Origin of the sequence: Rhodococcus qingshengii JCM 15477, from assembly GCF_023221595.1 — a bacterium.
GTDB lineage: Bacteria > Actinomycetota > Actinomycetes > Mycobacteriales > Mycobacteriaceae > Rhodococcus_F > Rhodococcus_F qingshengii.
Genome location: NZ_CP096563.1, coordinates 346,030 through 403,700, shown reverse-complemented (window position 1 = coordinate 403,700; position 57,671 = coordinate 346,030). Strand labels below are relative to the sequence as shown.

The following is a 57,671-nucleotide window of genomic DNA, read 5'->3' as shown; positions in this document are numbered from 1 at the left end:
CCTTCGACCCCTGGGTGACGCAGAGTGTCAATACCGGCGGGCGCGTTGTTGCCACGACCGGCGACTTCGGCGCCAAGTACGCCCAATGGATCATCGCTTCGGACAACTGGTTGTCCGCGAACGAAGAAACCGCAGGCAAGGTGTTCAAGGTGATCTCGGAAGCGTCGGCAATCGTGAACTCGGATCCGGATCGGGCTGCAACCGCAATTGCCGCGTCTATCCAGATGGACCCGGCCGAGGCCGCAGACCGGGTGACCCAAATCGATTTCGGTGGACGCGGATTCACCGAGGACGACGTGGAGCGCGCAAACGAACTTGTTGCATTCTTCCGCGAGCAGGGCAAGATCTCCGCGGACATCGATCCGTCCGCTGTCCTCCTCGCGGGATGGTTCGAGCAGAACGCCGCCTGAGCGGAGAGTGAGAACGGGTCCGGTGGGCAGACCGAAATCATGTCGCCCACCGGCCCGCAGAACTACGTTCGACACCAGTCGGTTCGGCGATATCTTTCGATTGAAACGGAGTAGTTGTGGTGCATCCCCCGGTACGGGTCGTAGAGATTTCCAGTCCGTTTGCGCGATTCGCCGGGCGCATCCTGGTCGGGCTGGGTTTCGAGGTCATTCTGGTAGAACCACCCACCGGTGACCCCAGTCGCACCGAGTCCCAGGGTGATTCGTACTTGCATTGGCATGCGGGCAAGAAGTCCGTTGTCCTCGATATCGACGACAGCAACGATCGCCTCGCTTTCGAAGCACTGCTGCGCAGTGCCGACGTCCTGCTCGACGGCAGCGCGACCGGCGCTCTACGCGACAACCGAGGATCTCTCGTTCACGTACGAGTGACACCCTTCGGCACAACCGGACCGCGAAGTGACTGGAAGGCAACAAATCTGACCGTCGCGGCACTCGGCGGGATGATGGCCCAGGTCGGCGATCCCGAGCACCCTCCACTGCTGCTCCCCGAACTCCAGGCTGAGCAGCTCGCCGGAATCAATGCCGCAATCGGCGTGCTTCTCGGACTGCGTTCGCAATCCAAGGGCCACAACCCGTTGCTGGAGATCAGCGCTCAGGAATGTGTTGCCGCCGCGCTGGAAGCGGGCACTCTTGCCTACATTCACGAGGACCGCGTACCACCGCGTCCGGGCCGGGTACATCCGCTCGTTCCGCACGGACTGTTCCAGGCCGCCGACGGTTATGTCGGTGGCGGCCTCGGCGGTAGCCCCCGCATGTGGGACGGCATGCTGGCCTGGCTGATCGACAACGATGCTCAGGACGATCTCGATCAACCGGAGTGGTCCGACGCGGTCTACCGAAAGACGCATCAGGAACACATTTTCGACGTTCTGTCCGCCTTCATCGCGAAGTGGCCGAAGGAAGAATTCGCGGTCAGCGCGCAGTCACGCAAGTTGCCGTGGGCAGCGGTCGACCGGCCCGAAGAACTGCTGCGTAACCCGCAACTCAACGACCGGGACTTCTTCACCGACGTGACCGGAGATCACGGTACCTACCGCGATCTCGGGTTCGGCTTCGCTTTCCCCGAAGGCCGGCGCATCGGAACGCTCGAGGCTGCCCGGTTGGGCCAGCATCAGGAACTCTTGAAGGCCACCTCGCCTGTGGCAGTGAACGAAACCCACGAGTTCAGCGGTGGCAGCACGCCCAGCCTCGAAGGTGTCCGCGTCCTGGATCTCACGTGGGTGTTGGCGGGCCCGTACGGCACCAGAATCCTTGCCGACCACGGTGCCGATGTCATCAAGGTCGAATCGATCGGACGCCCGGACCCGACTCGCTTTGCACCTTTCATGCATCTCTCGCGAGGACCGCACGACAATCCGAACACCAGCGGGTACTTCAACGACGTCAACCGCAACAAGCGCAGCATCACACTCGATACCCGATCCGCAGAGGGCCTTTCGGTACTGCGCGACCTGATCAGGAACTCCGACGTCGTGGTCGAGAATTTCAGCTCGTCGGTCATGGACAAGATGGGGCTCGGCTACGAACAACTCCGGGAGCTCAAACCGGACATCATCTACGTGTCGATGTCCGGGATGGGTCACACCGGTCCTCGCAAGGACTGGGTGTCGTATGCCGACATCGTTTCGGCAAGTACCGGTTTGACCGCACTGACCGGCTGGAACGCCGATGACGTTGTCGGAGTCATCTACGGCCATGGCGACATCGTCGCCGGACTGCAAGCCGGCGTCGCGATGCTGGCAGCCCTCGACTACCGCGACCGGACCGGCCGGGGACAGCACGTAGACCTGTCACAACTCGAAGCCATGGCAGCGCACATGGGTACCAGCGTTCTCCGAGCCGCCCGGTCACAGTCCCCCGATCCGATCGGCAACAGCCATCACGAACTGGCACCACACGGCGTGTACCCGTGCCTCGGCAGCGACCGGTGGTGCTCGATTGCCGTTCGCGATACCACGGAATGGAATGCATTGTGCCGCATCATCGAAGCAGAGAAATGGATCGGCAATCCTGACTTCGCGAGTGCAGAAAGCCGCCAAGCCGATCACGAACGTATCGACGACGCCATCGCCGACTGGACCAGGACTCTGTCACCCGAAACCGTCATGGAACGCTTGCAATCGGCGGGTATCGCGGCCGGCACCGTCCAGGACGGACGCGACCTGGTCGAGAGCGATCCACATCTTCGGGCACGCAGTTTCTATTCGGCACAGGAACATCCCCTCGCCGGAACATTCCTCCACGAAGGCATCCCCGTTCGCCGGAACTCCGAACCCGGCTCGATCCGACGCGCTGCGCCGGTGCTGGGCGCGGACACCGACGACGTCCTCGAGTCGGTGCTCGGATACAGCGACGAACTGATCGCCGGACTTCGCGACCAGTCGATCCTGTCCTGACCTCACTCATATTCAGTACATCCATTCACAGATCGCTACTAGGAGACACAATGCGCGCGGCCCGACTCCATCAGTTCGGCACTTCACCGGTCATCGACGACATCGACATTCCCACACGTGAATCCGGTCAGACGCTCGTGCGCATCGACGCTGCCGCGCTCGGCCATCTCGACATCACCGTCGCGAGCGGAAACTTCGGAGTCAAGCCGAACCTGCCACATATCGGTGGAACAGACGGAGCGGCGACGGTAATCGAATCCGACACCTATGAGCCTGGCACCCGCCTTCTGGTCCGAGGCGGCGGAGTCGGACTGTTCAAGAACGGTTGCTGGGCTGAGTATCTGGTAGCGGCAGACAAGGCGTTCACACCCTTTGATCCCGCACTGTCGCCGGCCGTCGCCGCAACCTTCTTCCTGCCCAGCACAACCGGCTATGTTGCCGTCAACGACATTGCAGCCGTCGCTCCCGGCGAACGAGTTGTTGTCGCCGGAGCATCCGGCGCTGTCGGATCGATGGCAGCACAGTTCGCTCTGCTTGCCGGAGCGTCCGAGGTAATCGGTGTTGTACCGCGCGAAGATCAGGCTGCCTTGCTTCCGGAGGGTGTGCGTCCCGTCGTCGGGCAAGGCGACGAACTTGCCGGAGTGGTGGGATCCGAGCCTTCCGTCGACGCCGTGATCGACACGCTTGGCGGCGACGGCTTGCCGCACCTTCTGGCGAGTGTTGTCCCCGGTGGCCGGGCTGCCCTGATCGGATATACCTTGGGTAAGAGCCTCACCCTGGACTTGCCGAACTGGTTGCTCAGCGATGTCCGGATCCTGCCCGTCAACATGATTCGCAAGACTGCCCGGCAAGCCGAACTGGCACCTGAAATGATCCGGCTGCTCATCGAAGGCAAGATTTCCGTTGCAGTGCAGGAGTTTCCGCTGGATGACATCGCAACGGCACTGCAGTTGATGGGTGAGGGCAAGGTTGCCGGCCGGGCCGTCGTCGTACCCTGAGGGATACAATTACCCATGCCCCACGACGCACATGCCATTCCGCGCTCGCTTCCGGATTTGATCCGGAGGCGAGCTTTGGAGCGTCCGGAGCACCCGGCGCTCGTCGTCGACGGGATCACGGTCACCTACCGCGAATTGCGGGATCGTGCAGCGTCGATGGGGGCGGATCTCCGTAATCACGGTGTCGGCCGTGGGGAGCGCGTGGCGGCACTGTCCGGCAACAGGATCGAACTGGCAGACCTTGTTCTCGGATGCGCGTGGATCGGTGCGGTTGTCGTCCCACTCAATACGGCCCTCCGAGCCGACAGTGTTGCCGGCGCACTCGAACAGGCTGGTGTACAACGGATCCTGGTTTCACCCGAATACTCAGGCGCTGTAGCCGGATTCGACGGCACCGTGTGGGTCATGGGTGAACAGTGCGTCCCCACTGCCGGTTCGCATCCGGGCTGTGAGCCCGAGACCCTCGATCCGCTCGACCTGGCCGCGATACTCTTCACCTCCGGCACCACCGGTCTGCCCCGAGGCGTCCGATGCCCGCACGCGCAGTTCCTGCAGTGGGGCAAAGGCGTCGGCGCCTCACTCGGGCTCACCGGGGACGATGTGCTGTACAACTGCCTGCCGCTGTTTCACACCAATGCTCTCAATGCCTTTGTTCAGTCCCTTTGGGCCGGGTCTACTTTTTTCCTGGGACAACGCTTTTCGGTCCGCAATCATTGGCGCGAAGTTCGCGAGATCGGCGCAACTGTCGACTACCTACTGGGTGCGATGGTGGCCATGTTGATGAACGCGGACCCATCGCCGCAAGACCGACAGCACAGCGTCCACGTGGCACTTGCCCCCGCAACACCGGCTCATCTGATCGAACCGTTTGCCCAGAGATTCGGTGTAGAACTCGTGGACGGATTCGGAAGTACCGAAACCAATCTCGTGATCGGCACACTTCCGGGAGATCGGCGGGCCGGGTACATGGGGCGGGTGATGAGTGGCTACGACGCCGCAGTCGTCAACGACGGTACTGCGGCCGCAGACGGGGAGCCCGGCGAACTGGTGGTCCGCAGCACGATCCCCGGCGCCTGTTCACTGGGCTATCTGGGCGAGGAGATTCCGGCGACGGAGAGTTGGATACAGACCGGTGACAGGGTGATTCGGGAAGCAGACGGCTGGTTCCGATTTGTCGATCGCATCAAAGACGTGATTCGGCGCCGCGGTGAAAATATTTCCGGGGCCGAAGTGGAAACCGTTCTGGCGTTGCATCCGTCGGTCGGTCAGGTTGCCGTCTTCCCGGTACCGTCGGATCTGGCCGAGGACGACGTCATGGCAACTGTAATACTGCGCCCCGGAGTATCTTTCGACCCCATTTCGATTCTGGAGTTCTCCCAGCAACAGCTGCCGTACTTTGCACTTCCCCGGTACATCGACGTCGTGGACACGTTGCCACTCACCGAAACCGGCAAGGTACAGAAAGCAGTGCTACGTGAGAGGGGCGTCGGCCCACACACCTGGGACTGCGAGAAGAGCGTGTTCCGCGCCCGGCGATAGACCGCGCCTCGCTACTTGCCGCAACCGTTGAACGAACACATCACCGGACTGCAGATCGTGCGCAGAGCCAGCGGGTCGCTCGGCGAATGTGTGCACTTCATGGCATGAAGTTTTCGGGTGATTCCGGCGCCGGCAGTGCGCAGGGCCCCGGTGATGCGGCTGACGTTGAGGCGAGCCGTCGGCGCTGTCACAGACAACGCGCCGGCCAGAGTGCGCGGGCCGCTGAACACCGGCACTGCGACGCTCATGTACCCGAGCCGTGTCTCCTCGACCTCCACCGCGAGTTGTTCCTTACGCATCCGCTCGGTTTGCTGGCGCAGCACGCTGACGGACATCGTCGTTCGACTGGTCAAGGCGGTGAAACCCTGCTCGACTACCTCGTCGAAGACCGATTGCGGGGAGAAGGCAAGGATGATCTTGCCGGTGGCGGTGCAGTACAGCGGGAGCCGACCGGCCACCCGCGACTGCTGATTGAGCCCGCGGTGTCCGATGATCTTCTCGATGTAGAGGACGTCGATGCCGTCACGAACCGCAAAGTGAACCGTCTCCTGCGTCGCCAGCAGTAGGTCCTCCATGTACGGCAGCGCCGCGTCGCGCAGAATCCGCTGACGCGGCACCAATTGGCCCAGCTCGAACAATCGCAGGCCGAGCCGGTACTTGGTACCCGCGCGCTCGAGCAATCCCCACTCGACCAGCTCGCCGGCCAACCGGTGAACCGTCGCTTTCGCGACCCCACTGCGCCGGGTGAGCTCCGTCAGAGACAGGTCACTGTGGTCGGTGTCGAAAGCGTCCAAGATCATTCGAGCCTTGCCCAGGACCGAGGACAGTTCACCTGCAGGCTGCGATGCAGCGGTCGTTTCCGACGCGATGGGTAGTACGGATCCGAACCCGACGGATTGTTGTGGAGCGGCCATGAGTGTCCTCCTGAACGATCTGTGACAGCCTGCCGAGACCGAGTGCCACAACGACCGAGATCGGTCGGGGTCCTCGTTAGGTGCAGGTGCTTCGAGACTGACACTATGGTGACGACACGATGAGACGCACGCCACACGGTCCGCTCAGTGAACCCGTCCCGCAGAGTTTACACGGGGCGCCTACCTGCGTAATTCTCCAGAAACATGCGGACGGCGGATGCAATCTGCGGAGCGTGCTCCTCGACGAGTGCGACGGTCCCCGATTCGACGATCTCCGTTTCCACCACTGCCGCACCCGTCAGGTGTGCACGCAACGGCGCAATGTTAGGCATCGAGAAGGGATCCTTCTGCGCGCCGATCAGCAAAACCGGCGCAGTCACCGAACCGACTCTCGCCTCCATGACGTAGCGGGCGCAGGCTTTGTGCCCCTCCGCCGGATCTACCCGGTAGGCAAGCGCGTCTCGGATGAACCTGTCGAGCAGTGCGGTGCCTGGTTCGGGGTAGTAGGGGCGACGCATCTCCCACAGCCTGGTGAGATGGCTACCGTCTGCGGCCCGGTCGACGCAGTCGATCCCACCGGGTCCCGAGTGCCCCTCGCGGTAGTTGCGGTCGGTCCACGGGCACGACGAGAGCACGGCAGCGTGCACCCTCTCGGGGCGTGATGCCGCCATCTCGAGCGCCACTGCCGCACCGGTGTGGTGACCGATGACCGTGACTCGATCGACGCCCAGGGTGTCGAGCAATTCCCACGCGCCTCGCGCATAGGTCTCGATGGTCTGCGGGCCGGGCACCGGAGCACTGTTGCCGTACCCCGGCATGTCCATCGCGACAACGCGGAAGTCGTCGGCAAGGAGTGGAATGAACTCGCGGAACTCGTCCCACGACCGGGGCGCCTGATGAAGCAGGAGAATCGCCTCACCCGAACCTTGCTGCGCGTAATGCAATTGCCCGAAAGACGAATCAACGTATCCGAGTTGCAGGCCGCCAGCCATCAGAACGCCGCAACCATCGGGGTATCGACGCCGACGATGTCGATCTTTGCCGAACCACCCGGATTTCCGACGGGCTCGCTACGGGTAGGCAAGACCTCGAGGAAGAAGCGCTTGTTGTCTTCCTTGAAATCCGGGTCTGCTTTCCGGTCGACGGTGATCGCCTCCACCGGGCAGGCCAATTCGCAAGCGCCGCAATCGATGCATTCGTTCGGGTTGATGTAGAGCTTGCGATCACCCTCGTAGATGCAATCCACGGGGCATTCTTCCATGCACGATCGGTCCGTGTAGTCGATGCATGCTTCACCGATGACAAATGCCATTGCCTAGCTCTCCTGTTCGGTGGAGTGTCCAGGGAAGATTTCTGCTTCCGGATCCAGCACTGCCGCAGCGTTGTTCACCGCAGTCGCGGCCTCGCCGAAACCGACGGCGATCAAGCGGACCTTGCCGGGATAGTCCGTGATGTCCCCGGCGGCATACACACGCGGAACATTCGTCTCCATCCGTGTGTTCACCGCGATGTGGCGATTGTCGATCTCGATTCCCCACTCCATCATCGGACCGAGGTCGGCCGTGAATCCCAACGCAGCGATGACGGATTGAGCGGGCAGCGTGGACGTGCTCTTGTCTTGTTTGTGGGTGATGTCGACCTCGCCGATCCACCCGTTTCCACGTACCGCCGAGACATCGGCGTTGACGAGAACCTGGACACTGCTTTCCTGCACCTTGGCGACTGTGGATTTGTGCGCGCGGAAACGATCTCGCCGGTGAACCAGGGTGACGGACTTGGCAATCGGTTCCAGGTGAACGGCCCAGTCGAACGCGCTGTCGCCGCCACCGACGATGACAACGTCTTTCCCGGTGTGCGCCGACAAATCCGGGACGAAGTAACTCAGCCCCCGATCCATGAACTCCGAACCCTTCGCCAACGGACGCGGGGTGAAGGTTCCGATGCCGCCGGTGATGACAACCGCGCCGGCCACCACGACCTGGCCCGTGCTGGTGGTGATCCGCACCCGGCCGTCGTCGTCATGCGACAGCTCACGAGCCTGCATGCCCAGAAGGTACACCGGATCGAACGGGGCAGCCTGCGCCATCAAACCCTCGATGAGGTTGCGTCCCTTGACCGAAGGGAATCCCGCGATGTCGAGGATCGCCTTCTCCGGGTACATCGCACTGACCTGTCCCCCCGGTTCCGCAAGGGCATCGATCACGGCAACCGAGAGGCCGCGGAAGCCTGCGTAGTACGCGCCGTACAGCCCGGCGGGGCCGGCACCAATGATCAGAATATCGACGCCGATCTCGTTGTCGGTCGCCGTGGAAGACGTTTTGTTCACACTCGATACGGTATTGCGCCGACGGACTCACGCAAATGAAACCGGTCCGCTCAACAGACCTCGGTAACAGTTGCGGGACAGCACGAAAAGGGCCCGCCGACCTCTCGGTCGACGGGCCCAATGCTCGCAGGAATTCAGTGCGCGAAGAATTCAGTGCGCGAATACCTCGGGTTCGTCTGCTGCGATCTTCTGGATGATGGTCGAGTACGCAAACCACCCCACCTTCTCGGTGCCGACTGCTTCGTAGGTCTGCGCCGCGATCTTCTCGTGCAGGACAACCGGATCACCGGCGGCTCGCGCCGTCAACTCCGCCTGCATCGACCGCTCCATCGACACATACCACCACACTGCGCTCTCCACGGAAGTTCCGACGGTCAGATGACCGTGGTTGGTGAGGATCACGGCCTTGTTCGATCCGAGGGCATCCGCGATGCGAATCCCCTCCTCTTCGTCCAGCGCCACCCCGTGATACTCCTCGTAGATCGAGTGATCCTCGTGAAAGGCGCACGCGTCCTGAGTGATCGGCGCTAGGCGGGTGTGCAGCGAGGAGAACGCCTTACCGTTCAAACCGTGAGCGTGAACAGCTCCGATGACGTCGGGACGAGCCTCGTGAACCTTGCTGTGGATGACAAACGCTGCTCGGTTGAGCGGTCCGTCTCCGGAAATGACCGCGCCGTCCGACGCCACATGCAGCAATTCCTCCGGCTGAACCTGGGAGAAGTGCCGCCCGAACGGCGCAGTCCAGAAAGTCTCCGGATCTTCTGGGTCTCGGGCGGTGATATGTCCCGAGATTCCCTCGTCCAAACCGAATTTCGACAAAATCCGATACCCGCCGATGACAGCGGTCTTGCGACGACGCCGCTCACTCTCGATATCGGTGAACTCGGGCGGTCCCGGAATTCCGGCCTGCTCGGCATTGCTCAGCGGGTGATTCATGCTGCGCTCCTAACTATTTGACGCCGTAACGGGCGAGGTACCGCGAGGACAGAATGCGGAGAATCCGGTCGAAGATGAAGCCCATGATGCCCAGGACGATGATGCCGACGAACGTCCAGTCGATCCGGCCGTAGTTTCGAGCCTGCCAGATCATCGAACCGATACCCTGGTCGGCGGCGACGATCTCCGCCGACACGATGGTGAGGAAGCTGTTGCCCATCGCCAGGCGAGCGCCCGTGACGATGCCGGGGATCGACGACGGCAAGACCACCGTCTTCATGATCTGAAGTTTGTTGGCACCAAGATTTGCCGCTGCCTGCAGTTTGTTCTCGCTGATCGCTACAGTCGCGGCAATCGTGCTGACCGTGACGATGAATACCGAGGTGTAGAAGATCAGAACAACCTTCGACGTCTCACCGATGCCGAACCAGACGACGGCGAGAGTGACAAACGCAATAGGCGGAATGAACCGGAAGAACTCGATGTACGGATCGAGGAGCTGTCGCACGATGGAAATGCGGCCCATCAGAATTCCGACGGGAGCACCGATCACGACACCCAGGAACCAGCCGATGAGAATTCGCTGACCCGATGCGGTGATCGACGACCACAGAACGCCGCTCTCCCACAGTTCCTGTGCCGCCGACCATACTTCGGCCGGTGACGCAATGGTGGTCGGCCCGTACCACCACGCCAGGAACGACCAGATGCCCAAACCGATTGCCGCTGAGGCTGCATACATCAGCGTCGCTTTGACAATCTTGGATCGCCGCGCCGACGAACGCTTTTTTGTCTCCGCCACCTTCGCTGTTCTCACACCGGCTGAACCACCGGTCACTACAGCCGTCACAGCTCGTCCTCCTCAATGCCTTGGTTCCGCAGCGACGCAACCACTTCTGCCCGAATGTCGTCCCGCAGCTTCTCGTAGAGCTCGATCACCTCGGGATCGTTGCGGTCTCGCGGACGAGCCGCATTGACCTCGTAGACGCTCTTGATCCGGGCCCGCGGGCCGGCCGACATCACGATCACACGGTCAGCCAACGTCAGTGCCTCGTCGATATCGTGAGTCACGAATACCACGGTGCAGCGGGTGTGCCGCCAGATACGGTCGAGTTCGGTCTGCAGAACCTGACGAGTCTGAGCGTCCAACGCACCGAACGGCTCGTCCATGAGAACCAACGACGGCTGGTTGGCAAGAACTCGTACGATCTGAACACGTTGCCGCATACCGCCGGACAGCTGCGAGGGGAACTTCGCACCCGCGTGGGGCAAGCCGACCATCGCGAGGTACTCGGCCGCGATACTCGCCTGCTCGCTGCGGTTCGCTCCACGCATCCTGGGGCCGTAGGCCACGTTCTGGCTCACGGTCATCCATTCGAACAACGCTTCGGAGCTCTGAAACACCATGCCGGCGTGGCGGTTACTGCCGGCGACGACATCTCCGTCGCACACGATCTCGCCGGCGCTGGGTTCCACGAAGCCGGCCATGGACGACAGCAGCGTCGACTTGCCGCAGCCACTCGGACCGAGCAGACAGACGAATTCACCTGGCTGCACGTGCATGTCGATTCCGGCGACGATCTCCGCCGCGCCGAAGCTGATTCCGAGGTCGACCACGTCGATGGCAACACCGGTGTTCTTCTTGCCGGGGCCGGCTGTCCCCGCGCTATTCGTCGAGCTGGTCGTTGAACCACTTGTTGCGATACTCACTGTGCACCATCCTTGTACCAATCCAGAAGCATTGCCGATTCGAGATCCGGCTGGTCGCTGAGAACACCGATCGACTTGTAGAAATCTACGATCGACTGAGCCGACTCGACATCCGCAGCTTCGAGATTCACCACGGCGAAGTCGATCTCGTCCACCGCGGCAATAGTCTGATCCTCGCTGACGTTCACAGCCGCCTTGGTCGCGGACGCTGCCACGCCCGGATCCGACTCGACCTTGCGCGTTGCCTCGTCGAGCACCTTCGCGACGGTTCGCGCTGTCTCTTCGTTGGCCGACAACCACGGAGCCGTCGTGATCGCCCAATGATGATAGAACCAGCCGTAGTCTCCGGTTACTGCCACCACGTGGCCGGTTCCCTGATCCAGGGCGGTGGCCGGCCACGGCTCCCACAGGACAAACCCGTCGATGTCGCCGCGACTGAGCAGTGCGGGCATGTCCGTCGGGGTCGCCGAGATCATCTCGACCGAACCGGGGGCAATGGAGTTGGCAGCGAGGTACTTGTCCGTCGAAATCTGGCTGAGACCCGGGACGATGCCCATCTTCTTGATCGCAGCCGGTGAGTCGACACCGTTACGCAGCACGACCTTGATGTAGTCACCCGACGCCTCGTACGAGTACATCGCGCGCAACGACGGATTCTGACGCAACTGGGCGATCGTTGTCGTATCGGAGCTACCGGCGATCTGGACCTGCCCGGTCGAGAGTGCGTCGACGGCCTCGCCACCACGACCGAACTGGACGAGTTCGACGTCCAAACCGGCAGCGTCGAACATGCCTTCCTGATCCGCTACGAAGAACGGAGCGTAGGAAGCATCGATTCCGACTGCGATACGCAGTGGTCCACTTCCGGCAGAATCAGCTGTGCTTTGCGTCGCCGGGCGGCTGCATGCGCCGGTTGCAACGGTCAGCAGCAGCGCAGCCGAAACAAGAGCAGTCCTTCCAAACTTTGACAGCGAGGCCATCTACTCACACCTTTGTTTGTGATCTGTGCCGCAGTTGCGGGTCGTGGAGAGCAAACCTAGCTGTGTGTACCTACACCCGAGAACCAACCGGGTCCACCGTGCGGACCGGGGACAGGAACTTACCTCGGCGAAACACTGCACCTGGAGGAACGTGCGGACCGAAATACTTCGGTAACACGGCCCTCGATCACAATGTCCACCGAATCACAATGTCCACCGAATTGTCTGCGAGCGCAGCGCACTGGCGACATTCTGCGCCGTCATCGAATAGATCGACGCACGCGCTCCGGCGCTGCCGCCGGCGACGTGCGGGCTCAGGAGGGTCGAATCGAATCCACGGAGCGGGCTCGAAATCGGTAGTGGTTCAACGTCGAACACATCGAGGGCAGCGCCGCCGACATGCCTGGAACGCAAGGCACGCGCCAATGCCGCGTCGTCGACGACAGCGCCGCGCGCCACATTGACCACGATCGCTCCGGTGGGCAACTGCGCAACTCGATGGGAATTGATCAGTCCCCGAGTTGATTCCGTAAGCGGGACGGCCAGCACCAGGACATCCGCGAGAGGCAGTAACTCGTCGAGTGACACAAACGTCGCAGCCACAGTGTCACGCGGTCTCGAACGCGCGGTGACGTAGACGTCGCAACCGAAGGCGGCAAACAATTCTGCACACCGGCGGCCGATCGAACCAACACCTACGACGCCGACCCGGCGCTGCGCCAGATCGCGGCAATCGCGCGTCAGGATGGATTCCCGTGGCCATCGACCATCGGTAACCTCGTTGTGCGCCCAGAACATGGAGCGGCACAACACACCTGCCGCGAGCACTGCCCACTCCGCAACCGAGTTCGCGTTTGCACCGGGAGTATTCGCCACCGGAACTCCGGCGGCGCGCCAGGCTTCGGCATCGATGAAATTGGTTCCGGCACCAGGCTGTTGGACGAGGAGCACATTCCGGCCGAGCTCTGCTTCCTCCTTGCCCAGTGGCAGATCACCACTCCAGTCCCCCACCACGACGTCGCATGTCGGCAACTCCGCACGGAGCGCCCCCGTGGTGCGCTCAGGTAATCGAACTACCTCCGCCTCACCCCTGACGGCGTCACGGATTGCGGTACCGAGTCCGTTGTCGGCGTCGGCCGTCAGCAGAAGTACTTTCTTCACGAGAACTCCTTCGCTGTAAGACGATGACTGTACCTTCGAAAACGCGGAAGCCGGCCTCCCAATCGAGAGACCGGCTCCATTACGCAGCAGCATATTTGGCAGGAACTTCTCAGATAGCTGCCTTCGCGCTGGCTGATGCCTTTGCCAAGAACTCGAGGCTCAGCGGGTTGTACTTCGCTGCCTGCTCGTGCTGCGGCCAGTGACCGCACTCCGAGTAGAGTTCGAGCTGAGCGCCCGGAATATCCTCGGCCATCTTCTTCGCTTCCGGAACATCACCGAACGGATTTTCCTGACCCCAGACCACAAGAGTCGGCGCCTTGATGAGTGCCATTCGATCCGGGCGCAGCAGGTTCCGCTGGCGAACCTCCATCTCCTGCAAGGAAAGGAGGTTGTGGATGTTGGCGACAAAGTCAGGCTGATGGTAGATCCGGTGACGAGCCTGAACCAATTCCTCGGTTGCATCGGCGGGATCATGCATGAGCAACTGCATACGTGCGCGGGTCAATTCGATGTCGTCACTCTGGACGGCCTTCGCGGTCGACGTCTTGATGCGCTCCATGACTACCGGGTTCGCGACTGTTCCGCCTGCTGCCAGCAACTGCAGCGACAGAACACGTTCGGGCTGCTCGCTGGCCAGGTAGGCAGCGACCCAACCACCGAGGCTTTCACCCACCAAGTGCACACGGTCCAGTCCGACCGCGTCGAGGTAGTTCACCAAATGCTCGACGTAGCGCGGAATCTCGTACGGGTAGTCAGGCTTGCCGGTGTAACCATGGCCGAGCATGTCGATCGCGTGAACCCGGTAAGACTCGGCGTGCGGTGCAATATTGCGTGCAAATGCCTCGAGGTGTCCGCTGGTGCCGTGCAGGAAGATCACGGCCTCGTCACCGGATCCTGCCTGCAGAGAGCGCGTGGGCACACCGCCGGCGTCGACGGTCGTCAACTCGAAATCGAGCCCGGCAAGTTCGTTCCAGATTGTCATCAGAGAAACTTCCTTTACTGAAGGTGCAGATTATGTTGTTGCGCTGTCTGTTCCAGCTGGATCGAGAATCGTGACACCCATACCGGTGAGCCACTCGGGAATCGCTTCGTAGGCAAGGCGTTCACCCGGAACGTAGTCGAGCATCGCGGCCATCATGAGCCAGGTCCGCAACTCCTGCGCACCGTTGCCCGCCTCGTCTTCGATCTGCTGCGTCGTGAACTCGGCAAGCTCACTTGCCTTGCCGCTGGCAAACAGATCAAGAATTCGGTCATCGAACTCCGGAGTGATCGCGGCATCGGCTGCGCGGATGATCTGGCGTCGCCGGACGTCGTAGTCGGACCAGTTCTCCCGGCCGTCCAGCCAGGCTTGAACCATGAAATCCTCGTCCTCACCGTGCGGATCCCGCCAGTCCGGCCAGGGCAGACGATGAGACAATCCACCGGACGCGATCACCACGACCCGGGTATCCGCCGGATACGACGCAACGGCATCCCGCAGGGCCTTCGCCACTTCCTCACATCGCTTGAACGTCGGGAGGGGCGGCGCGAATACGTTGACCACCAACGGAACTATCGGAACATCGATTCCGTCGAGAAGGTACTGAATCGCGTGAGACTGACCATGATCGATCTGCAATCGCGCCGAGTAGGCAAGATCGAACCGGCCACCTTCGATCAGCTCGTTTGCAAGGTGCCTGGCGAACTCCACGTCGACCCGTTGCGGCCCCTTGGGTGTTCCTGACTCGCCACTGGAAATGCACTCTCCGACGCCGAGAGTGAACGCCGGAATCAGATCCAGCCAGAAACCGCGAAAGTGGTTGGAGCCGAGAATCAAGACAACATCGGGTTTCGACGCCGCGATCTTCTCCCGGCTCAGATACAGCGCGTCCCGGAAGCGTTCGGCCTCCGCCTTGTGCGTCGTCTCTTCCCAATGGGTGTTCATCAAGGTGCTGTGGGAGGCACCGATACCCAGAACTATCTTCGCCATCAGTCGATTCCTACTTCCTCGAGCGAGCGGGTGACGGTGTCGAGGGCCACTCGGATCAGATACTTCGTAAATCTCTCCGCCGCAGCCAGGTCCACAGTGTTCATCCCCATCGCGAAGTCCACCTCGAACGGTGCGTCGACCACCTTGGGCATACCCACCCGAATCGTCGGGATGCCGCGGCTGCGCAGGATGTTTGCGTCGGTGGCTCCACTCGCGTCGAAGAAGTCCTGATGCGGCTCTCCTTCGGCAGCTTCCCACGCGTGGACTGCGGCGCGGCGCAACCACATTCGAGGGTCGGAACCCTCACCGGGGATGGCAAGAACCTGTTCGACGTCGATCTGCAGATCCAGCGATTGTGCGATCTCCGCAACGACGGCTTTGAGTTCGCGCTTGGCCGCGGTGGGCGTCGTCCGCGGGCTGAGCCGTAGATCAACGGTAAGGCGCACCTGCTCGGGGGTGAACGACGCTGTTCGCTCCCACCCGCCGCGGATGTTGGCAACGATCCCCTGAGGCGCAACCAAACCGTCCTGATGCGCCGCCGAGTACTTCGGGAACCATTCCTCCAACTTGGCGACCACCTCGCCGGCTGCGGTAATCGCGTTGCGGTACGGCAACCGGTGGCGCGAGCCGACGTAGGTGTGCAGACCGTGCACCGTGATCTCGAACCAGGCCAGTCCCACTTCTTCCCAGGAAACCGTCCAGCCGGGCTTGGCGATCAACGCGCAGTCCGCCCACACTCCCTGTTCCAGGAGGAACGAGCAGCCGACGCCCTGGCCGGTGTTGCGTCGGGGGTTTCCGACACCGGGGCGGGCATTGGTCGGCATACCACCGGCGCCGAATCCGAGCACCAGGTCACCGCGGAGCGGAATACCGGCTGCGGCAATTGCTTCGGCCGCCGCGACAATGCAGACGGCGTGGCCTTTGGGGTTCGACGCACCCAATCCGATCACGTAGTTTTCGTCGAACTGGGCGTGCGGCGTCAGATCCGCTCGCAGCTCATTTCCCACCCACGGCAGGTCTTCCGCCGGATCGCCGGTCGTGACGGTGTCGATCGGCGCATACAGCAACAGGTCCGGTCCGGACCCGTCACCGCGGAGCCTTCCCCACGAGTTCGCCTGCCGATCATCGAGATCCATTGTGTGGGCCTCGATGCCCGACGCTGCCAGGACCGCCGTGATGTGGCGGGCCAGCGGTGCTTCGTCACCCGTCGGACTGGGAATGTTGACCACCGAAGTGGCGAGATCCCGCAATCGCGCACGATCGACATGGGCGTAGGCTCGCTCGACCCATTCCCGGCGCTCGTCGCCTAGGCCTGCGAGAGCATCGGCCCTCGCAGTGCTCATGGATTGACCTGATGTACCTGAGTATTGCTGCGCTCGCCGGCCAGCTGCCACAGCTTGGGAACTGCCACTGCAACAGCGGCACCGATAGCGACAGCCGTCAGAATCTTGAACATGTATCTCTCCTATTCGCTGGTGCCGGTGGGAATCTGAGCGTCGGCGACAGGGGCTGAGCGGGGCGTTGGCGTCCGGCGCTCTCGGGTGGGCCTGACCGGCGCCTTGGGGGTGTGCTTGGCCGCGTCGGCGATCTTCTCGGCGTACTCTTCCTCTGCCAGATTTCGCCACGTCGTCAGCGACACGTCCGGTCGGTACAGCTTCTCCGGCGGTGCGTCGGTGACCTCGACCATCCACGCATCCTGACCCGAGAACTGACCGTGGAACAGCCAGCGGATCGCGCCGAGGTACTTGGCGTAGAAGCCCAATTTTGCTGCGCCGGAGACGAAGTTGACCATGAGGCCGACGTACTTGTGGTTGTCTTCGTCCACCGGGACGTAGAACTCGTAGTGAATGAACTTGGGGTACGCGATGCGCAGGACACCCGGCATGGACAGTGAAGCAAAACCGGGGAAGTTCTGAGCTGCGATCACAGGATTGACGTCCAGACCGGCGCCGACGTTTCCGATCTGCGAAATCTGGGTCTCGTCCGGCTTCTTCTTCCACCACCGCTTGTTCGTCCAGGTTCCCACGCCCGGGAATTCCGCCTCCCAGTACACCTCTTCCTGCACGCGGTAGATCCAGCGTCCCTCCGGAACGATGCTCGTGATGTTCCACGTCGGCATCGGCTTGAACAGACGCCACAATGCGGTGCGGTGCAGGTACTTCGCATGTCCCTCGTCGAAACCGTTCTCACATGCGAAGCGCCAGTTGCCTTCTCGGGGCTGAATCCGACCACCGACGATACCCTTGTTCTCCACCAGCTCACGCGGCAACTGGTCGTCGATGGACGGCGCCGGCTCGTTGGCGATCGGGATGTACACCCACACCAGACCGAGTCGCTCCTCGATCGCATAGGTCTGGACGTTCAGCTTGCCGCAGATCTTGGAATCCGGACCGTCGGTGATGACCGCGGCCAGCTTGCCGTCAGTGAGCCGGTACGTCCAGCCGTGGTACGGGCAGCTGACAGTTCCCGGGAACTGCTGATCGCCCTCGGACAACGGAACGCCGCGGTGCGGGCACCGATCGTGCAGGGCATATGCCTTGCCTGCGTCGCGGATGATCGCCAGCTTTTCACCACAGATGGTGAAGCTCTTGGGGTCTTTGGTGATGTGGTTCGACCACGTGACCGGGTACCAGTAACCGCGGTATCCGCTGCCGGCTGCGTTGTAACCCGGCCATGCCGTCCAATCCTGCCGACCGGCCGCTCGTGGCCGCTCGGGCAGCGCGAACGTGGCTTCCGACGCCTCGACACCAGTCATGTGAAGTCCTCTCGACACTGAACGTTTGAATGAAACAGATCTTGGGTGAGATTGCGATCTACGCCAATGGATTCGGTTCGCTCAGCAGACCCGGACCACCACAGCGGTTCCGACGGCACACAGCACGCCATTGTCCGAATGCTCCCGCAATGCCAAAGTTAGTTGGTCACTGTCGATTTGGGACACTTCACCCGACACCTCGAGTGTGGTTCCGACGGGCGCGGGCGCACGATTCTGCCAGGAGACGGACACAACTCCTTCGTATCCACCGGCAAAGTGTGACGCGGCACGAAAGAACAGCGTGCCCTGCAACTGGGCCATGACCACCGGTGCGGACAACCCCTCCGTCTGCGCATAGGAGGCGTCGTAGTGAATACGGTGCGAATTGTGCGTCGACGCCCCGAATCGAAGGATCCGAACCGGATCGCAGACCAAGGTCACCGATTCGATCGGCGTGCCCACGACTACTGTTTCGGTCATCGGACGATGAACTTCTCGACGACCTCGGCAAATGCGCCGGACTGCGCACCCCGGTAAGTCTTGGTGACCGAGAGCAGCAGAAACTCGTCCGGAGCCCGGCCCTTGGTCGTCACGGTATCGAGTACTCGCCCTACGACGACAGCCTCACCCAGCGGGGCCGGTCGCAAGAAAGTCACACTCTGCCCGCCGGCCATCAAGCGCACGTCGATACCGTCTGTGCCCGGCACTTCGTCACGGAACATGCCGTCTGCTCGGTACTCTCGATCGGAGCCACCTTGCGGTCCTCGCAAAAGCGAAGGCAGATACATCGGATGGACGGCAAATGCCGGGTGCTCCGGGTCGAGAAACCGGGGGTCCGTCTCGGCGGTGGCAACCGCAAACGCAACCGACTCCGCCGGACGCACCGTTCCCAACTCTCGCGTTTCCCCCGTACCGATCATTGCCTCCGCGCGATCACGCGCGTGCTCGAGTTCTGTTCTCATGCCAGCACGCTAGGCATTCGGAAGTCTCACAGCCACGAACCGGGTTCGCCTGCCGGACCGCGATACTTCCCATACCGCTCACCTCGAGGTCAGGTATAGCCATGGCTGATCAACCGAAGAGCTTGTACGCCAAAGCAGATGGCGTCACATTCCATTACTACGACCTCGGCGAGGGCGACCCCACGATTTTCCTGCACGGAGGCGGCCCCGGCTGCACTGCGTGGTCCGACTTCGGGCCGGTGGCACCGCTCTTCGCCTCGGATCGACGAGCGATTCTCGTTGATCTGCTGCAATACGGTCGGTCCGACAAGTGCACCATCGCCGGCCCAATGTGGGACTTCCACGCCGCCAAGGTGGTTGCCCTGCTCGACGAACTCGGAATCGAACGCGCAGACTTCGTCTGCAACTCGTGGGGCGGCACCATAGCGCTCAATCTTGCGGCAAAGTACCCGGAACGCGTTCGCTCCCTGGTGATCACGGGCAGCATGCCCGTCTTCTACGGTCCACTCGCGCCGCTCCCCGAGGATGGCCGTCGTGGCCGCAACGCCCGCGACGTCTACTACGGCGGCACCGGCCCCACCCTCGAAAAACTCCGCACCTTGATCACCAGTCTCGAATGGTTCGACGGATCGAAGTTGCCCGCCGAAACCCTCCAGATGCGATACGAGCAAAGTCTCGACCCCGAAGAAATGGCCCTGGCTGCCTCGGCGGACTCACCTCGTGGCGATTGGCAGGATCTCACAGCTGAACTCGGCCAGATCCAGGCGCCGACGCTCTTCGCCTGGGGCATGCACGACGCATTCCTCACCCCGGACTACCCGCTCATGCTTGCGCGGATGATTCCCCATGGCCATCTCTACATCATGGACAAGGCGTCGCATCATCTTCAGGAAGAACGACCATACGACTACTACAGTGTAGTTTCGGGTTTCCTTGACCAACAGCACAACTGAACGAACGGTGATCGCCCCGACGGGCGGTGCACGGATCCGATTGGTACTGCTTCTCGGAATTCTCACCGCCCTCGGGCCGTTCACCGTCGACATGTATCTTCCTGCGCTGCCACAGATCACGCAGGAATTCGGCACGTCGGACACGATGGTTCAGCTGACCCTGACGGGCACACTGCTGGGTCTGGCTTTCGGCCAGTTGCTCATCGGCCCACTGTCCGACATCTACGGACGTCGACGTCCCCTGCTCGTGGGCACAGTAATTCACGTCGGCGCGTCGTTGGCCTGCTTCTTTGCTCCGTCCATCGAAGTCCTCACTGCGCTGCGAACCCTTCAAGGTTTCGGCGCCGCCGCGACAGGCGTGATCGCGATGGCAATCGTTCGTGATCTATTCACCGGACACGATGCGGCAGTTGTACTTTCGCGGCTGATGTTGGTCATGGGCGTAGCGCCCATCCTGGCCCCCTCCATCGGCGGGGCACTGATGTCCGTAACACAGTGGCGCGGAGTCTTTCTCGCTCTCTTCATCCTGGGCATCGCGATGATCGCACTCGCGGCAGTATCGCTGCCGGAAACACTTCCACCCGAGAATCGGTCGGGCAAGGGCATCGGCGCCATCGCGCGAAACTACATTGCGCTCGGCAAGGATGCCCACTTCATGGTGTTGGTGCTCGTGTGCGGTCTCGGCCGCGGCGTTTTGTGGTCGTACATCGCCGCGTCGTCCTACGTGATGCAGGAACAGTTCGGACTGAGCGCCACCGCATACGGATTTGCCTTTGCCGGCGGCGCCGTCGTTCTGATCGGTTCGTCCCAGCTCAACGTCGTGCTTCTCGGCCGGTGGTCGCCGAATTCCATCACGATCTGGGCAATGTGGGGCAGTAGTGCCGTCGGCGCTGCATTTGTTGTTGTTGCCTCCACCGACTCGTGGGGATTCGTCGGGTTTGCCGTCCCCATCCTGCTGATGCTCTGCGCAACGGGTTTTGTCATGCCCAACGCACCGGCGGTTGCACTGTCCCGTCACGGAGAAGCCGCAGGCTCAGCAGCCGCGCTGATCGGATTTGCGCAGTTCGGCGCTGCCGCTGTGGTTGCGCCCATCGTCGGCCTTCTCGGCAACACCAGTCTTGCCGTGGCCATCTCCATGACCGGGGCTTCGGTTCTCGGCGTGATCGCGCTGCTCTGCGTGCGTCGATAAAACGGTTATGCCGAGCGTTCGAGAACCGATACCTTCCGGCTGATCCCTTCGGCCGCCGCGCGCAACGGTTCGGCAAAACGCTCGGTATCCATTCGATACCGCGGACTCGACACACCGATCGCGGCAACTGCTTCACCAAGTCCACCGAAGATCGGGGCAGCGATACTCGATGTTCCCAGGCGAACCTCCTCGGTCTCGACCGCCAACTGCTGCGAACGAACAGCGTCGAGTTGCCTACGTAACCCGTCTTCCGAGTTCACCGTCCGATCGGTGAACTCGACAAATCCGTTGCCTGTCACCGCTCGAAAAACGGAATCCGGTGAGTACGCGAGTATCGCTTTGCCGGTTGCCGTGGCATACATCGGCAGCCGGCCAGCCACCCGCGACGGCAGGTCCACCCCGTGATGACCGGAGATCTTGTCGATGTACAGAACATCGAGGCCGTCGCGAATCGCGAGGTGAACCGTCTCCCGGGTCGCCGCGTGAAGATCCTGCACATACGTCAAGGACACCTCGCGCAGAATACGTTGACGAGGAACCAACTGCCCCAGTTCGAAGAGCCGTAACCCCAACCTGTACTTGGTTCCGACCCGTTCCAGTAGACCAAGAGACACCAGTTCACCGGCTATTCGATGCACCGTCGCCTTCGCAACACCACTCCGATTCGCAAGTTCGGTCAGCGACAGCGCACCCGAATCCGCATCGAAGGAATCGAGTATCAGGCGCGCTTTCCCCAGCAACGAATGCATCGCCGAGCGCCTCCAGTACACAGAATGTGGTCCACCCAGCGGACCAAGTCTGCTCCAGTCTACTGAGGCATCAGATCTCCGCGCCCACGAATTGGCTGTTGTACAGACGGAAGTACGCGCCGCGGGATTCGAGCAGAGCCTCATGGCTCCCCTGCTCCACGATCCGGCCTTCCTCCATCACCACGATCAGGTTCGCATCACGAATTGTCGAAAGACGGTGCGCGATGACAAAGCTGGTGCGGTCGTTGCGCAGAACCGCGGTGGCGCTCTGGACCAGCAGTTCGGTGCGTGTGTCCACCGAACTGGTCGCCTCGTCGAGGATCAGGATGGACGGCTGCGAGATGAAGGCGCGGGCGATAGTGATGAGCTGCTTCTCGCCCGCACTGACGTTGCTGCCTTCCTCGTCGATGACCGTGTCGTAACCCTCAGGCAGAGAGTGCACGAACTTGTCGACGTAGCTCATCTCGGCCGCACGACGAATCTCCTCGTCGGTGGCACCAGGCTTGCCGTAGGCGATGTTCTCGCGGATGGTTCCACCGAACAGCCATGCGTCCTGCAGAACCATGCCGATGCGCGAGCGCAGATCGTCTCGCGTCATGTCGGCGATGTCGATGCCGTCCAAAGTGATACGGCCCGAATTGAGTTCGTAGAACCGCAGGATGAGGTTGACCAGGGTGGTCTTGCCGGCGCCGGTGGGTCCGACGATCGCAACCATCTGACCCGGCTCGGCAGTCAGGGACAGGTCCTCGATCAGCGGCTGTTCCGGCTTGTAACTGAAGGTGACGTTCTCGAACTTGACGCGCCCCTTGTCGACCGTGGGCGACTTCGCACTCTTCGAGTCCTCCGACTGCTCCTCTTGGTCGAGCAGCGCGAAGACCCGCTCGGCCGAAGCGACACCGGACTGCAGCAGATTGGTCATCGACGCGATCTGCGTGAGCGGCTGGGTGAACTGCCGCGAGTACTGGATGAACGCTTGCACATCGCCGAGCGTCATCGTTCCGGATGCGACGCGCATGCCACCCACCACTGCGATGGCGACGTAGTTGAGGTTGCCCAGGAACATCACGGCCGGCATGACCAGACCGGAGATGAACTGCGCCTTGAAGCTGGACTCGTACAGATCCTCGTTCTGCTTGCGGAAGCGCTCCTCGACCTCCTGCTGGCGGCCGAACACCTTGACCAACTCGTGGCCGCTGAACGCTTCCTCGACCTGTGCGTTGATTCCGCCGGTGCTCTTCCACTGCGCCACGAAGTGCTTCTGTGAACGCTTCGCGATGAACGCTGTGACCATGATCGACAGCGGAACAGTTGCCACCGCGATCAAGGCGAGCAACGGTGAGATCCACAGCATCATCACCAGAATGCCCAGGACGGTCATCACCGACATGACCAACTGGCTGAGCGTCTGCTGCAAGCTCTGCGCGACGTTGTCGATGTCATTGGTCACACGCGAGAGAACATCACCGCGGGCATGGGTATCGAAGTACCGCAAGGGAAGTCGGTGAATCTTCTGCTCGACATCCTCACGCAACCGGCGAACGGTCCGCTGCACCACGATGTTGAGCAGATACGCCTGCAACCAACTGAACAGCGACGCACAGACGAACAGCAGCAGCACGATCATCAAGACCTTGCCGACGGCGTCGAAATCGATTCCGGTTCCGGGCACAACGGCCATGCCGGACACCATGTCCGCGAGCTGACCTTGCCCCGAGGCACGCAATCCCTCGACAGCCTGTTCCTTTGTAGTGCCCGGCTGGAGTTGCTTGCTGACGATGCCGTCGAAGATCAGGTTGGTGGCGTTTCCCAGGATCTTCGGAGCGATCGAGGAAAGTACGACGCTTGCGGTCACCAAAGCGAAGATCAGGACGACGATCGGCTTGTCGGGGCTCAAGCGACCGAGGAGACGTTTGAGCGAAGGGCCGAAGTTCATGGCCTTCTTTGTGGGATCGCCGCCGCCGGGCGGGCCGATGGGAGGCGAGGAAGTCGGCCGATTACTCATGATGCGTCCTGTACGGCTAGCTGAGAGGCGACGATTTCGCCGTAGGTGGGACAACTGACCACGAGTTCGTCGTGCGTGCCGATCCCCACGATGGCGCCGTCGTCGAGCACGATGATCTGATCGGCTTCCACGATGGTGGAAATACGCTGCGCGACAACGACGATGCAGGCGTCTTGCGTGACCGGCCGGAGCGCCGCACGCAGCCTCGCATCAGTAGTGAGGTCGAGTGCCGAGAAGGAATCGTCGAACAGATAGATCTGTGGCTTACGCACCAACGCTCTGGCGATGGCGAGTCTCTGACGCTGGCCGCCCGATACCGTCGTACCGCCTTGTGCCACCGGTGTGTCCAGGCCTTCGGGCATGGCGCGAACGAAGTCGGCAGCTTGGGCGATCTCGAGGCACTCCCACAGCCATTCGTCGGTAGCTTCGGGGTTTCCGTAGCGGAGATTGGTGGCGACAGTGCCCGAGAACAGATACGGCTTCTGCGGGACCAGACCGATCACCGAGCAGAGCAACTCCGTGTCGATGTCGCGGACGTCGACTCCTCCCACCGATACCGATCCGGAGGTGGAGTCGATCAATCGTGGAATCAGGTTAAGCAGAGTGGTCTTTCCCGATCCGGTGCCGCCGATGATCGCCGTCGTCTTGCCGGGTTCGGCACGGAACGTGATGTCGCGCAATACAGGTTCCTCGGCTCCGGGGAACTGGAACTGAGCGCCACGAAGTTCGACGACTCCCGGGTCCTTCAGTTCTCGGACCGGATTCTCGGGCGGAATCACCGACGAATCCGTGTCGAGCACCTCGGAGATACGTTCGGCGCACACCGACGCACGCGGCAGCATCACCGCCATGAAAGTGGCCATCATGACGGCCATCAGGATCTGCATGATGTAGCTGAGCATCGCGGTGAGCGAGCCGATCTGCATCGAGCCCTCGTTGATCTGATGGCCACCGAACCAGATGACCGCGACGCTGGTGACATTGCTGATCAGCATCACGAGCGGGAACATCAGTGCCATGAGGCGGCCGACGCCGAGTGCAGTCTCCGTCAGCTCACGGTTGGCATCGCCGAAACGCTCTACCTCGTACGGTTCCCGTACAAACGCTCGGACGACACGGATGCCCGTGATCTGTTCGCGAAGAACACGGTTGACGGCGTCGAGGCGGCCCTGCATGACCCTGAATCCGGGGACCATCCGGGCAATCAGGAAACCCATCGAGACTACGAGCAGCGGGACGCTGATCCCCAGGATCCAGGACAGATTCAGGTCCTGGCGCAGAGCCATGATGATGCCGCCGACGCACATGATCGGCGCCATGACGAGGATGGTGCAACTCATCACGACCATCATCTGCACTTGCTGGACGTCGTTGGTGTTGCGGGTGATCAGCGAAGGCGCACCGAAGTGCCCGACCTCTCGGGCCGAGAACGTCCCGACCTGATGCAGCACCGAAGCCCGGAGATCGCGTCCGACGCCCATGGCGACTCGCGCACCGAAGAAGACGGCACCCACCGAGCACAGGATCTGCGTGAGCGTGACCATCAGCATCATCCCGCCGGTGGAGAGGATGTAGCCGGTGTCGCCTTTCGTCACGCCGTTGTCGATGATGTCGGCGTTGAGACTCGGAAGGTAAAGGGCCGCCATAGTCGAAATAAACTGCAGGACGACAACGCCCGTGAGTTCACCCCGGTACGGCATCAGATAAGTGCGCAGCAGCCTGATCAGCATAGTGAGCGAAGGTTACCAATCCTGGCCGACATGTGCCGCTGGATATTTCGATACACAAAAACTGCTGTGCGCCTTTATTAACCGCGGGGGGTTAATAAAGGCGCACAGCAGAGATCAAGCAGATGCGGACTGAAGCTCCGCTTCCTTTTCTTCACGGAGGGCCTTGCTGAGCTTCTCACCCTCGATGTCGACGTTCGGCAGAATCTTGTCCAGCCACTTCGGCAACCACCACGCCTTGTCGCCGAGCAGTGCCATGACGGACGGGATGATCACCATGCGCACGATGAAGGCGTCGAAGAACACCGCCGCGGCAAGCGCGAAGCCGATCGACTTGATGAACGAGTTCGGTTCCGCGATGAAGGCACCGAACACGGAGATCATGATGACCGCGGCCGCACTGACGACCCGGGCGCCATGGTTGAAGCCGATGGTCACGGCCTCCTTCGCGCTCGCGCCGTGGACGTACTCCTCACGCATACGCGTCACGAGGAACACCTGGTAGTCCATCGCGAGTCCGAACACCACACCGATCAGGAAGATCGGCATGAAACTCACGAGTGGTTGCGGGTTCGAGATGATGCCCAACCAACCGTGCTGGAAGATCGCCACCGTCGCACCGAAGGTCGCGAGCACGCTGAGCAGGAAGCCGAGCGTCGCCGTCAGCGGAACCAGGATCGAACGGAACACCAAGAGCAACAAGATGAATGCAAGGCCGACGACGACGGCCAGGTAGGGCACCAATGCATCCTTCAGCGTGTCCGAGACGTCGCCTTCGAGTGCGGTCTGACCGGTGATGCCGTAGCTGACGCCGATCGAATCGTTGAGTCCGCCTTCGGCTCCACGAAGGCTGGACACCAGATCCATCGTGGCGGGGTCGGTCGGACCACTCTTCGGAGTGATCAGTACCTGCGCGGTGTCACCGGCCTCGTTGACCCCGACGACCTGTGCGTTCTGGACGTCATCGAAGCCCGAGATGGTCGAGACGACCTCCGCAAAGGCCTCCCCGGCGGGAACGCTGGCATCCTTGGCGTCGACAACGGCGATGAGCGGTCCGTTGCGACCGTCACCGAAGCCCTCGTCGATCAGGTCGTATGCCTGACGCGCACTGGTCGCCGGGTCACCGGTGGCCTCCGACGGCAGTGCCAGGCTCAATCCCGTTGCGGGCAGAGCCAATGCGCCCAGAAGCACTACTCCACCGATCAGCGGCACGAGCGGACGACGGACGACGGCACTGATGAAGCGCAGAGCCAACTTCGGCTTGCCCGAATCTTCGTCTTCGGACTCCTCAGCGCGCTTGCTGAGGAAGGGAATCTTGCCGGCAAAAGCCTTGCGTCCGAACATACCCAGGATCGCAGGCAGCAAGGTCAAGGCGATCAGAACCGCGATCAGCACGGTAAAGGCCGCTGCCGCACCCATATCGGAGAGGAACGGGATGCCGACGACGCGCAATGCAACCAGCGCGATGATGACCGTCAAACCAGCGAATACCACTGCGGAACCGGCGGTTCCGACGGCGCGACCTGCTGCTTCGGCACGGTTGTCGGTAAGGGTGAGCTCATGCCTGAACCTGGACATGATGAACAGCGAGTAGTCGATCGCCACAGCCAGACCGATCATGATCGCCAGCGTCGGAGTCATCGAACTGAGATCCATGAATCCGGTGGCAACCGTGATTCCGAGGCTGCCGATAGCGATACCGATGATCGCGGTGAGGAGCGGAAGCCCCGCGGCCACAAGCGAACCGAACGTGATGGCCAGAACGACTGCGGCAACGGCGATACCGATCAGCTCGGTGACACCACCGGGCATCTCCGCTTCCTGAGCAGCAGAACCACTGACCTGGACGTTGAGTCCCTCGGCCCGACCGACATCGGCTGCGGAGTTGATCGAATCACGCAACGCCTGATCGAGATCGGCGAAGTCACCGCTGAACGGAACCTCGACGTACCCGACTGTGCCGTCGGCACTGAGCGGCGACAACGCACGCGCGTCGTCCACGGCCTGTGTCTCGGAAGTTCCAGCCGCAGCAGCCTTTTCCTTGAACATCGCAACCATGGAGTCGTTGCCGGTAACCGGATTGACCAACGCCTTCGCGGCCTGTTCCGGAGTGGCAGTCGCCGGGTCCACCTTGGCAGAGTCGGCGACCTTGTCGATGCCACGAATACTCGCGAGCATGTCGTCCATGGCTTTGACGTTCGCCGGATCGGCCAGCGTCGTGCCTGCCGGAGCTTGCACTACGTATCGTGCGCTCAGCGAATCCATAGGATTGGGCGCGTCGGGAAAACGCTCCGCCATCAGGTCTTGCGCCTGCTGCGCCGGGGTTCCCGGAATGGAGAACGAATCCTTGGTGGGGCCGGACAGAGTCGCTGCCCCGACGCCCATCAGGACCAGGATTATCAGCCAAACGCTGAGGACCGCGCCTTTTCGCCGGTAGGCGAACTTGCCGATCCGATAAAGATAGGTGGCCACGACGGGCTCCTTGCTGTTTCGGTGCGTGTACGTGGACAGGTATTACGTGTGGGGCTCAGAGACGAGACATCTCAGGGACGCGACATCTCAGGGGCAGGCGGCGGCGCGGGCAACCCGGCACGAATCTGCCGAAAAGCGTCGTGAACCAACTCTTCCGGACTGGAAGCCTCCGACTTTCCGCCAGTCCAGACGTCGATCACCGACTTAGCGGCTCCGCCCACCGCTCCCAGGAGGAGCGTCGGGTACAGGTCCTTCTCGGCGTCGGTACCGGTGCGCTCCGCCAATGCCTGAACGACTGCACGGTTGATCCGCTGATGCATGTCTGCGGCATCCCGGTAGAGCGCGGGACTCGAATCCGACAGCAGCCAGATACTTGCCTTCTCACTCCCACTCGGACCTGAGTCGTTCACGATTTCGACCACAAGTTCTTCGAGGACGTCGAGAATTGGTTCGTCCGCGGGCCGTGACGCAAGCGCCTCGATCCACAGGTTCACCGATTCCTCGAAACTGGCGAGCACTGCCTCCTCCTTGCTGGAGAAGTAGTTGTGGAACGTCCTCGTCGACACTCCGGCCTCGGAGGCGATTGCGTCAGCGGTGACGCATTCGATCCCCAGCGCACGAGCGAGCCGTGCTGCCGCGCCGCTGAGTGCGGCACGGGTTGCTGCCTTCTTGCGGTCACGAAGGCCTTGTTCGATGATCACCCCAACACGGTACCGAACTTGCAGAGCTCTGCAACTTTGCAGAGGTCTGCAATATTGTGCGATCGAACACACGGCACGGAAACTCGAGGCGTACCTCACACTCACGCACGGCAAATGCCTGAACAGCGCGACAGAGAGGGTTGCGAGCAACTCCACCGCCTGACGCCCCCTGCCAAGTTGACGCGTGAATCAACATGGCCTGACATACTTTGCGGTGAATTAACCGCAATTTGCTCGGCGAAGGAATCTGATGGACCCGCTCCTGCACACCTGGCCGGTTTCGTCCACGGTGATGCTGTGGGGATCAAAGTCCGGACGAGGCTCCGTACTACGTCTCGTCCGTCTCACCATCGGGTTCTGCTCACTCAATTTCTCGATCGTGGCGTTCCTGTTTCTCCTCAGCGGAGAGGGCCCGGACGGACCGTTTGCGCGCAGTTGGCTCGTCGGCATTGCGGCCGTCAACCTGATCCCTACGATTCTCTGGTTTGTCGGCCGAATCAGAGGTTCACGCATGCTCAAGCTCTACGGACTGTGGGCGGATCTCGGAACTGCCTCGGTTCTCATCACCTTCACCAGCCATAACGCCGCCCTCTTCGGCGCGGCACTCTTTGTCGCCACCGGCGCCTACTTCACCTATTTTCTCGATTACCGCTGGTTGGCCTTCCATCTCGCCTTTGCCACGACATTTGTCATCGCCCTGACGGTGCTCGGCCTGACGAACGGCGACTACTCGACAACCAGTGTGATCGCACGCACGGACGTCGTCCTGTGTGCCGTGATCTTCATTCCGGCCACAATTCAGTTCACTTGGCGGCAATTACTCGCGCGCGCAACGGGATCCAAAGTGGATGCGCTTACCGGCCTGTTGAACCGACGAGGACTGTGGGACATGTCGGAGCGCATCTGGTCGGTCGCGTCGGCAAATCGTGCCGACATTGCTGTTGCCGTCGTCGACATCGACAAGTTCAAGGCGGTGAACGACACGTTCGGCCACGAAGTCGGTGACGCCGTCATCATCCGGACCGGAACGCGCCTGCAGGCGCATGTGAACGGTTTCGGTTACGCCGCGCGCACCGGCGGCGAGGAGTTCACCGTTGTGATGATCGGTACTCCGTACGGACTTCGCAAACGAATCGCGACGCTCCCCAAAGCCGTGGTGAACGCCTCCGACGACCCCCTGGCCACGGTCAGCGTCGGCGCAGCGACGCTACCTTTCATCCCACATCAGGAAGAGTTCGATTACAACGAGTTCTCCCGAGCAATCGTTGCGGCCGATCATCTGATGTACGACGCAAAATCCGCGGGAGGCAACACCGCGAACACTGCTCCTATGGCAGTTCCGCGTCGACGGGCACACTGAAACCGGGCTGTATCAGCGCCGATTCCACGCCTCGGGATCTGCCGTCAGTTCGTGAATGAACTCGGGCAACTCTCCACCTGCAACATCGGTGAGTGTGACATTTTCGAGCACAGCACGGAGGTTGACTCGCACTGCAATCCACACCTCCTTGAGGGGCGTTGCCGGTCCCCCGTAGTCGACGTCTTCCGGTCGCTGACCCCGAATCGAAGCCAGCGGTCCCTCGACAGCTCGTATGACGTCGGCAATCGTGATCTCGTCCGCGGACCGAGCGAGCCAGTATCCCCCGTCCGGGCCTCGACGGCTGTTGACCAAGCCGCCGCGCCGCAGGTCCGAGAGCACCGCTTCCAGGAACTTGTGGGGTATTACCTGGGATTTGGCGAGAAACTCGGCCTTGGCCGGGTCAGGACCAACTGCCGCGAGCTCGACCAGAGTCCGCACGGCGTAGTCCACCTTCGCGGTGATATGCACCGGCAATTCCTACCATCGTTCTATGAATAGTCGCAACAAACCTGCGAGTTCTTCGCCGCAAAGGGTTCCCTGACGTTACATTTTAATGCATGATGTAACGATCGGAGCTAAAGAACAGGACAAATCACGTGTGGGAAACCCTTCTCGAATCATGGAAGTCACTGCTCGAACCGCTCCATGATCCCGTTACGCTCGCAATCCCCGCGTTTGTCATCTTCCTCGCAATCGAATGGTTCGCGGCCCGTGCGCTCGAAGATCATCCCGACGACGCCGACGGACGCGCACGGCCGGCACAGGGCGGCTACCGAAGCGCCGACGCCAGAACCAGCGTTCTACTCGGACTCGTGTCGATCGCAACGAGCACCTTCTGGAAAGTGCTGGCGCTGATCGGCTATTCCGCAATCTGGGTGTATCTCGCTCCGTGGCACCTCTCGCCGACTGCCTGGTACACCTGGGTGATCCTGCTGCTCGGAATCGACGTCCTCTATTACGCGTATCACCGCATCGCACACCGAGTTCGAGTCATCTGGGCCACACACCAGGCTCACCATTCGAGCGAGTACTTCAATTTCAGCACCGCACTGCGGCAGAAGTGGAACAACAGCGGTGAGATCATCATGTGGCTGCCGTTGCCGTTCCTCGGGATCCCGCCGTGGATGGTGTTCGTCGGCTTCTCCGTCAGCCTCGTCTACCAGTTCTTCGTCCACACCGAACGTGTCGGAAAACTCTGGCGGCCCATCGAATTCATCTTCAACACGCCGTCACACCATCGCGTACACCACGGCTCCGACGCCGAGTACCTCGACCGCAACTACGCCGGAATCCTCATCATCTGGGACCGGATGTTCGGAACCTTCGCAGCCGAAACCCACCGGCCCACCTACGGACTCACGACGCCGGTCGGAACGTACAACATCTGGAAGCTCCAAACGCGCGAATATGCTGCCATTGCTCGTGATTGGAAGGCGTCGACATCGTGGCGGCAGCGAGCCGGCTACGTGTTCGGCCCGCCCGGCTGGGCGCCGAAAGCCGAGGTCACTTCAGCAGAATCCAAAGCCCCGTCGCACTGAGCAGGAGCAGAGCGACCGCGAGAGTTGCTCCCATACCCAAAGCGGGCGTTGCCTTTTCGGCCGAAAACTGGGCCAACCGCCTGGGCCGCGACCGACGTTCGTAGACCGTCACCGCGACGACGAGCACGGCAGCGACGGACGGGCCGATCAGGGCCACCGACCCGAACTGCGGCAACCATCTCAGACAGGCGGCAGACAAGCCGAGGATCGACAGACTCGTACGCACGAACGAGAGCGATGTGCGCTCGGACTGCAAGCCCTTGTCCGGAGGCTTGACACCTTCCGACGGTTCCAGCGCGGTCAATCAGTTCACGACCTCGACCACCAGGACGGTCGCGCAGATCACCAGCACGATGCCGACGACCGGCGCCATGAGCGGCACCGGCAACGAGCGCTCAGTTCGCAGTGCACGCTCGGCGCTGATCCAGTGGACAAAGGAAGTGATGGCGATCAGAGCACCGCCGACGAGCAACAACGCGGCCAAGCCGGAACGAACCGTCGGGTTGAGAATGTCGCCGCCGAACGCTTCGAGTCCGACGCCCGACGCGACGAAGGCCGTTGCAGTGCGGATCCAAGCCAGATATGTCCGCTCATTGGCGAGCGTGAACCGTGGATCGGGGTCTTCGCCCGTTCGGAACGGTCTCCACCGGGGCATCACCTGTTCATTCCGTCCGGGCAGAGATCGCACACTGCCTTCGGAACGGACAAGAAGAAAGGAAGGTCATGTCCTTAATCTTCCCTGCCCGCCCCGAAGCAGTGCGAATCGGGTGGACGTAATTCAGCTCGCGGCGAGTGAGACCAGGAAGTCCACCGAGCCGCTGCCGTCGACGGTGACGAAACCGAGGGACGGAGGCTCGACTCCGAAATCGGTCCAGGTGACCGGAATCGAGCCCGATGCGATCAGCGAATCACCCGAATGCAGCACGGTCATGTCGACCGACACCGGCTTGGACTGACCCTTGAGCGTCAGCGTTCCTGACACCGTGACCGTCGCCGTTGTTCCGTCCGTCGGTACAGCAGACAAGTCCACCGGCGAGTCGATCGTGAACGTCGCCGTCTGATACGTGCTGGTATCCATCACATTGCCCGTGAACTGGCCGTCGCGCCGATCCGAGTCGGTCTTGATGCTTGCCACCTGCACCGTTACTTCGCCGGAAGTGAGCTTTTCACCCTCGACAACCGCGTTTCCGCTCACCTCGCCAGTGGTTCCGACGACGGTCACACTCGATCCGTTGAGAATCTCGTGCACGGTGTACCCAGCTGCCGTCTGGTTGTCCCCCTGCCCGGCGACGACGGTCCATTGCCCGTCGATCGATCCGGACGCCGCCTCCGCGCCCTCAGTGGACACCACGGCCGCCGGTGCATCGTCTTCAGCGATGAACTTCCCGTACGCCCACGGCCCCACGAGCAGGGCGAGTACGACCACAACTACTGCTCCGCCGATCCACCAGATCTTTTTCATGGGCTCGACGATAGTTGCAGCTTCAACAGTTGTCAGGACTTACGACCTGGGAGAACCCTGTGAAAGTGCTCCACGAACACCGAAGGGTGAGCCGCGCCTACAGCCATTAGTAATCATTTGGTAAAGTCGACTGTGCATTCCGGCCCCCAGCCTGGAATGCCTGGGCCGTGCGCATCGAATCATGCATCGATCCCGATGCGCACGGTCTGCCCGAAACACGAATCACACCGATCGAGGGAGCTCGCGATGGCGGACCTGACGCTCCTGACCGACGACGAGTTACGCGAGCGTCGGATCGCCCTCAGTCGATCCCTCACTACCGCAGCAGATTTGATCCCCACCCCGCCACCCTCGTTCTTCGAGAAGCTGAAGCAGGACATCGATGCCGCCGCTGCAGAGTGGATCGCCCGCCGCTCCTGAACGTTCGAATTGCGCACACAGAACCGGTTTTCGATTTCCTCACCGGTTCACCCCGCAAGGGTGATGATGCAGCGGACGGTCACCGGCACCATGACTTCATGGACTCCCCGACCGACTCAATCGCACAAGGTTTCACGCCGGCACACGCTCAACTGGCGAGATCGGCCGGAGTTCCAGCAACGCTCGCCGCTGAGAGTTACGTGGAAGCCCTCGCCCGGATCGTCTATTACTGGGGCTATCCAGCTGTGGACACCTTCGGCCGTACAAACATGTGGGAGATCATGGATGGCAAGACCGGACTCCAACTCGGTCTTCTGCCAGGCGCCGCCAAGAATTACACAGGTGCCCTCACCGACTACATGAGCCCGGCGCAGCGGTGGGTCGTCTCACCCAACAACGACACGATCTACGGCGCAGGATTCGCCGATCTCACCGACGAAACCGCAGTGATACAGACCCCGACCGAGGTACCCGACGGCCATTACTGGACTATCCAGATCGTCGACGTGCTGACCAATGTGACTCACCAACTTGGTTCGGCGACAGGCACTCCCAGCGGAAAGTTCCTTCTGGTCGGACCTGATTGGGATGGCGAGTTGCCGGAAGACTTCCTCGATGTGCTTCGATCACCGACGAACGTGGCTGGTGTCTTCCCTCGCAGTTTCGCAGCACGTTCCGAGGCGTCCAAGCAGCAGGCGCGGTCGGTGCTCGACCAGATCGGCATGTACCCGTTCAGCGAGGATCGACCCGGCCCGCGGTCCTTCGGCTACGAGGCCCACGCCGCGAACTCGATCTACCCTCAGGGCGTCACCGCCGAAATGTTGGCGGCCGATCCCGACGCCAGTCGACCTCAATGGGTGAAGCCGGAATCTTTCTGGACCGATCTTGCAGCAATGCTCGATTTCAACCCGACCATGGGCGCAGCAGACACCCCGATGGCTGATCAAGCCAAGACGCTTGTCGCACTGCATCGTTCGGACAAGTCGTACCGAGCGCTGCTCGACCGCGCCGCGCTCCGCGCCGACGTCGCCCTCCATCAATCGGCGAGCTACGTCCAAACCGGGGTCGACGCAGGCAACGGATGGCAACGGCAACGCAACAGTGGCCTGTGGGGCACCGACTGGTTCGGACGGGCGCTCGCGGCCGTCATCTACATTTACGTCAACGACTTTCACGAGGCTGTCTACCTCATCCGGGGTACCGACCACGACGGAGCGTTGCTCCACGGCCGCGAGCGGTACACCATGACCTTCACAGAAGACGCACTCCCACCCGTCGACCGCAGTCGCGGCGGCTTCTGGTCTCTGACCATGTACGACAAGGACGCATTTATGCTCGCCGACGCACCCGGTAACCGCGTCAACCTCGGCACCGTCAATCTCGACGCGGGCGATCTCGTCTTTCGTGACGGGAAGCTCACCTTGCACCTGTCTCACGACGAGCCGACCGATCCGGATGCTCGTGCCAACTGGCTACCCGCTCCGCACGACGAATTTCGACTGATCATTCGCAGCTATGTCCCCGACAAATCAGTCCTCGATGAAACCTACCGATTCCCCGACGTCGTCCGAGCAACGGGACTATAGGCGCCACCAAGCACAAAAAAGCTCCCCACCTGCGTGAACAGGTGGGGAGCTTTGGCGGTGGCGGAGGGATTTGAACCCTCGGACGGGGGTTACCCGTCACACGCTTTCGAGGCGTGCTCCTTAGGCCGCTCGGACACGCCACCGTTGGTGACTTTACCGGATGGAGTGCCCGTGGCTGAAATCGCCAGGTGGAGCGGTATTACGTGAGCTTGTCCTTGATGCTGGAAGCGGCGTCCTTGACCTTCTCGCCTGCATCCTTGACGGCCGATTTCACCTGGTCGCCCTTGCCTTCGTTTTCGAGGTCCCGGTCACCGGTAGCGCTGCCAGCAGCTTCCTTGGCCTTGCCCCCGAGGTCTTCGGCCTTGTTCTGAGCCTTGTCTGCGATTCCCATGAGTACTCCTCTGTGAACGCGAACGAATCGCCTTCCGACGATCCGCCGATGCCCTGACGGCATCTGCCTCCACCATGCCCTCGATTGATGGATCCGGCTACCCGAGTGTGCGATCACTCTCGATGGGGAATACCGAATTCAGGCCCGCTGCTCGCGGAAGAAATCTTCCAAAAGCCCAGCGCATTCGTCCTCGAGGACGCCGCCGCGCACCTGCGGCCGATAGGTCAATCTTTTATCTCGAACTACGTCCCATAATGATCCGACGGCTCCGGTTTTCGGCTCCCACGCCCCGAAAACGACCCGAGAAACCCGGGCGAGGACCAGAGCGCCCGCACACATCGTGCATGGCTCGAGGGTCACGGCAAGCGTCGCACCTTCCAGGCGCCAGCCGTCACCGTAGGTTTTTGCGGCAGCACGCAACGCGAGGATTTCGGCGTGCGCGGTCGGATCGGACGACGCTTCCCTGGCATTGGAGGCCCGAGCAACTTCGACGCCGTCTGCGTCGAACACCACTGCCCCGACCGGGACGTCTGCGTCGGAGGCGGAACGTGCGGCCACGATGGCCGCACGGATCATGCGCTGATCGTCAGCGAGAGTCATCTAGCGCGGGAGCTTGTCGAGCGCTGCGCCGAACTCGGATGCGAACCCGAGTCGCTGCGCGATCATCCCCAACTGCTCGTCCGGATAGAGATCGGTCTCGGCCGCGATGACGGCGAGCACGGGTTCCGGCAGGCCCAGATCGGCCAGCACGGACAGATCGCCCTCTTCCCAGGGTTCGACATCGTCGAGGTCGTCCGGGTCGATGTCGGGGATCTCGATGTGCAAGGCGTCGAGGACATCGGCTGCGATGTCGTAGTCGATGGCGGCGGTCGCGTCGGAAATCAGCAACTGCGTGCCCGACGGCGCCGGACGCAACACGATGAAGAACTCGTCGTCGACGTCGAGAAGACCGAAGACGGCACCCGAACTTCGCAGCTCACGCAGCTGCGTTTCGGCGGCCGAGAGCGAGGTCAACGCGTCGGGCGTCAGTGCCTTGACCGTCCAACGCCCCTCTTCACGGACCACCGCGACACCGAAGCCTTCAAGCTCCTCCGACTGGTTCGAAGAGGCGCTCTTGTTACCCGCGCGCTGTGCACCCATGGCGCAACGGTAGCCCGCCTGGTGCCAGTGAGTGAAGTCCGAGCATCGATGTGCCAACCTGAACTCGTGTCTGCGATCGATTCCGCCCCACCAGTCTGCGTTCTCGGCCTCGGATTGATCGGCGGTTCGCTACTTCGCGCCGCCGTCCGATCCGGCCGCCAGGCGTGGGGTTACAACCGTTCCAGCGAGTCCGCCGACGCGGCCCGAGCCGACGGTTTCGACGCCGACACCGATCTGGTTTCAGTGCTGCAGAGAGCAAACGAAAGCGGCGCGATCATTGTGATCGCCGTGCCGATGCCTGCCGTCGACGCCACCTTGGAGGCAATCGCCGCGCATGCGCCCGACAATCCGATCACGGACGTCGTCAGCGTCAAGGGTGAAGTGAAGGCCGCGGTCGAACGAGCGGGCTTGAGCGCCAAGTTCGTGGGCGGTCATCCGATGGCGGGGACGTCAGCTTCGGGTTGGGCGGTCGGGGATGCCGATCTGTTCGTCGACGCGGTATGGGTTGTTGCCACCGACAACGGCGTCGACGCAGATGTGTGGTCGCAGGTCGCCGACCTCGCGCTCGACTGCGGCTCGGTGGTAGTGCCGGCCGAATCCCTCGAGCACGATCGAGCAGTCGCGCGAATCTCGCATCTGCCTCACCTGCTCGCGGAAACGCTTGCGATCACCGGAGCTGCCGGCGGCGAACTGGCTCTCGGGCTGGCTGCCGGATCATTTCGCGACGGCACCCGCGTAGCCGGGAGCGCTCCTGGCCTGGTGCGGGCGATGTGCGAGGGCAACCGCGACGCCCTGCTGGTCGCGCTGGACGAGGCGCTCGACCTTTTGCAGGGTGCACGTACCGATCTGCTCGACAACGGCTCGACGGCACGATTGGTGGACGCAGGGTTCGCGGCGCGCGGCGCCTACGAGTCGCACGAGCGGTGGGACATCGAAGACGTTCAGGCCGGAGAACCCGACTGGATCAACCGGATGCGAGACGCCGGTCGACGCGGCGGCGTCATCCGGCGATCCGCAACCTAGAACTACGCAACCTAGAGATACGAAACCTAGATACGAGTTGCCAGACCCGGGTAGTCGAGGACAAAGCCTTCGGTATCGACGGACAACGTCGAGCTGGACACCGGGGACAGCACACTGATTCCGTCGGCGCCGGAGCTGTAGGTGATGGTCGCACCCTCGACGCGCAGGTCGAGGAGATTGACGTAGACGACCGGGACCTCGGCGTCTTCGATGTCGTTCTGCAAGCCGACGCGGCGGATGGGCAGCGTGTTGAAGAACGGGCTGAGGATCACGTCGACATCGAGTGCGCCATCGAACGCAGAGCGCTGGTGACTGGCGCCGTTCTCGACCATCCAGGTGCCTTCTTCGTCCCGGCTGATCGACATCTGACGCTCACCGGCGGCCAGGGCGGTCCGCACGGACAACCGGCGGGTGATGCCGGCCTCGTCGGTGACCAGGTCGTACGACGCGCTGAATGCCGGGTGCTCACTGCAGGCTCCACCGATGATCCGGCCGGAAGCCTTGATGCGATTTCCGTTCAGCTGCACACGAACAGACTCCATACGAGGAGCGTTGTGGGCCTGCCAGGTCAATACCGCGGGCCAGGACGCGTCACCGGAAGGTTGGATGCTCACCCGACCACGGTAATGGACGAACGGGCACGGAGCACCGCTGGTTCGGGTTATTGCTTCGATCAGGGACCTTTTAGGGACTTCGATCGGCCCCGAAGATCTCGATGTAAGCCGTTTCACAACGGTTCTTCCGTAAGGAGCACGCCGCGGACCGAATAGTTGGCAAACGGTGTCGGAGTTCTCGAGTACCGTGCTTCTAGGTCGGTTCGTGAGGAAGGGTGCTGTGACGTCGTCGCGGAGCATGGTGGGTTTGTTTGCCGGTATCGGTGGTCTCGAGTTGGGGCTCTCGGAACATGGGTGGAACACCGAACTGCTGTGTGAAATCGATCCGGGCGCGCAGGCAGTTCTCCGTTCGCGTTTCGCCGACGTGCCGTTGCACGGTGACGTCACCAAACTTCGCGCGCTGCCCAGTGACATCGAATTGGTGGCCGCCGGTTTCCCCTGCCAGGACCTCTCTCAGGCCGGCAAAACGGCAGGCATCACCGGCGCACGCTCAGGCCTGGTGGACGAGGTGTTCCGTCTGGTCAAGCGTAAGAAGGGCCCGCGCTGGCTGTTGATCGAGAACGTTCCGTTCATGCTCCAGCTCGGCAAGGGCGCCGCCATGCGGCACATCACCGACGCCCTCGAAGACCTCGGATACACCTGGGCGTACCGGGTGGTCGACGCCCGCGCCTTCGGACTCCCCCAGCGTCGCCAGCGAGTCATCATGCTTGCCTCGCGCACAGATGATCCTCGCGAAATCCTGTTCGGCCAGGACGCCGGCGAGCGCCTGGGTGGCGATCCCGCGGACTACCCCTGCGGCTTCTACTGGACGGAAGGCACTCGCGGTCTCGGATGGGCCGTCAATGCCGTGCCGACGCTCAAGGGCGGCTCGTCCGTCGGCATCCCCAGTCAGCCGGCAGTCCGGTTGCCGTCAGGTGAGATCGTCACTCCCGGTCTAGTCGATGCCGAGCGACTGCAGGGTTTCGATCCCGACTGGACGCTGCCGTCCGTCGAGGTTCCCGGCCTACGCCACAGCCATCGCTGGAAGCTCGTCGGCAATGCCGTGAGCGTGCGGATGGCGTCGTGGGTCGGTGGCCGGTTGAGCGATCCCATCGAATACGACGCCGCGGGCGAGACGCCACTCGAACCGGGCGACGCCTGGCCGAGTGCGGCCTGGGGCCGTAACCGCCAGGCCTTCCGCGTCCATACCTCGACCTGGCCGGTCCAGTACGACTACGAGGATCTGAGCGGCTTCCTCGAAGACACGCGGTTGCTGTCGGCTCGGGCCACCGCCGGCTTCCTCAAGCGCGCACGCATGGGTAATCTTCGGTTCATCCCCGGTTTCATCGAGGACGTCGAAAGCCATCTCGAGCGGATGGGCGGATACCCCGAGGCCGCAGCATGACGGACTCGCTGTTCCCCGAACCTGAAACGCTGTTTTCCGAGCCGGAACACGAACCACTGTGGAGTGCACTGCAACTCGCGGGCGACAAGCCCCCGGCCGACGCCGATCGCGGCGAGAAGAAGAACTACGCCCAGCGACTGTCCAATCAACTGGCACAGACGGTGGCCGACGCTCTGCGTCCGCTGTATCCCAACATCACCCCGACGGCGTCCGGAGAAGGCCAGGAGGCAACAGTCGATGTCGCCAAGGGCCGAAAGCGCTTGGACGTCAAGGCACTCGACCCCACTCTCGGCCTGATCCTCTGCGTCTCCATCAAGACGTACAACTTCCAGGACTACAGTCCCCGCAGCGGCAAGCTGGGACGGTGGACCAAGAACATCGTCCGCAACGACCACGAATTGCGTGGCGAGGCAATGGTTCTGCATCAGCGTCAGCCGTACAGCGTGTTGGTCGCCGTCATGTTCGAGCCGTACGCCACCTGCGACGACGGCGACCCGACCAAGACCAGCGATACCGGCAAATCCTCTTTTGCACACCACGTCACGACGCTCTCGAAGCGCTCGGGTCGGGGCAAGCGCGCGGTGGTCGGCGTTCCGGGAAAGGCCTGGGTGGATCTCGGCGCCGAAGACACGCGCTACGACCTCTTCGAGAAGGTCTACATCGGACTCTACGAACCCGATGGTGCAGTCCGGTTCTTCGACGTCGACGAACCACCGCCGCGCAACGGCCGCCCCACCGAGAGCCAGACTCTCTCGTTCACCGACTTCGTGACCGTCGTGCACGGTGAAGTGGAGCGTCGCAACAGGTTTGCGCCCACCTGGTCCGATCCCGAAGACAGCGAAGATTCCGACGGCTGAGGGAACCACGGTGCCTGCGACGGATCCTGCCACCAGCGCTCGGATGAGCGCTCAGCGTCGGCGCGACACCAAACCCGAAATCGCACTTCGACGCGAGCTGCATCGACGCGGACTCCGGTACTTCGTGGATCGGGCGCCTGTCAAAGGTGTTCGCCGACGGGCCGATCTGGTATTTCCACGCCGCAAAGTCGCGGTGTTCGTGGACGGATGCTTCTGGCACAGCTGCCCGCAGCATGCGACGTTTCCCAAGAACAACGCGCAGTGGTGGACGGACAAGTTGGCCGCCAACGTGGTTCGAGACCGCGACACCGATGCACGTCTGGCAGAGCAGGGTTGGACCGTCATCCGCATCTGGGAGCACGAAGATCCGCTGGTAGCGGCCGAACGCGTCCAGAAAGCCCTGCTCGGTCCGTAAGCTCGATTTCGTGAAGGAACGCAACGTTGCGCGGTGGGGTTTGGTGGCTGCACTGGCTCTGGGCGGAATCGTCTACTCGTCGTGGATTCTCGAATTCTTCCTGGACACCGGCCTCGACCCGGTGACATCGTTCCTCAGCGAACTCGATGCCGAGAACCAGAAATACCGCGATGTCTTCGGTAACGCCGATGTCCTGTCCGCAATCTTGATGTTGATCTCCGGAGCGCTGGGCCTGCTGATCACGCCCCGGCGAAGGCTCTACGTCACGGGCTGGATTGCGCTGGCAGTGTTCGGCATCGCGACCATCGCCGACGCGTCGTTCCCCCTCGAATGCTCGGGCGAGGGTTGCCCGTCGAGCGCACCCGACGGTCTACTTCCGCAGCTCCACCATGTTCACGCGTTGACGAGCAGCGTGGCGGTCTTCGCGATCTTCACCGCGATGATCGCATTCACCGTGGGAGCATTCAGGTATCGCGAGCACCCTTCTTTGCGGACGACGGGTCTGACCATTCTGATCCTGACTTCCCTTGCGACGGTGTGGATGTTGACGACCAACAGCATCGAAGTCTCCGGCGGCGGTAATCTCGGACTGGGTATCGCTCAACGTGCGCAGGTGCTGGGAATGTCGTTGTGGTTGTGCACCCTGGCATTTGCGATGTCGAGGCCGCCATCCACCGGGCTCCCGGCGTCGCCGCGCTGACAGGTTTTCCGGCAAGCGATTCGGGCGATCCTGGAACTACAACTGAAAATGGCTGCCCCGAACTAGCGAAGGTGTGCCCATGTCTCTCGCGTCGTCGTTCTTCGCCCATCCGCACCAGGCGTTCACTGCTGGTTTCTATCGCAACGAATCCTTCGACTTCGAGCTACGAGTCGTTCTCGGGCAAGCCACCTTCGGCGCGGCAGACACCGGCGAAGTGCTCTCGGCCATCGCTCACGTCGGCGAGAAGGACCTCGAAGGCTGGTACGAGGCCTGGTTCGACCTCGGTACACGGGTATTCGGGCAGGCCGTAGAGGCAGCCGAGGCCGGGCATTCGCGAAGCGCGTCCAACGCGTACCTGCGGGCGGCGTCGTACTTCGGTGTGGCGATCAACGCCGTCGACGGTCTCAGCGACGATTCGGTTCTGGTCCCCACTTTCAAACGTCACCGACAGGCGTGGGACCGCTTCGTCGACACCACCTCCCGGCCCGTCGAACGCGTCCGGATCCCTTACGAGGACACCTACCTGCCCGGATACTTCTTCCGGCCGACCGGCGACGTGCGACGGCCGACGTTGATCATGGTGAACGGTAGCGACGGCCCGATCAGCGGGCTGTGGGGCAGCGGCGGTGCCGGGGCGCTCGAGCGGGGCTACAACGTGTTGATGTTCGACGGTCCCGGTCAGCAGTCGATGCTCTTCGAGCGCAACATCCCGTTCCGTCACGACTGGGAAGCCGTCATCACGCCCGTCGTCGACTATCTCGTGGACCGGCCGGACGTCGATGCGTCGAAGCTGGCGATGTACGGGATCAGTCAGGGCGGGTACTGGGTGCCGCAGTCGTTGGCGTTCGAGCATCGGATCGCGGCAGCGATCGCCGATCCGGGGGTCGTGGACGTGGCCGCGTCGTGGCTCGCCCATATCCCCAAGAACATGCAGAAGCTACTCGACGAGGGGAAGTCGGAGGCCTTCGACCGCGACATGGCGATAGGGCTGGGGATGAAATTCTCGAAGGACAGCGCCCGGATCTGGCGTTTCCGAGCGCGTCCGTACCTCGCCGACGGCTACTACAACACTCTCGCCGAGGTTCGGAAGTACCACCTCGAAGACGTCGCCGGCTCGATCTCCACTCCCCTGCTCATCACCGATCCGGAAGACGAGCAATTCTGGCCTGGTCAATCCAAGCGGCTTGCCGCCCTCGCCGGCGGACCGACGACGGTGGTTCCCTTCACCGCTGCCGAGGGCGCGAACTTCCACTGCCAGCCCATGGCGAGGCGTCTGACTGATCAGCGGATGTTCGACTGGCTCGACGAGCAGTTGGATCTCTGAATCAGGACACTTTCTCCTTTTTCGTCAACAGAGTGGCAATCATCGGCAACAGCAGAACCGTGATCGCCCCGGCCGCGACAAGAATCGACGCGTTGTCCGAGGACATCTGATGCGCGTCGACGGCCGCGCCCGTGACCGCCACGATCATGGGCAGGCCGGTAGCCCCGTACAACGCGACTTGCGCACTTTCGCGCGTGGTGAAGGGTGGTTCGACCTTCTCGAACTTGGTCACGAAGAACACCGGCACGCCGCGGACTACAACGATCAGGATCAAAAACGCAATCAGTATGCCGGGACTGGCGGCGACCGCCGAGACGTCGATCGCCATGCCTGAAGTGATGAAGAAAATCGGGATGAGGAACCCGAAGGCGATCCCGTCGAGCTTGATCTCGAGGCGCTCGTCGCCCTCTGGCATCAATCGCCGCAGGATGAAGCCGGCCGCAAATGCACCGAGAATGACGTCGAGTGAGAACACAGCCGACAGCACTCCGAGGCTGACCAACAACAGAACGGTGAGGCGGACCGTCGTCTGCGCCGTCGTGTCCGCCCCTGCCCGCACCAGGCGATGTGTCCACGAGCCTTCGTGAATCAGCTTGCCGGGCAGCACCGCAACGATGACAGCGATCAAGGCGAAGACGGCAAGAACGATCAGCGACAGCACGGCACCACGGGCACTCAGCAGCACCGCCATCGCGACGACCGGCCCGAGCTCGCCGACGGCCCCGTGGTTGAGGACGGTCTTACCCAAGCGTGTGTCGAGGAGTTTGTTGTCCTTGAGGATCGGCAGCAGCGTGCCCAGAGCGGTCGACGTCATCGCGATGGCAACAGCGGCTTCGGCGGAGATCACGTTCCTCATGCCAAGCAGCGCGACCACCGTGAACGCCAGCGCGAGGCAGAACAGCCACGTGTAGAGCGCTCGACGTCCGCCGCGCCCACTGAGTTCCTGTCGGTCGATCTCGTAGCCGGCGAGCAGGAACAGCATGCCGAGGCCGAGTTCGCGCAGGATGCCGATCGCTTCGCTGTCAGCTGCGATGTTGAGGGCGAACGGCCCGACCACTGCGCCCGCGACCAGTAGCAACACCACTTCGGGAACCAGTCGACGCGGGATCAGGCCCGCGACTATCGGCGCGATGGCCGCGATCAGCGCAATCCAGAACAGCGAGGAGGCAATTGAAGGCACGGATCATTGTCGGACAAAACCGACCACTCTGCACACATTGCGACCGGTCAGTCTGGTAGAAGTATCGAATGCTCACCTAGTAATGCGTGAGCAATCCCACGTGAAGGAACGGCCATGACACAACCCCCGCAGGACCCTAACCAGCCATATGGCCAGCCGCCTCAGCAGCCGTACGGGCAGCAACCCCAGCAGCCCTACGGACAGCAACCACCGGCTCAGCAACCTTATGGACAGCCTTATCCAGATCAGTCTGGCGCGCCGTTCCCGGGCCAGTACGCTCAGCCGGCCGGTGGATTTCAGCAACCGCCGCCTTCACCGGCGAAAAAGAAGAAGTGGCCATGGGTCGTCGGAGGCATCGTGGCGTTCTTCGTGATTGTCGCGATCGCCACTGGCGGCGGGGACAAAGACAAGGAAGAATCCGCCGCGGCCCCCACAACCACGCAAGCCGCGGACAACGGTGCCTCCGTGGCCGCAGTTGCCCCGGCCGAAGCTCCCAAGGAAACGAAGTCTTCGAATCCCGGAATCGGCGAGGAAGTGCGAGACGGAAAGTTCGGTTTCGTCGTGACGGGTATCGAGACCGGCCTCACGACGATCGGCGACAATCCCTACTTGCAAGAGCAAGCTGAGGGTCAGTTCGTACTCGTTCACGTCGAGATCACGAACACTTCCGACAAGCCCCAGGCTTACTTCGGATCCAATCAGACCTTGATCGACACCGAAGGTCGCGAGTTCACCAACAACACGATGGCAGCGATCAATATCGACGCCGAAACCGCGATCGGCGGCGACATAAACCCCGGCATCACACGGAAGACCACCATTGTCTTCGACATCCCGACCAGTGCCACCCCCAAGGAGATCGAGGTACACGACTCGATGTTCTCCGGTGGCGCCACAATTTCGCTTCAGTAAACCCGGAACAGTAAGAACGACGGTCTCCACCAGTTGACGATCAGCTGGTGGAGTCCGTTCTCCTGCGAAAGGCCAACGGACTGAGGTCAGTACAGGTACTTGCGGTACGCCTCTTGTCTGGCGGGTTCGAGGTCCTCGACGCGCAGGCTGTGTTGCTCCGCCATCATGTCGCGCAGACTCGGCACCTCATCGGATGCCGGCCACGTCGACAGATCCCACAACTTCGCCCGCAGAATTGCTCTCGCGCAATGCAGATACGCCTCGTCGATCTGCACGATCACCGCAAGCTGTGCAGGCTTGCCGTTCATCGCCATCGAATCCAACAGATCAGGATCGGTGGACAGAGTCGCCGTGCCGTTGACGCGCACGATCTCGTCGTGCCCGGGCGCGAGAAAGAGGATCCCCACGTGAGGATTCTCGATCATGTTCCGGTACGAGTCAGCGCGCCGGTTGCCCGGACGATCCGGGAGCACGAGCGTCTTCTCGTCGGGAAACAGAACCTGACTGACCAGGTCTCCACGCGGCGAGCAGTCGCAATTTCCGGCCGCATCGGATGTCGCGAGCACAAAAAACCGTGCCTGCTCGATGAATTCACGGATCAACGGAGTCGTGTAAGCGGTCTGCTTCTCCATGATCGTCGGATGGGGCTGTCCGAGAATCGCATTGAGTTGTTCCACGGATTCGATCCGCCCGCCCGGGGCGTTCGACGCCGTCACGTCGACACGTCGTCGAGCACATGGTGGCGCCCGAGCGGCAACACCAACGGCTTACCCGACATGGGGTCGGGGATGATTCGGCTCTCGAGACCGAACACGGTGCGGACGTTGTCGCTCGTGAGCACCTCGGCAGGATCACCCGCCGCGTAGACCCGGCGATCGGCCATGGCGACGAGGTAGTCGCCGTAGCGGGCGGCGAGATTGAGATCGTGCAGAACCATGACAATCGTTGTACCCCGAGTCCGGTTCAGGTCGGTGAGCAGGTCCAAGACCTCAACCTGGTGGCTCACGTCCAAGAAGGTGGTCGGCTCGTCGAGTAGAAGCAGATCGGTTTGTTGGGCGAGCGCCATCGCAATCCACACACGTTGGCGCTGACCACCGGAAAGCTCGTCCACCGATCGTTCGGCCAATCCGGTTGTGTCCGTGGCCGCAAGCGCCTCGGCGACAGCTGCGTCATCCTCGCGGCTCCACCTCGACAGCACCCGCTGATGTGGATGACGACCACGGCCGACGAGATCGGCGACAACTATCCCTTCCGGTGCGATCGGTGACTGCGGCAGCAGACCGAGCGTGCGAGCGAGCTTCTTCGCAGGCAGGCGATGAACATCCTTGCCGTCCAACAGAACATGACCGCTTCGAGGACTGAGTAGCCGCGACATCGACCGCAGCAGTGTCGATTTGCCGCACGCGTTGGCGCCCACGATGGTCGTGATCTTTCCCGGCGGCACCGCGAGGTCGAGCGATTCGACGACGGTCCGTCCTCCGTAACCGAGTTCGAGGTTTTCGACAGTCAGAGTATGGGATTCGGTCACAGCGAACCTCCCGTTCGGTTGGAGCGAATGATGAGGTAGACAAGATACGGCGCTCCCAGCGCACCGGTCACCACGCCAACGGGGTAGCGGGTGCCGAAGGCGTACTGTCCGCAGAAATCGGCGACGAGCACCAGCAGCGCTCCGACCAGCGCCGACGGAATCAAAAGTGATGTTCCCGGACCGACGATGCGGGCGGCGATGGGCCCTGACAGAAATGCGACGAAGGCGATGGGCCCCGCAGCGGCAGTGGCAAAGGCGATGAGTCCGACGGCCGCAATGATCGTCAGAATGCGCGTTCGTTCCACTCTGACGCCGAGCGCTTGTGCTGCGTCGTCACCGAGCTGGATGGTCGAAAGGTTGCGCGATTGGCTCAGCAGCACCGGCCCGAGCAAGACCAGCGCCAGGAGTACGGGAACCGTCGAACCCCAGTTGGCACCGTTGAGACTGCCGGTGAGCCAACGCATCGTCTCCTGCAGATCCCACGCGGCGGCGGTACTGAGAAGGTAGGCGGTGACGCTGTCGAGCATCGCGGCGATGCCGATACCGATCAGGATCAGCCGAGTGCCCGCTACACCGTCCCGGAAAGACAGAACGTAGATCAAGATTGCGACGCCCAGACCGACAGCGATAGCAAAAACCGATACCTGTGAACCGCCGAGTGAAAGCGAGATGATCGCGAAAGCCGCTGCAGCGCTTGCGCCGGAGCTGATTCCGATGATGTCGGGGCTCGCGAGCGGGTTGCGCAGCATCGTCTGGAACGTGATGCCGCCCAAGCCGAAACAGATTCCGGCGACCACAGCGAGGACAGCGCGAGGCAACCGGAGGCGGCCGACGGTGAACGAGGCACCAGGCACGTTCTCCCCCAGCACGACCCGAAGCACATCTGACGGCGGGTAGAAGGTTTTTCCCACCATCAGAGTGACCGCGAAGGATGCGACGGCGAGGACCGTCAGCACGGCAATCACGATGCGGCGGCGTCTACCTCGTCGGATACGGCTTGCTCCGACTGCGTCGACCTCGACTTCGGGAGTAACGAATGTAGTGGTCACAGCTCACGTATTTTCTGACGGCGGACTATGTAAATGAAGAAGGGCGCTCCGATGAGCGCGGTGATGATGCCGACGTCGATTTCGCTCGGCCGGGCGACAATTCGTCCGAGAATGTCGGCGGCGACGAGAAGGCCGGCACCTGTCAGCGCAGAAAACGGTAGTAGCCAACGGTTGTCAATCCCGATCAGCAACCGGCACAGATGCGGGACAACCAAACCGACGAAGCCGATCGGTCCGGCAATGGCAGTGGCTGCACCGCAGAGCAACACTGCACCGAGCGCTGCCACTGCACGAACCACCGCGACGCGTTCGCCGAGACCTGATGCAACCTCGTCGCCGAGCGCAAGAGAGTTGAGACTGCGCGCTGACAGCAGACAGATCACGAAGCCGACAATGAGGAAAGGCAGACCCTGCCGGATCACCTCGAAACTCGCGCCACCGACGCCGCCGATCTGCCACGAACGAATGTTGCCCGCAATATCGTTTCGCGGCAGCATGATCGCAGTGATGAACGAAGCAAACGCAGCCGATGTTGCGGCCCCGGCAAGAGCCAACTTGAGTGGCGTGGCTCCACCTCGCCCGAGTGACCCGACTACGTAGACGAACAATGCCGCCCCGGCTGCACCGAGTACGGCCACCCAGATCATGCTGGTCTGGGTCCACAGTCCGAACCACGCCATTCCGATCACCACGGCGAGCGAAGCGCCCATGTTGACGCCCAGGATTCCGGGATCCGCCAAAGGGTTTCGGGTGATCCCCTGCATCACTGCGCCGGCAAGACCGAGCGCAGCTCCCACGATTATCGCGAGCACCGTCCGCGGAATGCGCTTGGCAATCGCGCCCTGACCGATGTTGTCCGTTGAACCACTCAGTGCGGCAAAGATATCGGACCAGTCGACGTCACGAGAGCCGATGACGATCGAGGCGCACATGAGCACCGCGAGGACAACGAGAAGGGCGATCAGCCACAGCGAATTGCCGAACGTCGGGCGCCGCGTATCGCGAGCGCCCGACGTCGAATCCTGCGAGGTTACAGTCACTCCGACTTTCCAGCGGCCCCGGCGAGCAGATCGACGTAGTCGCCGAGTACCCACGAAATTGCGAGTGGAGTCGGGTTGGCCGCCGTTCCCATCGGCCCGGTCCCATTGAGGAACACGATCGAGTTATTGGCGACGGCAGGCATCTGCGAGAGCAATGGGTCAGCCTTGAGTGCGTCGACAAGTGCCTGGTCACCGTAGGTGACGATCAGTTCGACGTCGTCGAAGACGTCCACACGCTCCGCACTGACCTTCTTCGAGAACTCACCACCCGTCGAGGCGTCGGCAACGCTCTTCGGCGTCGAAAGTCCGAGGTCCTCGAAGAACGCGGCGCGCGTGTCGTTCGCCGTGTAGAAGCTGACCTGGCTCAGATCAGCGGTGTCGACGTGCGTCAGGAACATGGTTGCCTTGCCTGCAAGCTGCGGATGCGCGGCAACCTCGTCGGCGATCTCCTTCTCGATGGTGGAGATCAGTTCCTGCCCTTCGGATTCCATGCCGAGGCCCATGCTGTTGAACTTGATGACGTCACGCCACGACGTCGCCCACGGCCCCTCGGGATACGCCACAACCGGAGCGATCTCACTGAGAGTGTCGTAGTCCTCCTGCGTCAATCCGGAGTATGCGGCAAGAATGACGTCAGGGTTCGTATCGGAGACGGCTTCGAAGTCGATGCCGTCGGTCTCGTCGAAGAGCACCGGCGGCTTCGCGCCAAGGTCGTCGAGCTTTTCCTCGACCCACGGCAGCATTCCGTTGCCGTTGTCGTCACCGAAAGTCGCCGCTGCCATTCCGACGGGAACCACGCCGAGAGCAAGGGGCACTTCGTGATTGGCCCAGGCAACGGTGGCAACTCGCTCCGGCTTGGCGTCGATCGTCGTAGTTCCGAAAGCGTGCTCGATCGTGACAGGGAAGGAGCTGGATCCGCTTCCGGCGCTGCCGCCGTCGGCGGTCTCCGAGGAGTCGGAACTGCAAGCTGTCATGCCGAGGGCGACTGCGACCGCTGCTGCGGCCACCGCCAAGAAGCGTTTTGAACGCATGAAAACAGAACTCTCTCGAGAAGGGGTACGGCCCTCAACCCGGCTCAATCAGGAACTTAGGTGAGGTTTGCCTAAACCGTATACGGGAGGGCAATGTGGCGCAATCGCGTGTTTGGGACACCCCGTGTAGCGATCGAGACAAGGTGTGATGGCCGATCAGCTAGCCCGGAACATCCCTGGTGTAGCGCCGGTAGTGCGCCGGAATGCCGCCCCGAATGCGCTGGTCGAGTGGTAGCCCACACGCTCGGCAACCTCTTGTAGATCCAAGCCGTGGGCAAGAAGGGTCACCGCTCGTTGGGCGCGCACAGCCGAGACCCACTGCCCGAAACTCATCCCGGTCTCCGACCGAAATACCCGGGTGATGGTTCGCGGGCTGACACCGAGGAGCCTTGCCCAGTCGGACAGCGTTCGCATGTCACTCGGATCGTCACCGATCGCATCGACGATGGGTTGCAGAAGTGGCGAGTCCGGCACCAGCACCAGCAACTCGTTCGGCGACGGTGCCAGCACGTCGATCACCATCTGCTCCGTGAGCGAGCGTGAAGAGGTTCCGAGTGAATCGTCTGCCAGTCGCTCGAGGAGGTTCCGCAGCAGCGGAGTGACCTCGATCGCCACCGGCACGTCGGACAGAGAAGGAACTGACGCGATGTCGAGCTGAGCGGCCCGATACCAGGTGCCGGCCGGCGCGATCGCCGAGTGCAGGACGCCGGCGGGCATCCACAGACCGACGGTCGGCGTAATGGTCCACGTGCGCGATCCCACCGTGGCGCTCGACGCTCCTCGCTCGTTCCACAACAATTCGTGGGTCGGGTGCGAGTGCGCCTCCCACCGGGTCTCGCGGGAGACAAGCTCGTCCATGCCCGCGATGACAAAGGGCACCTCGACCGCCCCGGCCGAGTAGACCGGGAGCGTCCGACTGTCGACGGTCTCCAACGGGTTCTCCTCGGTTCGCGTGGCTGCTCCGCAGAAAGCATAGGTCGCGGGGATCGGTTGTCGGTTCCCACGATCGCGAGGATCACCGCCCGAAATCGCCGAGGTGACCTCACACACATTCAAGAATTGCGTATGCACCACAACAAAAAGAAGGTCACAGACCTGAAGTCTGTGACCTTCTTTCTTGTGCGCCCGAAGGGATTCGAACCCCTAACCTCTTGATCCGTAGTCAAGTGCTCTATCCGTTGAGCTACGGGCGCATGTTCTGTTGTCTTGCTGGTCTTGCGTGTCTTACCGTCGTAATTTCTATCATTTCTAACCCGCCGGTCAAAATCACCGGCTTGGCGGAGGCGAGAGGATTTGAACCTCCGGTCCCTCGTAAAAGGGACAACTCATTAGCAGTGAGTCCCATTCGGCCGCTCTGGCACGCCTCCCTGGGGGTTCCGATCCTTTCGGACCGCCGGATCGAAAGATTACACACCCTTCGCCACCAAAGGCAAAACGTGTGGTCAGCGGGCTGTTTTGTGGACTTACCGCAGGTGGCTGTCGAACCAGTCGAAGATCCGGGTCTGAGCTTCGATGATCGAGGCCGAATCAGGGTCGTCGAGGTCAGCGTCCTCGGACAGCTGTGGCGGCTCGTCCGCCCGGTGAGCCAGTCCGGCGTAGCTGACCACCAGTGTCGCGACGTCGGCCTTCGCGGTCGCTTCCCGGAGCAGAGTCACGTGTTCGCGAGGCGTGCTGGGATCGTCCTCGCCGTACAGCGCCAGCCACGGCGCCTGCAGGGAAGTGGCCGCGTCGACAAGCGCCTGAGCATCTACCGACAAGGCTTCGACGATTCCCCGGGCGGCGACGCTCACCGCGGCGCCGACGGGACGGCTGGTGGCCACGAGCATCGCGGCGGTACCGGCGTCGTCGAATCCGAGCACCCCGATGGTGTCTGCGAGAACTTCGCGTCCGACGAGCCAATCGAGGGTCGCGTCGAAGTCGGCGAAGAGGTTGTCACCGAACACCTCACCCTGCATGTGTTCGGGTTCGCGGTGAAACAGGTGAGGTGCGACGCTCACCCACCCTTCGCCGGCAAGCGCGCACATCAGATTCAGCAGAGCCGGGCTGAACTTCCGGGCTTCATGCAGGACGACGATCCCGCCCCGCGTCGGGCCGTCCGGCTCCACCACGGTCAGCGGAACAGCCGTGGCGACCTCCCCTTCGGCTCCGCGCAGATACGCGGTGGCTCGGAAGATTTCCGACATCTTCTAACTCTGACACGCAGACGGCCGCTACGCACCAAATCAGTGCGCGCATAATCGACTCGTGACCGCACACATTCGCCCTGACCTCGCCTCCATCCCCGCCTACGTTCCCGGACGCAATTTTCCGGGTGCGATCAAGCTGGCGAGCAACGAAACGACAGTAGGGCCGTTGCCCGGTGTGCGTGACGCCGTCGCCGACGCGGTCGCCAATGCCAACCGCTACCCGGACAATGCCGCGGTTGCACTCATCGAGGCGCTGGCCAGCTTCTTGAAAGTCGAGCCGGCCAACGTCGCCGCTGGTTGCGGCTCCGTGACGCTGTGCCAGGAACTCGTGCAGATCACGTGCGATCAGGGTGACGAGGTCATCTACGCGTGGCGTTCGTTCGAGGCGTACCCCGTGGTCACCCAGGTCGGCCATGCCGTCTCGGTCAAGGTTCCGCTGACCGAGGACTTCGGCCACGACCTCGACGCGATGCTGGCCGCGATCACGGATCGCACGCGGTTGATCTTCGTATGCAACCCCAACAACCCGACCGGCAATGCACTGTCGAAGGCAGAGCTCGAGAGCTTCCTCGACGCGGTCCCGGCGCACGTCGTCGTCGCACTCGACGAGGCGTACTTCGAATACTCACGCTCGGACGCCGACGGCATCGAGCTGTTCCGCAGCCGCCCCAACGTGGTTGTTCTGCGCACCTTCTCGAAGGCGTACGGCCTCGCGGGAATCCGCGTGGGTTACGCGGTCGCGGATCCGGAGATCATCGTGGCCCTCGGCAAGGTGCACACCCCGTTCACCGTGAGCGCTGTCGCGCAGGCCGCCGCAATCGCTTCCCTGGCTGCAGCAGACGAACTGCTTGCCCGCACCGAAGGTGTCATCGCCGAGCGGACGCGAGTTCGAACCGCTCTGATCGAAGCCGGGTACACCGTCCCCGAGTCGTCGGCGAACTTCGTCTATCTCCCCCTCGGGGAGCTCTCTCCCGCTTTTGCCGAGGCGAGTACCGAAGCGGGCATTCTGATCCGCCAGTACGGCGTCGAGGGCGTCCGGATGACCATCGGCGATCCACACGAGAACGACGCGTTCCTCGCTTTCGCTGACACCGACGTCGCGAAGCAGGCCGCGGGCATCGGCGTCACCGCGTGACACTCGATACATAACTGTTACGCCGGGGACTGGAATTCGTTTCGGCAGACGGGCACACTCAGGGAGGTTCGAGGCCGGTCCGAGTGAGGGAGCACGACGCATGACGCGACGCATGACACGAACGTGTGCCGTGCTCGCAACGACCCTTCTCGCCACCACCGCGACCTCCCTGAGTGGCGTCGCCAACGCAGAGTCCCAGGACACGGTGTCGGTACGTCTGTTGGCGTTCAACGATCTGCACGGCAGTCTCCGCCCGCCGGAAGGTGTTCGCAGCGAGATCAGGCAGGCCGACGGCTCTCTTACCCCCGCAGGTGGCGCGGCGTATCTCGCTGCTTACGTGACGCAACTTCGCAGCCAAGCCACCAACTCGCTGCTGTATTCGGTCGGTGACAACTGGGGATCGTCGGCGCTCGAGTCGGCGATGTTCAACGACGAACCGACGGTCGAACTCCTGAACCGGATGAAGATCGACGCTTCCGCGATCGGCAACCACGAACTGGACAAAGGGCTCGCCGAGTTCCGTCGCATGCAGTCCGGCGGTTGCTCCGCTGTCGATGCGTGCACGTTCAGTCCGTCCTTCGACGGCGCCAACTTCCCACTGATGGCCGCGAACATGACGTACACCAACGGCACCCCGGCCACGCTGCCCTTCACCGTGAACATGGTCGACGGCATTCCGCTCGGAGTAATCGCGATATCCCCCGCCAACACGTCGCAGATCGTGACACCAGGCGGGATCGCCGATCTGCAGTTCGGCGACGAGGTCGAAGCGATCAACCGCACCGCCGACGTCCTCGACTTCTTCGGCGTCAAAGCCATCACCGTCCTCCTGCACCGTGGGGACGAACCGGCCGTCGAAGGTGGGCCCAACGACTGCAACGTCGAGTCCGGGCCGGCCCGCGACATCGCCCTTCGTGCGTCACCGAAGGTGGACGTCATCTTCACCGCCGACAGCCACCAGCAGTACAACTGCGAATTCCCTGATCCCGCAGGCAATCCCAGAGTCGTGATGCAGGGCGCTTCGCACGGCCGGATCGTGTCCGTCGCAGACGTCACCATCGATCGCAACACACGCGAGGTCGTTCGCGATCAGACGTCCGCGTTCAATCAGATAGTGACACACGATATTTCGCCGGATCCCGATATTCAGGCTCTCGCCGACCGGGCCTGGTCGGAGGCGTCGGACAGCGCTCAGCGGCCGGTGGGGACCATTACCGCCGATCTGACACGCGACCGCGTCCCCAGCGGCGAATCGACACTCGGCAACCTGGTCGCCGACGCTCAACTCGCCGCCGGATCGACACGAGGCGCCCAACTAGCGTTGACGAACCCTGGCGGCATGCGCGAGGACTTGGACTTCGGCACTTCCGGCCAGGTCACCTACCGCCAGGCCTACGGTGTTCAGCCATTCGGTAACAGCCTCGAGGTGCTCTCCGTCACAGGAGCGGTGTTGAAGGACGCACTCGAACAGCAATTCCAGATCGACCTCGACGGCACCGCTACCGAGCGCATCCTCTCCCCGTCCGCGGGCTTCACCTACGCCATGGACCGGCGAGCAGCGCCGGGCTCGCGAATCTCGGAAATGCGCCTGAACGGGCAGGACATCGCCCCCGACGGCGCCTACAGCGTCGTGGTGAACAAGTTCCTCGCCGAGGGCGGGGACGGTTTCACCGCACTGAAGAACTCCACCCAGATGACCGGCGCGGGCAACGACCTCGACGCCTTGACTGCCCTGTTCGCAGCCGGGTCCCCGGTCTCGCCGCCTGCCACCGATCGCATCCGCACCGTCGGCTGAATAGGCATCCCCCCGCTCGATTGCCTAGTCTCGACGGGTGATCATCGCGACCCATAACGGCAAGTTCCATGCAGACGACGTCTTCGGCGTATCGCTGCTCAAGCAGCTGTACCCCGACGCCACCGTCGTTCGCAGCCGTGACGAGTCCGTCCTCGACAGCGCGGACATCGTGCTCGACGTCGGCGGTCGCTACAACCCGGCCGAGGGGCGCTTCGACCATCACCAGCGTGATGCCGGCGAGCGCAGCAACGGCATCCTGTACTCCGCCTTCGGTCTGCTCTGGCAGGAATACGGCCTGCAGTTCTGTGAAGGCGACGCCTCCGTGTTCCGCCGTATCGACAGCCGACTGGTCGAGGGCATCGACGCCGTCGACAACGGCCAAGAGATCTACACCCTCAACGACTACGGCACCAAGCCTTTTGATCTGTCGTCCGTGCTGGACCTTTTCAATCCGATCTCGTCCACCGACGAGGAGTTCGACACCCAGTTCGAGCTGGCCGTCGTTCTCGCAACCCAGGTCTTGATTCGCCTGCGCGCCAAGTACGCCGGCGACGCGGCCGCCGAGCGCGAGTTCACCGAGACCTACGAAAAAGCAACGGATCCGCGCTTCGTCGTCCTGGAACGCTTCGTTCCCCACGGCCGCGCCGCGTCTGCCCAGCCGGAGCTGCTGTTCACCATCTTCCCGAACACCAACGGCGGCTGGTCGATTCAGACGGTCAAGCCTGCTGACTCCAAGTTCGGTTCACGAAAGCTGTTGCCGGAGCAGTGGCGCGGCCTGAACGGCTCGGATCTTGCCGCCCAGACGGGCGTCGACAGTTCGGTCTTCTGCCACAAGGCCGGGTTCATCGCGGCGGCGCAGACCCGTGACGGCGCCCTCCAATTGCTCGAACTGGCACTGGCCGAGTAGTTCTCAGCTCACATTCCCAGCGCCGTCTTCACCGTCGGCCAGGAATCGTGAAGCGCGTCTTGCCAGTACGGCCACGAATGGGTGCCGTCGTTCCGATACGCGAATACTGCGGGAATCGACAACTCGCCCAACCTCGCTTCGAACAGTTGTGTGCACGTATTAGCGAGCGCCTCGAGCGGTCCGCCTTCGATGGCAGTCTGCAGTCCACTCGGGGTGAAGACGTTGTCGTATTCTCCGGGCGCACCTGTACCGGAGGACACGTAGATCGTCTTCCCTCGCAGCGTTTCCGCGTTGGTGGACGGGTCGTGCTTTTGCCAGTCGGGGTCCGACGCCGGGCCCCACATGTTGGTGGCGTCGCCCGCCTTGCTGGCCACGGTGAGCCGTACGGAGTCCTGCGAGGACGATTCGGAGTTGTCGAGACAGCCACTGTACGAGGCCAATCCGGTGTAGAGCTTCGGGTGATGTGTGATGAGGTTGGCCGCGCCGAGCGCACCCATGGACACCCCGCCGACCACGTTCGTCCCATTTCCGGAAAACGCAGAATCGATCAACGTCGGAAGTTCTTCTGCGAGAAACGATTCCCACTCGTTCACACCGAGGTTCGGATCGTCGTTCTTCCAGTTGGTGTAGAAACTGCCGGTACCGCCAACAGGGAGAACGACGTTGACGTTCTTGTCGGCGAAAAACGCTTCGATGTCGGTCTTTTGAGTCCAGGTGCTTTCGGAGTATCCGGATTCCGAACCGGCACTGACGCCGTCGAGTAGGTAGAAGGACGGACGCGAACCGGCACTCGACGCTGGATGCAGAACCTGCACTTGCACCTCGCGCCGCATGGCCGGCGACTCGACGAAGACGGCACTGCGTGTGGGCGACAACTGCTCTATGCGATTGATGTGAGCCCCGGCCTGACCGGCCGAATCTCCTGGTGGGTTTTCAGGTGCCGGTTCGGCATACGCCACTCCGCCCACGACAAGCGCGAGCACGACCAACACAATCCCGACAAACCCAAATCTCCGCATCCGTCAAGCGCCCCCTGAGCATCGCACGACTACCGCTGACTCTCGATTGGACAGGACGAACGTCCCGGGGTCAACCCACTGGTTGGGATTTATTACTCGCGGGTATCCAATGGAGTTGGACAGTTCTCCACCGATGCACACACAGGTGTGGATAACTTCATTCACATCCGCTTCCCAGTTGTGCATAACCTGTGGACAAAAGGATGAATTACAACATAGTTATTCCTTCTACCTGCAACGATTCGTTTCCCCACAGTGTGCATAACTTTGTCGAACAGGGCTCGCGAGACGCCGGTTTCCGGGCGTGTCCATGCAGTTCACACCGCCGCGCCACTCTTTGTTCACAGGCCCGACACCACCGGCCGACAATGCTCCCCACCCCGACTTCATACTTGTTGCATGCTGACCGCTCTGCTCGCCGCCACAGCTGTGCTCGCCCTACTGACTCTGGTCCCCGGGCCCGACATGGCCGTCGTGACGCAGGCTGCTCTCGGCGCGGGCAGATCCGCCGGTTTCCGGGTAGCTGCCGGCATCGTCTCGGGCCTTCTGGTGTGGGGTCTGTTGACCGTCCTCGGGCTGTCGGCGATCCTGGCCGCGTCGGCGGAGGCGTACACCGTCGTCAAGCTCGCCGGCGCGGCTTACCTGATCTATCTCGGTGTGCGAGCACTGTGGGAGAGCCGGACGTCGCGGATGCAACACAATGCCGACGCTCCACGATCGCAGAAGGCCGGGACATGGAAGACGGGCTTCACCACCAACCTGCTCA

58 protein-coding genes and 3 tRNA genes (2 of these 61 only partly in view) are annotated in these 57,671 nt (G+C 62.3%); 21 read left to right on the top strand and 40 right to left on the bottom strand.

Annotation, left to right across the window (positions count from 1 at the left end; translation table 11 throughout):
• From M0639_RS01845 to M0639_RS01830, 4 genes are all read left to right on the top strand, one after another.
• Positions 1-410, top strand: partial view of an ABC transporter substrate-binding protein gene (locus tag M0639_RS01845; protein WP_064073553.1) — the final stretch only. It extends 562 nt beyond the left edge of the window; the window shows 410 of its 972 coding nt (coding positions 563-972); the start codon falls outside the window, past its left edge; its stop codon occupies positions 408-410.
• A gap of 116 nt (positions 411-526) precedes the next feature.
• Positions 527-2,866, top strand: coding sequence for a CaiB/BaiF CoA-transferase family protein (locus M0639_RS01840; protein ID WP_064073554.1), 2,340 nt, complete (start codon positions 527-529; stop codon positions 2,864-2,866).
• A 50-nt stretch (positions 2,867-2,916) separates the two neighbouring features.
• Positions 2,917-3,864 (top strand): quinone oxidoreductase family protein, encoded by a 948-nt coding sequence (locus M0639_RS01835; protein WP_007731598.1) that lies wholly within the window; start codon positions 2,917-2,919, stop codon positions 3,862-3,864.
• A 15-nt stretch (positions 3,865-3,879) separates the two neighbouring features.
• On the top strand, positions 3,880-5,403 hold the full coding sequence (locus M0639_RS01830) for an AMP-binding protein (protein WP_064073555.1): 1,524 nt from the start codon (positions 3,880-3,882) through the stop codon (positions 5,401-5,403).
• Between the two features lie 11 nt (positions 5,404-5,414).
• Here M0639_RS01830 and M0639_RS01825 read toward each other — a convergent pair whose 3' ends face one another.
• From M0639_RS01825 to M0639_RS01755, 15 genes are all read right to left on the bottom strand, one after another.
• On the bottom strand, positions 5,415-6,317 hold the full coding sequence (locus M0639_RS01825) for an IclR family transcriptional regulator (protein WP_007731601.1): 903 nt from the start codon (positions 6,315-6,317) through the stop codon (positions 5,415-5,417).
• Positions 6,318-6,484: 167 nt separating this feature from the next.
• Positions 6,485-7,309, bottom strand: a complete 825-nt coding sequence (locus M0639_RS01820) for an alpha/beta fold hydrolase (protein ID WP_007731603.1) — start codon at positions 7,307-7,309, stop codon at positions 6,485-6,487.
• Positions 7,309-7,629, bottom strand: coding sequence for a DUF362 domain-containing protein (locus M0639_RS01815; RefSeq protein ID WP_007731605.1), 321 nt, complete (start codon positions 7,627-7,629; stop codon positions 7,309-7,311). Before M0639_RS01815 ends, M0639_RS01820 begins: the two co-directional genes overlap by 1 nt.
• A 3-nt stretch (positions 7,630-7,632) precedes the next feature.
• The gene (locus M0639_RS01810; RefSeq protein WP_050655582.1) at positions 7,633-8,643 is read right to left on the bottom strand and encodes an NAD(P)/FAD-dependent oxidoreductase; all 1,011 of its coding nucleotides are present in this window, start codon (positions 8,641-8,643) and stop codon (positions 7,633-7,635) included.
• Between the two features lie 150 nt (positions 8,644-8,793).
• Positions 8,794-9,579: a class II aldolase/adducin family protein gene (locus M0639_RS01805; RefSeq protein WP_064073556.1), complete on the bottom strand. Its 786-nt coding sequence runs from the start codon at positions 9,577-9,579 to the stop codon at positions 8,794-8,796.
• A gap of 13 nt (positions 9,580-9,592) precedes the next feature.
• Positions 9,593-10,429, bottom strand: a complete 837-nt coding sequence (locus tag M0639_RS01800) for an ABC transporter permease (protein ID WP_019746502.1) — start codon at positions 10,427-10,429, stop codon at positions 9,593-9,595.
• Positions 10,426-11,289: an ABC transporter ATP-binding protein gene (locus M0639_RS01795; protein WP_197486137.1), complete on the bottom strand. Its 864-nt coding sequence runs from the start codon at positions 11,287-11,289 to the stop codon at positions 10,426-10,428. Before M0639_RS01795 ends, M0639_RS01800 begins: the two co-directional genes overlap by 4 nt.
• Positions 11,286-12,269, bottom strand: a complete 984-nt coding sequence (locus M0639_RS01790) for an ABC transporter substrate-binding protein (protein WP_007731624.1) — start codon at positions 12,267-12,269, stop codon at positions 11,286-11,288. Before M0639_RS01790 ends, M0639_RS01795 begins: the two co-directional genes overlap by 4 nt.
• A gap of 204 nt (positions 12,270-12,473) precedes the next feature.
• Positions 12,474-13,430 carry an NAD(P)-dependent oxidoreductase gene (locus tag M0639_RS01785; RefSeq protein ID WP_064073557.1) on the bottom strand — a complete coding sequence of 319 codons (957 nt, stop codon included), beginning with the start codon at positions 13,428-13,430 and terminating at the stop codon, positions 12,474-12,476.
• A gap of 109 nt (positions 13,431-13,539) precedes the next feature.
• Positions 13,540-14,412 carry an alpha/beta fold hydrolase gene (locus M0639_RS01780; protein WP_019746500.1) on the bottom strand — a complete coding sequence of 291 codons (873 nt, stop codon included), beginning with the start codon at positions 14,410-14,412 and terminating at the stop codon, positions 13,540-13,542.
• Positions 14,413-14,442: 30 nt separating this feature from the next.
• The gene (locus M0639_RS01775; RefSeq protein ID WP_007731630.1) at positions 14,443-15,399 is read right to left on the bottom strand and encodes a DODA-type extradiol aromatic ring-opening family dioxygenase; all 957 of its coding nucleotides are present in this window, start codon (positions 15,397-15,399) and stop codon (positions 14,443-14,445) included.
• Positions 15,399-16,742 carry a M20 family metallopeptidase gene (locus M0639_RS01770; protein ID WP_058038206.1) on the bottom strand — a complete coding sequence of 448 codons (1,344 nt, stop codon included), beginning with the start codon at positions 16,740-16,742 and terminating at the stop codon, positions 15,399-15,401. Before M0639_RS01770 ends, M0639_RS01775 begins: the two co-directional genes overlap by 1 nt.
• 122 nt (positions 16,743-16,864) lie before the next feature.
• Positions 16,865-18,154, bottom strand: coding sequence for an aromatic ring-hydroxylating oxygenase subunit alpha (locus tag M0639_RS01765; protein WP_007731634.1), 1,290 nt, complete (start codon positions 18,152-18,154; stop codon positions 16,865-16,867).
• 81 nt (positions 18,155-18,235) lie between these two features.
• A complete protein-coding gene (locus tag M0639_RS01760) occupies positions 18,236-18,634 on the bottom strand; it encodes a hotdog family protein (protein WP_021332874.1) in 399 nt (132 codons plus the stop codon).
• Positions 18,631-19,116 (bottom strand): FAS1-like dehydratase domain-containing protein, encoded by a 486-nt coding sequence (locus M0639_RS01755; RefSeq protein ID WP_064073558.1) that lies wholly within the window; start codon positions 19,114-19,116, stop codon positions 18,631-18,633. Before M0639_RS01755 ends, M0639_RS01760 begins: the two co-directional genes overlap by 4 nt.
• 101 nt (positions 19,117-19,217) lie before the next feature.
• Between M0639_RS01755 and M0639_RS01750 the strand changes: the two genes are divergently transcribed.
• Both M0639_RS01750 and M0639_RS01745 read left to right on the top strand, forming a co-directional pair.
• The gene (locus M0639_RS01750) at positions 19,218-20,069 is read left to right on the top strand and encodes an alpha/beta fold hydrolase (protein WP_007731641.1); all 852 of its coding nucleotides are present in this window, start codon (positions 19,218-19,220) and stop codon (positions 20,067-20,069) included.
• Positions 20,070-20,076: 7 nt separating this feature from the next.
• A complete protein-coding gene (locus tag M0639_RS01745; RefSeq protein ID WP_064073559.1) occupies positions 20,077-21,258 on the top strand; it encodes a multidrug effflux MFS transporter in 1,182 nt (393 codons plus the stop codon).
• A 5-nt stretch (positions 21,259-21,263) separates the two neighbouring features.
• Here M0639_RS01745 and M0639_RS01740 read toward each other — a convergent pair whose 3' ends face one another.
• The 5 genes from M0639_RS01740 to M0639_RS01720 form a co-directional block, all read right to left on the bottom strand.
• Complete coding sequence (locus tag M0639_RS01740) at positions 21,264-22,007, bottom strand: IclR family transcriptional regulator (RefSeq protein WP_007731643.1); 744 nt, start codon at positions 22,005-22,007, stop codon at positions 21,264-21,266.
• Between the two features lie 70 nt (positions 22,008-22,077).
• Positions 22,078-24,009 carry an ABC transporter ATP-binding protein gene (locus M0639_RS01735; RefSeq protein ID WP_082893096.1) on the bottom strand — a complete coding sequence of 644 codons (1,932 nt, stop codon included), beginning with the start codon at positions 24,007-24,009 and terminating at the stop codon, positions 22,078-22,080.
• Complete coding sequence (locus M0639_RS01730; protein ID WP_054188631.1) at positions 24,006-25,739, bottom strand: ABC transporter ATP-binding protein; 1,734 nt, start codon at positions 25,737-25,739, stop codon at positions 24,006-24,008. Before M0639_RS01730 ends, M0639_RS01735 begins: the two co-directional genes overlap by 4 nt.
• Positions 25,740-25,853: 114 nt before the next feature.
• Positions 25,854-28,208, bottom strand: a complete 2,355-nt coding sequence (locus tag M0639_RS01725; RefSeq protein WP_042447716.1) for an MMPL family transporter — start codon at positions 28,206-28,208, stop codon at positions 25,854-25,856.
• A gap of 71 nt (positions 28,209-28,279) precedes the next feature.
• Complete coding sequence (locus tag M0639_RS01720) at positions 28,280-28,909, bottom strand: TetR/AcrR family transcriptional regulator (RefSeq protein ID WP_007731646.1); 630 nt, start codon at positions 28,907-28,909, stop codon at positions 28,280-28,282.
• 250 nt (positions 28,910-29,159) lie between these two features.
• Between M0639_RS01720 and M0639_RS01715 the strand changes: the two genes are divergently transcribed.
• The gene (locus M0639_RS01715; protein ID WP_020968182.1) at positions 29,160-30,269 is read left to right on the top strand and encodes a GGDEF domain-containing protein; all 1,110 of its coding nucleotides are present in this window, start codon (positions 29,160-29,162) and stop codon (positions 30,267-30,269) included.
• Between the two features lie 12 nt (positions 30,270-30,281).
• On the opposite strand, the gene M0639_RS01710 is transcribed toward M0639_RS01715, so the two are convergent.
• The gene (locus M0639_RS01710; RefSeq protein WP_003943908.1) at positions 30,282-30,737 is read right to left on the bottom strand and encodes an RrF2 family transcriptional regulator; all 456 of its coding nucleotides are present in this window, start codon (positions 30,735-30,737) and stop codon (positions 30,282-30,284) included.
• Positions 30,738-30,865: 128 nt separating this feature from the next.
• On the opposite strand from M0639_RS01710, the gene M0639_RS01705 reads away from it, so the two are divergent.
• Positions 30,866-31,807, top strand: coding sequence for a sterol desaturase family protein (locus M0639_RS01705; RefSeq protein WP_042921124.1), 942 nt, complete (start codon positions 30,866-30,868; stop codon positions 31,805-31,807).
• On the opposite strand, the gene M0639_RS01700 is transcribed toward M0639_RS01705, so the two are convergent.
• The 3 genes from M0639_RS01700 to M0639_RS01690 form a co-directional block, all read right to left on the bottom strand.
• On the bottom strand, positions 31,773-32,111 hold the full coding sequence (locus tag M0639_RS01700; protein ID WP_050655588.1) for a DUF202 domain-containing protein: 339 nt from the start codon (positions 32,109-32,111) through the stop codon (positions 31,773-31,775). The two genes, M0639_RS01705 and M0639_RS01700, sit on opposite strands and share 35 nt — an antisense overlap.
• Positions 32,112-32,462: a YidH family protein gene (locus M0639_RS01695; protein WP_003943804.1), complete on the bottom strand. Its 351-nt coding sequence runs from the start codon at positions 32,460-32,462 to the stop codon at positions 32,112-32,114. It abuts the gene before it with no gap.
• A gap of 123 nt (positions 32,463-32,585) precedes the next feature.
• Positions 32,586-33,269 (bottom strand): YceI family protein, encoded by a 684-nt coding sequence (locus M0639_RS01690; RefSeq protein ID WP_064073560.1) that lies wholly within the window; start codon positions 33,267-33,269, stop codon positions 32,586-32,588.
• Positions 33,270-33,515: 246 nt separating this feature from the next.
• On the opposite strand from M0639_RS01690, the gene M0639_RS01685 reads away from it, so the two are divergent.
• Both M0639_RS01685 and M0639_RS01680 read left to right on the top strand, forming a co-directional pair.
• On the top strand, positions 33,516-33,689 hold the full coding sequence (locus tag M0639_RS01685) for a hypothetical protein (RefSeq protein WP_003943953.1): 174 nt from the start codon (positions 33,516-33,518) through the stop codon (positions 33,687-33,689).
• 98 nt (positions 33,690-33,787) lie between these two features.
• Positions 33,788-35,275 (top strand): DUF1254 domain-containing protein, encoded by a 1,488-nt coding sequence (locus M0639_RS01680; RefSeq protein WP_231914982.1) that lies wholly within the window; start codon positions 33,788-33,790, stop codon positions 35,273-35,275.
• A gap of 52 nt (positions 35,276-35,327) precedes the next feature.
• On the opposite strand, the gene M0639_RS01675 is transcribed toward M0639_RS01680, so the two are convergent.
• The 4 genes from M0639_RS01675 to M0639_RS01660 form a co-directional block, all read right to left on the bottom strand.
• Positions 35,328-35,418: transfer RNA gene (locus M0639_RS01675), tRNA-Ser, on the bottom strand.
• A 56-nt stretch (positions 35,419-35,474) separates the two neighbouring features.
• Complete coding sequence (locus M0639_RS01670) at positions 35,475-35,666, bottom strand: CsbD family protein (protein WP_003943869.1); 192 nt, start codon at positions 35,664-35,666, stop codon at positions 35,475-35,477.
• 138 nt (positions 35,667-35,804) lie between these two features.
• A complete protein-coding gene (locus M0639_RS01665; RefSeq protein WP_003943976.1) occupies positions 35,805-36,266 on the bottom strand; it encodes a nucleoside deaminase in 462 nt (153 codons plus the stop codon).
• Positions 36,267-36,806, bottom strand: a complete 540-nt coding sequence (locus M0639_RS01660) for a tRNA adenosine deaminase-associated protein (RefSeq protein ID WP_003943823.1) — start codon at positions 36,804-36,806, stop codon at positions 36,267-36,269.
• Positions 36,807-36,854: 48 nt separating this feature from the next.
• Here M0639_RS01660 and M0639_RS01655 point away from each other — a divergent pair, with 48 nt between their 5' ends.
• Positions 36,855-37,829: a prephenate dehydrogenase gene (locus tag M0639_RS01655; protein ID WP_064073562.1), complete on the top strand. Its 975-nt coding sequence runs from the start codon at positions 36,855-36,857 to the stop codon at positions 37,827-37,829.
• Between the two features lie 26 nt (positions 37,830-37,855).
• On the opposite strand, the gene M0639_RS01650 is transcribed toward M0639_RS01655, so the two are convergent.
• The gene (locus tag M0639_RS01650) at positions 37,856-38,443 is read right to left on the bottom strand and encodes a putative glycolipid-binding domain-containing protein (RefSeq protein ID WP_073512852.1); all 588 of its coding nucleotides are present in this window, start codon (positions 38,441-38,443) and stop codon (positions 37,856-37,858) included.
• Between the two features lie 238 nt (positions 38,444-38,681).
• Between M0639_RS01650 and M0639_RS01645 the strand changes: the two genes are divergently transcribed.
• The 5 genes from M0639_RS01645 to M0639_RS01625 all read left to right on the top strand — a co-directional run bounded on the left by M0639_RS01645 (position 38,682) and on the right by M0639_RS01625 (position 43,123).
• Positions 38,682-39,827, top strand: coding sequence for a DNA cytosine methyltransferase (locus M0639_RS01645; RefSeq protein WP_030535749.1), 1,146 nt, complete (start codon positions 38,682-38,684; stop codon positions 39,825-39,827).
• Positions 39,824-40,684: a hypothetical protein gene (locus tag M0639_RS01640; RefSeq protein WP_064073563.1), complete on the top strand. Its 861-nt coding sequence runs from the start codon at positions 39,824-39,826 to the stop codon at positions 40,682-40,684. Before M0639_RS01645 ends, M0639_RS01640 begins: the two co-directional genes overlap by 4 nt.
• A 10-nt stretch (positions 40,685-40,694) precedes the next feature.
• Positions 40,695-41,099, top strand: coding sequence for a very short patch repair endonuclease (locus M0639_RS01635; protein WP_019746481.1), 405 nt, complete (start codon positions 40,695-40,697; stop codon positions 41,097-41,099).
• A 10-nt stretch (positions 41,100-41,109) separates the two neighbouring features.
• Positions 41,110-41,799 carry a DUF998 domain-containing protein gene (locus tag M0639_RS01630; protein WP_007731663.1) on the top strand — a complete coding sequence of 230 codons (690 nt, stop codon included), beginning with the start codon at positions 41,110-41,112 and terminating at the stop codon, positions 41,797-41,799.
• A 79-nt stretch (positions 41,800-41,878) separates the two neighbouring features.
• Complete coding sequence (locus M0639_RS01625) at positions 41,879-43,123, top strand: alpha/beta hydrolase family protein (RefSeq protein ID WP_064073564.1); 1,245 nt, start codon at positions 41,879-41,881, stop codon at positions 43,121-43,123.
• 1 nt (position 43,124) lies between these two features.
• Here M0639_RS01625 and M0639_RS01620 read toward each other — a convergent pair whose 3' ends face one another.
• Positions 43,125-44,303, bottom strand: coding sequence for a cation:proton antiporter (locus M0639_RS01620; RefSeq protein ID WP_047271529.1), 1,179 nt, complete (start codon positions 44,301-44,303; stop codon positions 43,125-43,127).
• A 357-nt stretch (positions 44,304-44,660) separates the two neighbouring features.
• Between M0639_RS01620 and M0639_RS01615 the strand changes: the two genes are divergently transcribed.
• Complete coding sequence (locus M0639_RS01615) at positions 44,661-45,215, top strand: DUF4352 domain-containing protein (protein ID WP_054827392.1); 555 nt, start codon at positions 44,661-44,663, stop codon at positions 45,213-45,215.
• A gap of 86 nt (positions 45,216-45,301) precedes the next feature.
• Here M0639_RS01615 and M0639_RS01610 read toward each other — a convergent pair whose 3' ends face one another.
• The 9 genes from M0639_RS01610 to M0639_RS01570 all read right to left on the bottom strand — a co-directional run bounded on the left by M0639_RS01610 (position 45,302) and on the right by M0639_RS01570 (position 52,046).
• Entirely contained in the window at positions 45,302-45,931 is a 630-nt protein-coding gene (locus M0639_RS01610) for a pyridoxamine 5'-phosphate oxidase family protein (protein WP_064073566.1), read from the bottom strand.
• The gene (locus M0639_RS01605) at positions 45,928-46,743 is read right to left on the bottom strand and encodes an ABC transporter ATP-binding protein (protein ID WP_064073567.1); all 816 of its coding nucleotides are present in this window, start codon (positions 46,741-46,743) and stop codon (positions 45,928-45,930) included. Before M0639_RS01605 ends, M0639_RS01610 begins: the two co-directional genes overlap by 4 nt.
• On the bottom strand, positions 46,740-47,792 hold the full coding sequence (locus M0639_RS01600) for a FecCD family ABC transporter permease (RefSeq protein WP_064073568.1): 1,053 nt from the start codon (positions 47,790-47,792) through the stop codon (positions 46,740-46,742). Before M0639_RS01600 ends, M0639_RS01605 begins: the two co-directional genes overlap by 4 nt.
• Positions 47,789-48,832, bottom strand: a complete 1,044-nt coding sequence (locus tag M0639_RS01595) for a FecCD family ABC transporter permease (protein ID WP_003943862.1) — start codon at positions 48,830-48,832, stop codon at positions 47,789-47,791. The genes M0639_RS01600 and M0639_RS01595 overlap by 4 nt, the downstream gene beginning before the upstream one ends.
• A complete protein-coding gene (locus tag M0639_RS01590) occupies positions 48,829-49,863 on the bottom strand; it encodes an iron-siderophore ABC transporter substrate-binding protein (RefSeq protein ID WP_003943792.1) in 1,035 nt (344 codons plus the stop codon). The genes M0639_RS01595 and M0639_RS01590 overlap by 4 nt, the downstream gene beginning before the upstream one ends.
• Positions 49,864-50,019: 156 nt before the next feature.
• Entirely contained in the window at positions 50,020-50,937 is a 918-nt protein-coding gene (locus M0639_RS01585; protein ID WP_082893097.1) for a helix-turn-helix domain-containing protein, read from the bottom strand.
• 46 nt (positions 50,938-50,983) lie between these two features.
• Positions 50,984-51,056 (bottom strand) — tRNA-Arg (locus tag M0639_RS01580).
• Between the two features lie 82 nt (positions 51,057-51,138).
• Positions 51,139-51,230 (bottom strand) — tRNA-Ser (locus M0639_RS01575).
• A gap of 96 nt (positions 51,231-51,326) precedes the next feature.
• Positions 51,327-52,046: a dienelactone hydrolase family protein gene (locus tag M0639_RS01570; protein ID WP_003943860.1), complete on the bottom strand. Its 720-nt coding sequence runs from the start codon at positions 52,044-52,046 to the stop codon at positions 51,327-51,329.
• Positions 52,047-52,107: 61 nt separating this feature from the next.
• Between M0639_RS01570 and hisC the strand changes: the two genes are divergently transcribed.
• From hisC to M0639_RS01555, 3 genes are all read left to right on the top strand, one after another.
• On the top strand, positions 52,108-53,184 hold the full coding sequence (gene hisC, locus M0639_RS01565; protein ID WP_064073569.1) for a histidinol-phosphate transaminase: 1,077 nt from the start codon (positions 52,108-52,110) through the stop codon (positions 53,182-53,184).
• Between the two features lie 100 nt (positions 53,185-53,284).
• Positions 53,285-54,979 (top strand): bifunctional metallophosphatase/5'-nucleotidase, encoded by a 1,695-nt coding sequence (locus M0639_RS01560; protein WP_064073570.1) that lies wholly within the window; start codon positions 53,285-53,287, stop codon positions 54,977-54,979.
• A gap of 37 nt (positions 54,980-55,016) precedes the next feature.
• The gene (locus tag M0639_RS01555) at positions 55,017-55,886 is read left to right on the top strand and encodes an MYG1 family protein (protein WP_064073571.1); all 870 of its coding nucleotides are present in this window, start codon (positions 55,017-55,019) and stop codon (positions 55,884-55,886) included.
• Between the two features lie 8 nt (positions 55,887-55,894).
• On the opposite strand, the gene M0639_RS01550 is transcribed toward M0639_RS01555, so the two are convergent.
• Positions 55,895-56,905 carry an alpha/beta hydrolase gene (locus M0639_RS01550; RefSeq protein ID WP_064073572.1) on the bottom strand — a complete coding sequence of 337 codons (1,011 nt, stop codon included), beginning with the start codon at positions 56,903-56,905 and terminating at the stop codon, positions 55,895-55,897.
• A gap of 399 nt (positions 56,906-57,304) precedes the next feature.
• Here M0639_RS01550 and M0639_RS01545 point away from each other — a divergent pair, with 399 nt between their 5' ends.
• On the top strand, positions 57,305-57,671 hold the 5' portion of the coding sequence (locus M0639_RS01545) for a LysE family translocator (RefSeq protein ID WP_007731691.1). Its footprint extends 254 nt past the window's final position; 367 of the gene's 621 nt are visible here — the first part of the coding sequence; it begins with the start codon at positions 57,305-57,307; the stop codon falls past the right edge of the window.

Coding starts and splice junctions, on each gene's coding strand:
- M0639_RS01685 (WP_003943953.1), top strand. CDS start 33,516: ATGGCGGACCTGACGCTCCTGACCGACGACGAGTTACGCGAGCGTCGG.
- M0639_RS01775 (WP_007731630.1), bottom strand. CDS start 15,399: ATGGCGAAGATAGTTCTGGGTATCGGTGCCTCCCACAGCACCTTGATG.
- M0639_RS01830 (WP_064073555.1), top strand. CDS start 3,880: ATGCCCCACGACGCACATGCCATTCCGCGCTCGCTTCCGGATTTGATC.
- M0639_RS01730 (WP_054188631.1), bottom strand. CDS start 25,739: ATGCTGATCAGGCTGCTGCGCACTTATCTGATGCCGTACCGGGGTGAA.
- M0639_RS01645 (WP_030535749.1), top strand. CDS start 38,682: ATGGTGGGTTTGTTTGCCGGTATCGGTGGTCTCGAGTTGGGGCTCTCG.
- M0639_RS01655 (WP_064073562.1), top strand. CDS start 36,855: ATGTGCCAACCTGAACTCGTGTCTGCGATCGATTCCGCCCCACCAGTC.
- M0639_RS01665 (WP_003943976.1), bottom strand. CDS start 36,266: ATGACTCTCGCTGACGATCAGCGCATGATCCGTGCGGCCATCGTGGCC.
- M0639_RS01680 (WP_231914982.1), top strand. CDS start 33,788: ATGGACTCCCCGACCGACTCAATCGCACAAGGTTTCACGCCGGCACAC.
- M0639_RS01780 (WP_019746500.1), bottom strand. CDS start 14,412: ATGACAATCTGGAACGAACTTGCCGGGCTCGATTTCGAGTTGACGACC.
- M0639_RS01750 (WP_007731641.1), top strand. CDS start 19,218: ATGGCTGATCAACCGAAGAGCTTGTACGCCAAAGCAGATGGCGTCACA.
- M0639_RS01815 (WP_007731605.1), bottom strand. CDS start 7,629: ATGGCATTTGTCATCGGTGAAGCATGCATCGACTACACGGACCGATCG.
- M0639_RS01805 (WP_064073556.1), bottom strand. CDS start 9,579: ATGAATCACCCGCTGAGCAATGCCGAGCAGGCCGGAATTCCGGGACCG.
- M0639_RS01560 (WP_064073570.1), top strand. CDS start 53,285: ATGACGCGACGCATGACACGAACGTGTGCCGTGCTCGCAACGACCCTT.
- M0639_RS01715 (WP_020968182.1), top strand. CDS start 29,160: ATGGACCCGCTCCTGCACACCTGGCCGGTTTCGTCCACGGTGATGCTG.
- M0639_RS01825 (WP_007731601.1), bottom strand. CDS start 6,317: ATGGCCGCTCCACAACAATCCGTCGGGTTCGGATCCGTACTACCCATC.
- M0639_RS01760 (WP_021332874.1), bottom strand. CDS start 18,634: ATGACCGAAACAGTAGTCGTGGGCACGCCGATCGAATCGGTGACCTTG.
- M0639_RS01735 (WP_082893096.1), bottom strand. CDS start 24,009: ATGAGTAATCGGCCGACTTCCTCGCCTCCCATCGGCCCGCCCGGCGGC.
- M0639_RS01670 (WP_003943869.1), bottom strand. CDS start 35,666: ATGGGAATCGCAGACAAGGCTCAGAACAAGGCCGAAGACCTCGGGGGC.
- M0639_RS01590 (WP_003943792.1), bottom strand. CDS start 49,863: ATGCGTTCAAAACGCTTCTTGGCGGTGGCCGCAGCAGCGGTCGCAGTC.
- M0639_RS01770 (WP_058038206.1), bottom strand. CDS start 16,742: ATGAGCACTGCGAGGGCCGATGCTCTCGCAGGCCTAGGCGACGAGCGC.
- M0639_RS01660 (WP_003943823.1), bottom strand. CDS start 36,806: ATGGGTGCACAGCGCGCGGGTAACAAGAGCGCCTCTTCGAACCAGTCG.
- M0639_RS01550 (WP_064073572.1), bottom strand. CDS start 56,905: ATGCGGAGATTTGGGTTTGTCGGGATTGTGTTGGTCGTGCTCGCGCTT.
- M0639_RS01625 (WP_064073564.1), top strand. CDS start 41,879: ATGTCTCTCGCGTCGTCGTTCTTCGCCCATCCGCACCAGGCGTTCACT.
- M0639_RS01835 (WP_007731598.1), top strand. CDS start 2,917: ATGCGCGCGGCCCGACTCCATCAGTTCGGCACTTCACCGGTCATCGAC.
- M0639_RS01740 (WP_007731643.1), bottom strand. CDS start 22,007: ATGCATTCGTTGCTGGGGAAAGCGCGCCTGATACTCGATTCCTTCGAT.
- M0639_RS01640 (WP_064073563.1), top strand. CDS start 39,824: ATGACGGACTCGCTGTTCCCCGAACCTGAAACGCTGTTTTCCGAGCCG.
- M0639_RS01570 (WP_003943860.1), bottom strand. CDS start 52,046: ATGTCGGAAATCTTCCGAGCCACCGCGTATCTGCGCGGAGCCGAAGGG.
- M0639_RS01690 (WP_064073560.1), bottom strand. CDS start 33,269: ATGAAAAAGATCTGGTGGATCGGCGGAGCAGTAGTTGTGGTCGTACTC.
- M0639_RS01755 (WP_064073558.1), bottom strand. CDS start 19,116: ATGAGAACAGAACTCGAGCACGCGCGTGATCGCGCGGAGGCAATGATC.
- M0639_RS01820 (WP_007731603.1), bottom strand. CDS start 7,309: ATGGCTGGCGGCCTGCAACTCGGATACGTTGATTCGTCTTTCGGGCAA.
- M0639_RS01790 (WP_007731624.1), bottom strand. CDS start 12,269: ATGGCCTCGCTGTCAAAGTTTGGAAGGACTGCTCTTGTTTCGGCTGCG.
- M0639_RS01695 (WP_003943804.1), bottom strand. CDS start 32,462: ATGCCCCGGTGGAGACCGTTCCGAACGGGCGAAGACCCCGATCCACGG.
- M0639_RS01765 (WP_007731634.1), bottom strand. CDS start 18,154: ATGACTGGTGTCGAGGCGTCGGAAGCCACGTTCGCGCTGCCCGAGCGG.